At 66.1% G+C, this 57,671-nt stretch carries 46 protein-coding genes and 1 tRNA gene (2 of these 47 running past the window's edge); 14 read left to right on the top strand and 33 right to left on the bottom strand.

All coding sequences use genetic code 11. The features are described from left to right. Positions 1–750, top strand: the 3' portion of a protein-coding gene (locus tag BRADO_RS17625; protein WP_011926683.1) for a triacylglycerol lipase. 651 nt of this gene lie to the left of the window's left edge; only the last 750 of its 1,401 coding nucleotides appear in the window; the start codon falls outside the window, past its left edge; it ends in the stop codon at positions 748–750. Positions 751–959: 209 nt separating this feature from the next. Here the strand turns inward: BRADO_RS17625 and mfd are convergent, their stop codons facing one another. Continuing rightward, the gene (gene mfd / locus BRADO_RS17620; RefSeq protein WP_041756658.1) at positions 960–4,475 is read right to left on the bottom strand and encodes a transcription-repair coupling factor; all 3,516 of its coding nucleotides are present in this window, start codon (positions 4,473–4,475) and stop codon (positions 960–962) included. Next, entirely contained in the window at positions 4,475–4,762 is a 288-nt protein-coding gene (locus BRADO_RS17615) for a succinate dehydrogenase assembly factor 2 (protein ID WP_041756656.1), read from the bottom strand. The genes mfd and BRADO_RS17615 overlap by 1 nt, the downstream gene beginning before the upstream one ends. 197 nt (positions 4,763–4,959) lie before the next feature. Between BRADO_RS17615 and recG the strand changes: the two genes are divergently transcribed. Beyond that, positions 4,960–7,062: an ATP-dependent DNA helicase RecG gene (gene recG / locus BRADO_RS17610; protein WP_011926680.1), complete on the top strand. Its 2,103-nt coding sequence runs from the start codon at positions 4,960–4,962 to the stop codon at positions 7,060–7,062. Positions 7,063–7,257: 195 nt separating this feature from the next. Here the strand turns inward: recG and BRADO_RS17605 are convergent, their stop codons facing one another. Both BRADO_RS17605 and BRADO_RS17600 read right to left on the bottom strand, forming a co-directional pair. Beyond that, complete coding sequence (locus BRADO_RS17605) at positions 7,258–8,109, bottom strand: NAD(P)-dependent oxidoreductase (protein WP_083794902.1); 852 nt, start codon at positions 8,107–8,109, stop codon at positions 7,258–7,260. Positions 8,110–8,293: 184 nt separating this feature from the next. After that, a complete protein-coding gene (locus BRADO_RS17600) occupies positions 8,294–10,171 on the bottom strand; it encodes an autotransporter domain-containing protein (protein WP_011926678.1) in 1,878 nt (625 codons plus the stop codon). A 428-nt stretch (positions 10,172–10,599) separates the two neighbouring features. On the opposite strand from BRADO_RS17600, the gene BRADO_RS17595 reads away from it, so the two are divergent. Further along, positions 10,600–10,974, top strand: coding sequence for a VOC family protein (locus BRADO_RS17595; protein ID WP_011926677.1), 375 nt, complete (start codon positions 10,600–10,602; stop codon positions 10,972–10,974). A gap of 26 nt (positions 10,975–11,000) precedes the next feature. Here BRADO_RS17595 and BRADO_RS17590 read toward each other — a convergent pair whose 3' ends face one another. The 3 genes from BRADO_RS17590 to glmS all read right to left on the bottom strand — a co-directional run bounded on the left by BRADO_RS17590 (position 11,001) and on the right by glmS (position 14,702). Next, entirely contained in the window at positions 11,001–11,798 is a 798-nt protein-coding gene (locus tag BRADO_RS17590) for a DUF502 domain-containing protein (protein WP_011926676.1), read from the bottom strand. Between the two features lie 151 nt (positions 11,799–11,949). Then, on the bottom strand, positions 11,950–12,564 hold the full coding sequence (locus tag BRADO_RS17585) for a LysE family translocator (RefSeq protein WP_011926675.1): 615 nt from the start codon (positions 12,562–12,564) through the stop codon (positions 11,950–11,952). Positions 12,565–12,875: 311 nt separating this feature from the next. Continuing rightward, positions 12,876–14,702, bottom strand: a complete 1,827-nt coding sequence (gene glmS, locus BRADO_RS17580) for a glutamine--fructose-6-phosphate transaminase (isomerizing) (RefSeq protein ID WP_011926674.1) — start codon at positions 14,700–14,702, stop codon at positions 12,876–12,878. 231 nt (positions 14,703–14,933) lie between these two features. On the opposite strand from glmS, the gene BRADO_RS17575 reads away from it, so the two are divergent. Further along, positions 14,934–15,161: a hypothetical protein gene (locus BRADO_RS17575; protein WP_011926673.1), complete on the top strand. Its 228-nt coding sequence runs from the start codon at positions 14,934–14,936 to the stop codon at positions 15,159–15,161. 20 nt (positions 15,162–15,181) lie between these two features. On the opposite strand, the gene BRADO_RS17570 is transcribed toward BRADO_RS17575, so the two are convergent. Both BRADO_RS17570 and glmU read right to left on the bottom strand, forming a co-directional pair. Beyond that, complete coding sequence (locus BRADO_RS17570) at positions 15,182–15,370, bottom strand: hypothetical protein (RefSeq protein WP_011926672.1); 189 nt, start codon at positions 15,368–15,370, stop codon at positions 15,182–15,184. A 22-nt stretch (positions 15,371–15,392) separates the two neighbouring features. Beyond that, on the bottom strand, positions 15,393–16,739 hold the full coding sequence (glmU, locus tag BRADO_RS17565; protein WP_041756655.1) for a bifunctional UDP-N-acetylglucosamine diphosphorylase/glucosamine-1-phosphate N-acetyltransferase GlmU: 1,347 nt from the start codon (positions 16,737–16,739) through the stop codon (positions 15,393–15,395). A 137-nt stretch (positions 16,740–16,876) separates the two neighbouring features. Here glmU and BRADO_RS17560 point away from each other — a divergent pair, with 137 nt between their 5' ends. After that, entirely contained in the window at positions 16,877–18,256 is a 1,380-nt protein-coding gene (locus BRADO_RS17560) for a hypothetical protein (protein ID WP_011926670.1), read from the top strand. A 107-nt stretch (positions 18,257–18,363) separates the two neighbouring features. After that, positions 18,364–18,744, top strand: a complete 381-nt coding sequence (locus tag BRADO_RS17555; RefSeq protein ID WP_008963041.1) for a hypothetical protein — start codon at positions 18,364–18,366, stop codon at positions 18,742–18,744. On the opposite strand, the gene BRADO_RS17550 is transcribed toward BRADO_RS17555, so the two are convergent. After that, entirely contained in the window at positions 18,704–20,284 is a 1,581-nt protein-coding gene (locus BRADO_RS17550) for a beta-(1-6) glucans synthase (RefSeq protein WP_173363528.1), read from the bottom strand. The genes BRADO_RS17555 and BRADO_RS17550 overlap by 41 nt on opposite strands. A gap of 413 nt (positions 20,285–20,697) precedes the next feature. Between BRADO_RS17550 and BRADO_RS17545 the strand changes: the two genes are divergently transcribed. From BRADO_RS17545 to BRADO_RS17535, 3 genes are all read left to right on the top strand, one after another. Further along, positions 20,698–21,270 (top strand): hypothetical protein, encoded by a 573-nt coding sequence (locus BRADO_RS17545; protein ID WP_011926668.1) that lies wholly within the window; start codon positions 20,698–20,700, stop codon positions 21,268–21,270. A 331-nt stretch (positions 21,271–21,601) separates the two neighbouring features. Then, positions 21,602–24,304 (top strand): glycosyltransferase, encoded by a 2,703-nt coding sequence (locus BRADO_RS17540; RefSeq protein WP_011926667.1) that lies wholly within the window; start codon positions 21,602–21,604, stop codon positions 24,302–24,304. Between the two features lie 486 nt (positions 24,305–24,790). Then, positions 24,791–24,866: transfer RNA gene (locus BRADO_RS17535), tRNA-Lys, on the top strand. 118 nt (positions 24,867–24,984) lie between these two features. Here BRADO_RS17535 and BRADO_RS35055 read toward each other — a convergent pair. The 3 genes from BRADO_RS35055 to BRADO_RS17520 all read right to left on the bottom strand — a co-directional run bounded on the left by BRADO_RS35055 (position 24,985) and on the right by BRADO_RS17520 (position 28,349). Then, positions 24,985–25,578, bottom strand: a complete 594-nt coding sequence (locus BRADO_RS35055) for a hypothetical protein (protein ID WP_157872583.1) — start codon at positions 25,576–25,578, stop codon at positions 24,985–24,987. 686 nt (positions 25,579–26,264) lie between these two features. Further along, positions 26,265–26,465: a hypothetical protein gene (locus BRADO_RS35050; RefSeq protein WP_157872582.1), complete on the bottom strand. Its 201-nt coding sequence runs from the start codon at positions 26,463–26,465 to the stop codon at positions 26,265–26,267. A 714-nt stretch (positions 26,466–27,179) separates the two neighbouring features. After that, positions 27,180–28,349, bottom strand: coding sequence for a hypothetical protein (locus tag BRADO_RS17520; protein ID WP_050781013.1), 1,170 nt, complete (start codon positions 28,347–28,349; stop codon positions 27,180–27,182). A 299-nt stretch (positions 28,350–28,648) separates the two neighbouring features. Here BRADO_RS17520 and BRADO_RS17515 point away from each other — a divergent pair, with 299 nt between their 5' ends. Further along, complete coding sequence (locus tag BRADO_RS17515) at positions 28,649–29,269, top strand: LysE family translocator (protein WP_011926663.1); 621 nt, start codon at positions 28,649–28,651, stop codon at positions 29,267–29,269. A 478-nt stretch (positions 29,270–29,747) separates the two neighbouring features. On the opposite strand, the gene BRADO_RS17510 is transcribed toward BRADO_RS17515, so the two are convergent. After that, positions 29,748–31,385 carry an isocitrate lyase gene (locus BRADO_RS17510; RefSeq protein ID WP_011926661.1) on the bottom strand — a complete coding sequence of 546 codons (1,638 nt, stop codon included), beginning with the start codon at positions 31,383–31,385 and terminating at the stop codon, positions 29,748–29,750. A 146-nt stretch (positions 31,386–31,531) separates the two neighbouring features. On the opposite strand from BRADO_RS17510, the gene BRADO_RS17505 reads away from it, so the two are divergent. Beyond that, the gene (locus BRADO_RS17505) at positions 31,532–32,998 is read left to right on the top strand and encodes a short-chain fatty acyl-CoA regulator family protein (RefSeq protein WP_011926660.1); all 1,467 of its coding nucleotides are present in this window, start codon (positions 31,532–31,534) and stop codon (positions 32,996–32,998) included. A gap of 65 nt (positions 32,999–33,063) precedes the next feature. Here BRADO_RS17505 and der read toward each other — a convergent pair whose 3' ends face one another. From der to BRADO_RS17475, 6 genes are all read right to left on the bottom strand, one after another. Further along, positions 33,064–34,434 (bottom strand): ribosome biogenesis GTPase Der, encoded by a 1,371-nt coding sequence (gene der, locus BRADO_RS17500; RefSeq protein ID WP_011926659.1) that lies wholly within the window; start codon positions 34,432–34,434, stop codon positions 33,064–33,066. A gap of 84 nt (positions 34,435–34,518) precedes the next feature. Then, entirely contained in the window at positions 34,519–35,052 is a 534-nt protein-coding gene (locus BRADO_RS17495; protein ID WP_041757574.1) for a hypothetical protein, read from the bottom strand. Between the two features lie 72 nt (positions 35,053–35,124). Further along, a complete protein-coding gene (locus BRADO_RS17490; RefSeq protein WP_011926657.1) occupies positions 35,125–35,778 on the bottom strand; it encodes a tetratricopeptide repeat protein in 654 nt (217 codons plus the stop codon). Between the two features lie 177 nt (positions 35,779–35,955). Then, on the bottom strand, positions 35,956–37,551 hold the full coding sequence (locus BRADO_RS17485) for a class I adenylate-forming enzyme family protein (protein ID WP_011926656.1): 1,596 nt from the start codon (positions 37,549–37,551) through the stop codon (positions 35,956–35,958). A 111-nt stretch (positions 37,552–37,662) separates the two neighbouring features. After that, positions 37,663–38,250, bottom strand: a complete 588-nt coding sequence (locus tag BRADO_RS17480; RefSeq protein ID WP_041756649.1) for an NnrU family protein — start codon at positions 38,248–38,250, stop codon at positions 37,663–37,665. A 184-nt stretch (positions 38,251–38,434) separates the two neighbouring features. Further along, complete coding sequence (locus tag BRADO_RS17475) at positions 38,435–39,031, bottom strand: hypothetical protein (protein WP_011926654.1); 597 nt, start codon at positions 39,029–39,031, stop codon at positions 38,435–38,437. Between the two features lie 161 nt (positions 39,032–39,192). On the opposite strand from BRADO_RS17475, the gene BRADO_RS17470 reads away from it, so the two are divergent. The 3 genes from BRADO_RS17470 to BRADO_RS17460 all read left to right on the top strand — a co-directional run bounded on the left by BRADO_RS17470 (position 39,193) and on the right by BRADO_RS17460 (position 41,354). Beyond that, complete coding sequence (locus BRADO_RS17470; protein ID WP_041757573.1) at positions 39,193–39,921, top strand: aspartate/glutamate racemase family protein; 729 nt, start codon at positions 39,193–39,195, stop codon at positions 39,919–39,921. A 168-nt stretch (positions 39,922–40,089) separates the two neighbouring features. Continuing rightward, positions 40,090–40,956: a S1C family serine protease gene (locus BRADO_RS17465; protein WP_011926652.1), complete on the top strand. Its 867-nt coding sequence runs from the start codon at positions 40,090–40,092 to the stop codon at positions 40,954–40,956. Beyond that, positions 40,953–41,354 (top strand): response regulator transcription factor, encoded by a 402-nt coding sequence (locus tag BRADO_RS17460; RefSeq protein WP_011926651.1) that lies wholly within the window; start codon positions 40,953–40,955, stop codon positions 41,352–41,354. Before BRADO_RS17465 ends, BRADO_RS17460 begins: the two co-directional genes overlap by 4 nt. Before the next feature lie 168 nt (positions 41,355–41,522). Here the strand turns inward: BRADO_RS17460 and BRADO_RS17455 are convergent, their stop codons facing one another. The 13 genes from BRADO_RS17455 to BRADO_RS17395 all read right to left on the bottom strand — a co-directional run. Then, on the bottom strand, positions 41,523–43,142 hold the full coding sequence (locus BRADO_RS17455; RefSeq protein ID WP_011926650.1) for a peptide chain release factor 3: 1,620 nt from the start codon (positions 43,140–43,142) through the stop codon (positions 41,523–41,525). Positions 43,143–43,490: 348 nt separating this feature from the next. Then, entirely contained in the window at positions 43,491–44,498 is a 1,008-nt protein-coding gene (locus tag BRADO_RS17450; protein ID WP_011926649.1) for an inorganic phosphate transporter, read from the bottom strand. Positions 44,499–44,512: 14 nt separating this feature from the next. After that, a complete protein-coding gene (locus tag BRADO_RS17445) occupies positions 44,513–45,157 on the bottom strand; it encodes a DUF47 domain-containing protein (RefSeq protein ID WP_041756647.1) in 645 nt (214 codons plus the stop codon). A gap of 143 nt (positions 45,158–45,300) precedes the next feature. Next, positions 45,301–46,269: a branched-chain amino acid ABC transporter permease gene (locus tag BRADO_RS17440; protein ID WP_011926647.1), complete on the bottom strand. Its 969-nt coding sequence runs from the start codon at positions 46,267–46,269 to the stop codon at positions 45,301–45,303. A 1-nt stretch (position 46,270) separates the two neighbouring features. After that, positions 46,271–47,134 carry a branched-chain amino acid ABC transporter permease gene (locus BRADO_RS17435; protein ID WP_011926646.1) on the bottom strand — a complete coding sequence of 288 codons (864 nt, stop codon included), beginning with the start codon at positions 47,132–47,134 and terminating at the stop codon, positions 46,271–46,273. Between the two features lie 76 nt (positions 47,135–47,210). Then, positions 47,211–48,434, bottom strand: a complete 1,224-nt coding sequence (locus BRADO_RS17430) for an ABC transporter substrate-binding protein (protein ID WP_041756646.1) — start codon at positions 48,432–48,434, stop codon at positions 47,211–47,213. A gap of 39 nt (positions 48,435–48,473) precedes the next feature. Further along, complete coding sequence (locus BRADO_RS17425) at positions 48,474–49,220, bottom strand: ABC transporter ATP-binding protein (RefSeq protein ID WP_011926644.1); 747 nt, start codon at positions 49,218–49,220, stop codon at positions 48,474–48,476. Next, complete coding sequence (locus BRADO_RS17420) at positions 49,213–49,968, bottom strand: ABC transporter ATP-binding protein (RefSeq protein ID WP_035642762.1); 756 nt, start codon at positions 49,966–49,968, stop codon at positions 49,213–49,215. Before BRADO_RS17420 ends, BRADO_RS17425 begins: the two co-directional genes overlap by 8 nt. Before the next feature lie 237 nt (positions 49,969–50,205). Next, positions 50,206–52,161: a S9 family peptidase gene (locus BRADO_RS17415; RefSeq protein ID WP_041756643.1), complete on the bottom strand. Its 1,956-nt coding sequence runs from the start codon at positions 52,159–52,161 to the stop codon at positions 50,206–50,208. Positions 52,162–52,239: 78 nt separating this feature from the next. Then, a complete protein-coding gene (locus BRADO_RS17410) occupies positions 52,240–53,478 on the bottom strand; it encodes a DUF1501 domain-containing protein (protein WP_041756642.1) in 1,239 nt (412 codons plus the stop codon). A 2-nt stretch (positions 53,479–53,480) separates the two neighbouring features. Continuing rightward, positions 53,481–54,926, bottom strand: a complete 1,446-nt coding sequence (locus BRADO_RS17405) for a DUF1800 family protein (RefSeq protein WP_011926641.1) — start codon at positions 54,924–54,926, stop codon at positions 53,481–53,483. 137 nt (positions 54,927–55,063) lie between these two features. Further along, entirely contained in the window at positions 55,064–57,598 is a 2,535-nt protein-coding gene (locus BRADO_RS17400; protein ID WP_041756640.1) for a M56 family metallopeptidase, read from the bottom strand. Beyond that, on the bottom strand, positions 57,598–57,671 hold the 3' portion of the coding sequence (locus BRADO_RS17395) for a BlaI/MecI/CopY family transcriptional regulator (RefSeq protein WP_011926639.1). The gene runs 343 nt beyond the window's last position; only the last 74 of its 417 coding nucleotides appear in the window; the start codon falls outside the window, past its right edge — the gene reads right to left on this strand; its stop codon occupies positions 57,598–57,600. Before BRADO_RS17395 ends, BRADO_RS17400 begins: the two co-directional genes overlap by 1 nt.

Here is a 57,671-nt window from a genome sequence, read left to right as displayed (position 1 = left end):
ACCAGCATCACGCCTCCGGAGCAGGACGTGTACGACCCTGCCGTGGCCGGCAAATACGAGCTGACGGCCTCGAGTGCGCTGGCGGCAGCGACCTCATGGCAGCAACTCGACATCACGCAGCGGCCGGCCCATGTCACATACTATCTCATCGCCGGCACGGGCCTCAGCACCTCCAATGCTTATCTCTATCGTGGCACCGAGTTTGTCGAGAACATCACAGTCGACGGCGACGGTACGGTGCCTGTCTACAGCGCCCTTGCCGGCAGCTATTCCGGAAAATATTCGATTCCGGGCAGCCATGTCGGAATTCTCGGCACAGTGCAGCTGTCGGATGCGCTGGACGAGATCTTCGGCCTGTCGCGCATGCGGGCGTTCCTGATGGCCGAGCCGGGCATCACGATCAATCTTCACAAGCACAGCTTTGCACCCGGCGAGTCCATGCAGATGCTGATCATCCCGGACACGCCAACCACCACCATCAAGGGGCAGCTGACCGTCAGCGCGGCGCCCCGTCCGGGCGCGCGAAGCGGTGCCGCCAAGGCGGCTCTCGTTGCCTATGGCGCGGCGCTGCCGCTGGACTATCAGGGACCTGAGATCACGCACATCCCGGCGCGTTGGACCGCCCCGCGCCAGCCCGGAGCTTATGTCATGCGGTTCGAGGGCGACACGCACAAGACGAGCCCATCATCGAGCGCCGTGTTCTTCGTCAATGCCCAGCCCGGACTTGCGCCGCTGCGCGGGACACGTTGAGAGGCGCGGCCGCGCATTTGCCTCAGTCGTCTGCTGAGCTTCCAAGTCGACTGAGGGCTTCTCACGAAGCGGAGCATGCGTCATGCAAAACCGGCAATCTCGCGAGGAGACCGATTGGGTCAGCGTCGTTGCGATCGTCGCGGTGTTCCTGATCGCAAGCCTTGCTCTGCATTTCGGCTGGCAACTTCTATAACCTAAAGTCGGGCGGCCTACGCCGCCTTCTTCTTCTCCGCGAGCTCCGCCAGCTCCTTCAGAATATCCGTCGTGCCCGCCAGCCGCTCCTCCGGCGTCTCCCAGACCTGCAGGAACACCACCTTCATATCGGGGCGCACCTTGGCGGCCTGGCCATGGCGCTTGATGAAGGCAACCAGGCGGTCGGGATAGGCAAAACTGTTGTCGCGGAAGGCGATGACGGCGCCCTTCGGGCCGGCGTCGACCTTCTCGACATTGGCTCTACGGCAGTAGTTCTTGATCGCCGCGACCTTGAACAGATAGCGCGTCTCGTCCGGCAGCTTGCCGAAGCGGTCGCGTAGCTCGGCGGCAAAGTTCTCGATCTCCTCGTCGGTCTCGAGATCGGCGAGGCGGCGATACAGCGACAGCCGCACCGACAGGTCGGAGACGTAGTCCTCCGGAATCAGCACGGGCATGCCGATGGTGATCTGCGGCGACCAGCGGTCGACGGTCGGCTCGGTGATGCCGGCCTTGAGGTTCTCGATCGCCTCCTCCAGCATCGACTGATAGAGCTCGAAGCCGACCTCCTTGATGTGGCCGGACTGCTCGTCGCCGAGCAGATTGCCGGCGCCGCGGATGTCGAGGTCGTGGCTGGCGAGCTGGAAGCCCGCGCCCAGCGTCTCCAGCGATTGCAGCACGCCCAGGCGCTTCTCGGCCTGCGCGCTGACCTTGTGGGTCGACGGCAGGGTGAATAGCGCATAGGCGCGCAACTTGGAGCGGCCGACGCGGCCGCGCAGCTGATAGAGCTGCGCGAGACCGAACATGTCGGCGCGATGCACGATCAGCGTGTTGGCGCGGGGAATGTCGAGGCCGGATTCGACGATCGTGGTCGACAACAGGATGTCGAACTTGCCGTCGTAGAACGCCGAGATGATGTCCTCGATCACGGTGGGCGCCATCTGGCCGTGGGCGACCGCGACCTTCATCTCCGGCACGGTCTTGTCGAGGAATTCCTTGACCTCGGCGAGATCGTCGATGCGCGGCACGACGTAGAACGCCTGGCCGCCGCGATAGCGCTCGCGCAACAAGGCCTCGCGGATCATCACGGGATCGTGCGGCGCGACGAAGGTGCGCACGGCGAGACGATCGACCGGCGGCGAGGCGATGATCGACAGCTCTCGCACGCCGGTCAGCGCCAGCTGCAAGGTGCGCGGGATCGGCGTCGCGGACAAGGTCAGCACGTGGACCTCCGCGCGCAGCTGCTTCAGCCGCTCCTTGTGGCTGACGCCGAAGTGCTGCTCCTCGTCGACGATGACGAGGCCGAGGTCGCGGAATTTCACGGTCTTGCCGAGCAGAGCATGCGTGCCGACGACGATGTCGACCGAGCCGTCGGCGAGGCCCTTCTTGACCTGGTTGAGCTCCTTGGTCGAGACGAGGCGCGAGGCCTGCGCGACGTTGACGGGAAAGCCCCTGAAGCGCTCGGTGAAGGTTTTCGCGTGCTGGCGCGCGAGCAGCGTGGTCGGCACGACCACGGCGACCTGCTTGCCGTCGAGCGCGACCGCGAAGGCCGCCCGCAGCGCCACCTCGGTCTTGCCGAAACCGACGTCGCCGCAGACGAGGCGGTCCATCGGCCGTCCCGCTTCGAGATCGCCGAGCGTCGCCTGGATCGCGGCAAGCTGATCCTCGGTCTCGTCATAGGGGAAGCGCGCGCAGAACTCGTCGTAGAGGCCGGCCTGCACCGGCATCTTCGGCGCCTCGTGCAGCATGCGCTCGGCGGCGATCTTGATCAGCTCGCCGGCCATCTCGCGGATGCGGTTCTTCAGCTTGGCCTTGCGCGTCTGCCAGCCCGAGCCGCCGAGCTTATCGAGCTCGACATTGGTCTGGTCGGAGCCGTAGCGCGACAGCAGCTCGATGTTCTCGACCGGCAGATACAGCTTGGTCTCGCCGGCATAGCGCAGCTCGAGACAGTCATGCGGCGCGCCGGCGACCTCCAGCGTCTGCAGGCCGACGAAGCGGCCGATGCCATGGTCCACGTGCACGACGATGTCGCCGATGGCGAGGCTCGTCACCTCCGAGATGAAATTGTCGAGCTTCCGGCTGGCGCGGCGCGGCCGGACCAGGCGGTCGCCGAGGATGTCCTGCTCGGAAATGACCGCGATCTGGTCGGTCTCGAAGCCGGTTTCCAGGCCGAGCACCGCGAGCATGGTCTCGTTGCGCGGCGTCGCCTGCACCATGCGCCAGGCGTTGACGCTGGTGACATGTATCAGCTTGTGATCCTTCAACATGGAGGCCATGCGGTCGCGCGAGCCTTCGCTCCACAGCGCGATCACGACCTTCTTGCGCACCGATTGCAGCGCCTGCACGTGCGCCACCACGGCCTCGAACACGTTGACCGCGGCGTCGTTGCGCTCCGGCGCGAAGTTGCGGCCGGCCCGCGCGCCGATATCGACGACGCTAGAGCCCTCGGGCACTGCGAATGGCGTCACGCGCGCGAGAGGCACGGCGGCCAGCCGGTCCGCCCATTCCGTCGATGTCAGATACAGCCGGTCGACCGTCAGCGGCTTGTAGATCGCGCCGCCGCCGGGATGCTCCATCGCCTCGCGGCGCGCGTCGTAGTAGTCGATGATCTGCTTGAAGCGCTCGCGCGCGGCGTCCTCGCCCTGCGGCTCGATCACGATGGGCGTGTTCGGCAGATAGTCGAACAGCGTCTCCATCTTGTCGTGGAACAGCGGTAGCCAGTGCTCCATGCCGGGATAGCGGCGGCCTTCGCTGACGGCCTCATACAGCGCGTCGTCGCGCTCGGGCGCGCCGAACTCGGCGACATAGCCCATGCGGAAACGGCGGATGGTGTCGGTGACGAGCTGGAATTCGGAGACCGGCACGAGATCGAGCGAGCGCATGTCAAGCAAGGTGCGCTGCGTCTCGGCGTCGAAGGTGCGGATCGATTCCAGGCTGTCGCCGAAATAGTCGAACCGCACGGGCTGGTCGAGGCCGGCGGGAAACAGGTCGAGGATGCCGCCGCGCACGGCATATTCGCCGCTCTCGCGCACGGTAGAAGCTCTGACGTAGCCGTTATGCTCGAGCCACGCGACGACGGAATCCATCGGCACGACGTGCCCCGGCGCCACCGACAGCGCCTGGCCGGCCATGGTGTCGCGCGACGGCACGCGTTGGACGATGGCGTTGACGGTGGTCAGCACGATCAGCGGCTTGTCGCTGCCGGCGAGGCGCGACAGCCGCGCGAGTGTCGTCACGCGCTGTGCCAGGATGCCACCATGCGGCGAGACGCGGTCATAAGGCTGGCAGTCCCAGGCCGGGAACTGCATGACAGGAAGATCCGGCGCGAAGAAGTCGAGCGCCCGCGCCAGCTGCTGCATCCGGTTGCCGTCGCGGCAGACCACGGCGAGGCTGACGGCCGGCGGCTTCGGCCGGGCGGCGATGGCGCGCGCCAGATCGGAGACGACGAGACCCTCGGCCCCCTCGGCGACATTGGCGAGCGTGAGCGCGCGCCCCGGGGCGAGATGCTCGGCGGGCGACTTGACCGGACTCTTCATCAATCGGCGTCCACCGCGCGGAAGCTCTTGATGCGTTCGAACAGCGCCGGCGTCTGCTCCGGCGGCAGCGGCCGGGCGCCGGTGATCGCGGCGTAGAAGTCGGGGTCGGAGACCTCCAGGAGCTGTTCGAGCTGGTCCAGCTCGCTCTCGGTCAGCGTGCCGATCTCGGCATCGGCAAAGCGGCCGAGAATCAGGTCCATCTCACGGGTGCCGCGATGCCAGCAGCGGAACAAGAGCCGCTTGCGGCGGTCGTCTAGGCCTTGGCTCGAACGGGTCGTTCCGGTCATCGCGATCTTCCTGCAGGACAACGCCAAAAGCCCGGACGGTGCCGGGCGCGGTTCATATAGCGGCGCGCAGAGCCCATGTCAGCCCTCCCAGGGTGCAGAACCGGCATGTCGGGCCGCCTCAAACCGGGGAAAAAAGAGGTGGATGTCTCGACGATCGCGGCTATTCCGGCCCGCAAAGCGAATTAAGTGTTCGGTCCATGCGCCCTGCCATCCTCAACCCGCTGTTTGCGCCGGTCACGACCCTCTCGGGTGTCGGGCCGAAGCAGGACAAGCTGCTGCGCTACCTGCTGAGCTGCAGCGAGACGCCGCGGCTCGTCGACCTGCTGCTGCATCTGCCGGCCAGCGTCATCGACCGCCGGAACCGGCCCAAGGTCCGCGACGTCGAGGTCGGCACCGTGGTGACCCTGGAGGTGACGGTCGATCGCCATCGTCCGTCGCGTAACGCGCGCGCCCCTTATCTGGTTTACGCCAGCGACGACACCGGCGACGTCGTGCTGACGTTTTTTCGGCCCAAGGGCGACTACATCGAGAAGATGCTGCCGGTCGGCGCCAAGCGCTACGTCTCCGGCACCGTGCAGATGTACGACGGTATCCCGCAGATCGTGCACCCCGACCGCATCCTCGATGAAGCCGGCTTCGCCAAACTGTCAGGAATCGACCCGGTCTATCCGCTCACCGAAGGCCTCGCGCTCGGCTCGCTGCGGCGGGCGATCGCGGCGGCGCTGACCAAGCTGCCGGAGCTGCCGGAATGGATCAGCCCGGAGGTGCTGAGCCGCTGCAATTTCCCGTCGCTGAGGGAGGCGCTGACGCGGGTGCACGTCCCGCAAGAGCTGACGGATATACTGCCCGAAAATCCGTTCTGGTCGCGCCTCGCCTTTGACGAGCTGCTTGCCGGCCAATTGGCCCTGGCGCTGGTGCGCGCGCAATTGCGCCGTCCCGCGGGCAACCGCCACGCCGGCGACGGCCGCCTGCGCCGCAGGATCATCGATGCCCTTCCCTATGCGCTGACCAACTCGCAGGCCCAGGCGATCGAGGCGATCGCCGCCGATCTGGAAAAGCCCGTGCGCATGCTCCGGCTGCTGCAGGGCGACGTCGGTTCGGGCAAGACGGTGGTCGCGCTGCTCGCCGCGGCGGCCGTGGCCGAGGCCGGCAAGCAGGCCGCGCTGATGGCGCCGACCGAAATCCTGGCGCGACAGCATGCCAAGACCATCGCGCCGCTCGCCGAGCGCGCGGGCATGAGCGTCGCCATTCTCACCGGCCGCGAGAAAGTTAAGGAGCGCCGCGACATCCTTGCCCGCCTGGAGGCCGGCGAGATCGACGTCCTGATTGGCACCCATGCGCTGATCCAAGACGACGTCATGTTCAAATCGCTGGCGCTCGCCATCGTCGACGAGCAGCATCGCTTCGGGGTGCGCGAGAGGCTGGCGCTGACCTCCAAGGGCGAGGCCGTCGACGTGCTCGTGCTGTCCGCGACGCCGATCCCGCGCACGCTGGTCCTCACCTATTTCGGCGACATGGACATTTCCGAGCTACGCGAGAAGCCGGCCGGCCGGCAGCCGATCGACACCCGCGCGGTGGCTGACACCCGGCGCACCGAGGTCATCGACGCCGTCGGCCGCGCGCTCGACGCCGGCAAGCTGGTGTACTGGATCTGCCCGCTGGTCGAGGAGTCCGAGGCCGAAGGCATCGATCATCTCACCAACGCCACCGACCGCTACGAAAGCCTGCGCGAGCGCTTCGGCGAGCGTGTCGGCCTCGTCCACGGCAAGATGAAGGGCAGCGAGAAGGACGACGTCATGAACCGCTTCGCGGCGCATGAACTGCGGCTGCTCGTTGCCACGACGGTCGTCGAGGTCGGAGTCGACGTGCCCGCCGCGAGCATCATGGTGATCGAGAATGCCGAGCGCTTCGGCCTCGCCCAGTTGCATCAGCTGCGCGGCCGCATCGGCCGCGGCTCGGAAGCCTCGACCTGCATCCTGCTCTATCACGAGCCGCTCGGCCAGATGTCGAAGGCGCGGCTCGCCGTCATCCGCGAGACCACCGACGGCTTCCGCATCGCCGAGGAGGATCTCAAGCTGCGCGGCGAAGGCGACGTGCTGGGCATCCGCCAGAGCGGCCTGCCCGGCTACCGCATCGCCCGGCCCGAGGTGCATGCGCAGCTGATCACGCAGGCCCGCGACGAGGCGTTACGGATCCTGAAGGACGATCCCAAGCTGAAGGGACCGCGCAGCGATGCGCTGCGCTGTCTGCTGTATCTCTACGAACGCGACGAGGCGATCCCGCTGCTCACGGCGGGGTGATTGAGGCGGTGCATCAACAAACTCCGCTGTCGTCCCGGCCTCCGAGCCCGGACCCATACCCCCAGGGAGCAGTTTGAGGCAGGCTGGCGATTGGCTCTTTCGCACCTCGCAACCACTGCGGCGTATGGGCCCCGGGTCGGCGCCGCGACGCGCTTCGCGCGTCGTGGCTTGCCCGGAACGACGAGCTGAAATCGTCTATTTCGCCTTGCAGCTCTCCGCGAATGCCACCAGCTGCGCCGCATCGAAGCCCTCGCCCTGCACGTCCGCCGCGATGTGCTCGAACAGTTGCGCAAAGCCTTCGTAGATCAGCGCCGCCGGATGATCCTCGCCCAGGAAGCCTGCGATCTCGCGCATCTCGGCGACCCAACGATAGGCCTTGGGCAGCATGTCCGGCAGCGCGTTAGCGAGCCGCGCCTGAACGTGCGGCAGGCTCGACGCGAGCTCGTCGCGCAAGGCATCCGCCGCGCCGGCGCGGGTGGCGGCCAGCACCATCGCGGCGCCGAGCCCGGTCAGGCCCTTGTTGATCCCGGCATAGGACATCTTCAGCGCCGAGGCGGCGCCGATCGGTCCCTCGATTTGGCGCAAATCGAGCCCGAGCTGGCCGAGCACGGCGATTTCCCCCGACGCCTCGCCGCTGACGTACAAGGCCGGTCCCTTCGTGCCGGGCTTCGGCGGCAGGCCGATGATGGCGGCATCCACGAGGCGCGCGCCGGAGGACAGCACGATGTCCTCGATGGTCCGGATCGTCTCGACGTTGACGGCGTTGCAGTCGACGATCACCGGCTTCTTCGTCGAACGATTGATCACGGTGGCGAGCTGCTCGGCCAACGCCACTGCCTCGCCCGGCGGCACGATCGACAGGATGATGTCGCAGCTGGCGATCTCGGACTCGCTGGCGCCCGTCATGCCGGACGCGGCCGCCCGCGCGCGCGTCGCGGCGCTGCGGCCGTCGAGCAGCGTCAGCACCTTGCAGCCGTGCTCATTGAGACGGGCGGCGATGGCGCTGCCCATGGCGCCGGGCGCGATGACGGCAATGCTGGGGGGCATGGGCGGACTCCAATTCCAAGATTCAACTCCAAGAAGCGTCCCGCAGACTATGCGCAGCCGATGACAAAACTGAAGGCACGAAAACGAAGGGCAGCCCTTCCGGGCTGCCCTCGCCTTGGCCGCATCCTCAGCGCCGCTCTCCCCCAAGAGCCCTCCAAACCAGCGCCGGCTGCTGCGGCCGACCTCAGAACGAAATCTTCAAGCCCCCGCTACCGAAGAAGTCGTCGCCGCCGGTGCGGCCGATGGTGCGCGAGACGTTCGCCGTCAGCGCGACGTTGCTCCAGAACGGCGCCACGATGCCGGCGCTGACCCGGCCATACACGTTGTGCGAGCTTGCGCTCGGGACGTTCCAGTTGTTGACGATCAAGGGCGCCGAGGTGGCGCTGTACTGAATCAGCCGACCGTTGCCGATGAGATCGTCGTCGAGCGTCAGGTTCAGATACGGATGCACGGTCGCGCCCTGCACCTGAAACGGCGTGCGCAGCTGCACGCCGACGCTGCCGACCAGGGTTTCGGCCGTCTGCGGACCGACCGTGAGCGTCAGCGCGGGATCGCCGGCCTCGGTGAAGCCGTCGACGCGGGCGCGGGCGTAGGTCAGGCCGGCGATCGGTCCGAGCTTCGCCGTGCCGGCATCGAACAGATAGCCGGTCTTGCCGGCGACCACGAAGGTGGTGCCGCCAGGATTCGAGGTGATCGTATCGACGACGCCGAGCCGTGTATTGCGATAGTCCTGCTTGCCGATGGTCGCGAGCGCCTCGGCGAACAGATTGCTGTTGGCCCACACACCGTAGAAGCCGAGCTGATAGGAGTTGGCATCCGTCGTGCCTGCATTGTTGAACAGCTTGGCCTTCGGATTGGAGTAGTCGAAGGCGGCACCGATCATCGCGTTCGGCGACAGCCGGTAATCGACGCCGATGGTGCCGCCGATGCTGTCGAGATTGAAACCGGTCGACGCGACGTTGCCCTGGCGATTGCTCAGGCCGCCATTGCCCTGCATGTAGAAAGACCATGGACTGACAGGTGCGAGCGGCGGCGCCTTGGTCGACGGCGCCTTGGTCAAGGCGGCGAACGAGTTCATGGTCGACGGCGCAAAGCCGCTGGTCTCGCGGAACATGTCGAGCTTGCCGATCAGCGTCGCAGCGAAGCCCATCGCTGAGATCGAGGCCACCTCCCCCTGCGGGGCGAAGGTCAGCGGCGCATTGAGGCGGTTGACGATATACTGGCCCAGCACGTCGAAGCCGTGCGAGGTCAGGTGCACGCCGTCGACATAGAACAGATACTGCTGCTGCAGCGCCGGGTTGCCGATGCAGGCGACCGGACAGGCGCCGACATTGCTGAAGCCATAGCGCTGCGGGTTGGCCTGGATCAGCGTGCCGATCAGGGCCGTATCGACATATTCGACGCGCACGCCGGAGCGTGCGACATTCGCGAGCGAGGCCTGCATCAGCGCATTGTAGGTCGTGCTATACAGCTTGCCGGTCGGGGCATTGGCGTTGCCCACCGCCTCGGGCAAGGTGCTGACATCGCCGGCCGTGAACACGATGCTGCGGGCGCCGGCGCCGACCAGTGCATTGATGCCCGCCATCGCCTGCTGCGCGGTGACGGCGGCTGCGGTCGGTGCGGCGGCGAACGAGCCGCCTGCACGGTAGTAGGCGCGCGCGTCGTTGCCGCCAATCGAGACTTCGACGAGGTCGGTCGAGGAGATCTTGCCGGAGAAACCGGTCAGTCCGCTCCACTCCTGGAAAAACCCGGGAATGCCGGGGCCAGCGACGTTGGTCGCGCCGCTGGTGGCTCCGCCGATGGCGTAGTTCAGTTGGGGAATGCCGAGTAGCGCCGAAGTGGTGTCAACAAAGTTGGTGCCGCCGCTGAAGCGCCCTGTCGGGTACAGCGGCAATTTGCCGATGCCGCCAGTGAAGGTCCAGAGATTGCCAGTGTCGGCGTAGCTGTCACCAAAGGCCTGGATGCGCGAGTAGGTGGTTTGGGCGGACGTCGGCTCGACCAGCGGCAACACGGCTCCCGACAACGCAACGACGCACAACAGCGTCCTACTCACACGCCTCATTTCACGCTTCCCCTACGCCTTACATTTGTTTGCCCGATGTTTCCATGGTGACCGACGGGAAAACTACCGCCTTCCGGTTGCAGCAACGACGCCGCTGCTGCATGTGCCTTTCCCGCATCATCATGCAGCGCGAAAGCGCCGTCCTGCGGACATCCGGCCGCTCGGCGCACTGTATGGAGGAAAGGGCGTGGTCACGCCCTCTCCTCACGCACGACTCCGGGTGGCGCCGTGCCCGCCGTCTTGCTGTTGAACGGACCGAGCGATGGTGGGCACGGCGCCGCAGCGATCTCGCAAGTTGCAGCAGCACGCATTCGCCTTTGCCCGCCCTGCGCAGTGCGGCCGCAAACGCTGCTGACAGAATCTGGCACCAGGCTCGGCTAATCCCATGCGCATGCGCCGCCGTTGGCGCCCTCACCGGAGAGCCAGATATGCCCGAGTTCAGCTTCCTGATCCTCTATGTGGACAACCCGCCCGCCAGCGCGGCATTCTACGCCGACCTGCTCGGCCGTCCCATCATCGAGCAGTCGCCGACCTTTGCGATGCTGCCGCTGCGCGATGGCGTCATGTTGGGACTATGGTCGCGGCACACGGTGGAGCCTGCGGCGGCTGGCGCACCGGGATTCAGCGAGGTCGCCTTCACGGTCGGCGAAGCCGCCGACGTGTCGCGCATTCACGACGAGTGGAAGGCGCGCGGCCTATCCATCCTCCAAGCGCCGACGAGAATGGATTTCGGCACCACCTTCGTCGCGCTTGATCCGGATGGGCACCGCTTGCGCGTGTTCGTGCCGCAGGACGCCGCCTAGGTCCGATCGGTCTCGATCAGCCTGATTCAATCGGCCTTGGCCGGCTCCGGCTCCAGGCTCGGAGACGGCTGCGCCGGAGCGTTCGCGATGCGCGCGGCGTTGGCCATGGTGGCGAGCGCGGCGGCCTTCTTCTGCGCGTCGGAGCCCGGCTGCACCACGCCGCAGGACATGATCAGGGTCGCCGCATCCTCGGCGCTCATGTCGACCTCGATGATCTTGCTCTTCGGCAGGTAGAAGAAGAAGCCCGTCGTCGGGTTCGGGGCGCAGGGCAGGAACACCGAGATCTGCTCGTCATCGCCCGGCAGCCGGTTCGCGATCTCCAGGCTGGGAGGCTGCGAGATCAGCACGATCGACCACATGCCGGGCGAAGGAAACTCGACGAGGCCGACGCGGCGCAGGCTCGAGCCCTTGCCCGAGAACAATGTCTCGAACACCTGCTTGAGGCCGCGATAGATAGCGCGCACCGCCGGGATGCGGCCGAGCAGCCGCTCGCCGAGATCGACCAGCGTGCGGCCGATCAGGTTCGCGGCGAGAAAGCCGACCAGGGTCAGGCCGATCACCGCCACGATCAAGCCTGAGCCGGGCACGCCGAAAGGTAGGTACGTCTCCGGGCGGTATGCCAGCGGAACGAACGGACGCACCAGGTTGTCGACCCAGGTCACGAACCACCAGGTCAGATACAGGGTGATCGCGACCGGTCCGGCGACCACCAGGCCGGTCAGGAAATAGTTGCGAAACCGGAACATCAACCCATGGTGGGGCGTCTCGGCTTCGACATCGGCCAAGGGATCGGTCTCAGGCGGCAGGTCGTCGCGGGAACTCATGCGGACTTCCGGGTCGGATCACATCTCAGCTAGGGTCTTAGCAGATTTTTGGAAGGGCAAGGCCCTCTTTCCGACACATCCGCGCTTTGCCGGCCCGCTGTGGCGGGCTGGTCCCGCGGCCCTGCCAGCGCAGGGCGTGCAAAAGCAGCCGTCAGGCGCTGCGCAACGGCAAGGCGAGGCCCACAGCCACGAAGATGCCGCCGCAGACCTGGTTGAAGCGCCGCCCGGTCCGCGCCAGCCAGGGACGCACCCGGGCGGCGGTGCTGGCGATGGCGAGCTCGGTCACGAACTCCGTGACCGTATAGGTGGTGGCGACGATCGCGAACTGCACGGCGAGGCTACGCGCGGGATCGATGAATTGCGGCAATAGCGCGCTGAAGAACAGCAGGCATTTCGGGTTGGTCGCGGCCGTCAGGAAACCCTGGCGAAACAGCACACGCCCGCGCGCCGTGACCGGCTTGTCGCTGACATCGACGGCGACCGGTGGCGAGCGCCACAGCTTGACGCCGAGCCAGGCGAGATAAAGCCCGCCGATCCACTTCAGCACGGAGAGCCAGGTGATCGAGGACTGCACCAGCGCGCCGATCCCGAACATGCACAGCGCCATGATCAGGACGAAGCCGATCAGGCCGCCGGCGATCGTGAACAGCGTCTTCCGCCCGCCATGCAGCGCGCCGTGTGTCAGGGCCAGCAGGCCATTGGGCCCGGGCGTGATCGAGATCCCGATGCTCGTCAGCAGGAACAGAAACCAAGTGTCGAGAGCCAATCGGGTTTCCCTTTGATCAAGCGGACCGACGGATGCGCTGCCCAGTCATCGCAGACGCTGATGTCGGATCTTGGATCGGATGGCAAGTGGGGGGAGCTCGCCGCGACTTTGGATGAGCACGAGTAAAAACCGGCGTCGTCCCGGACAAGCCCGGCAACGCGAAAGCGTTGGCGGGCGCCGATCCGGGACCCAGACTCCCGCAAGGTGCTTTGCGGCACGCTGGAGCTACCAGAGCTGCAAACCACCGAGGACGGTGGTTATGGATCCCGGCTTTCGCCGGGATGACGCAGAGTGTGTGGAGGCGGCCTGCCCTACTCCACCGTCACCGACTTCGCCAGATTGCGCGGCTGGTCGACGTCGGTGCCCATCACGACCGCCGTGTGATAGGCCAGCAGCTGCACCGGGATCGCGTAGACGATCGGCGTGAAGGTCGCGGCCATGTCGGGCATGGTGATCGTGACCAGCGAGTCCACGGTCGCCTCCTCGGCGCCCTTGGCGTCGGTCATCAGGATGATGTTGCCGCCGCGCGCGGCGACCTCTTGCATGTTCGACACGGTCTTCTCGAACACCTTGTCATAGGGCGCGATCACGACGACCGGCATGGTCTCGTCGATCAGCGCGATCGGACCGTGCTTGAGCTCACCGGCGGCATAGCCCTCGGCGTGGATGTAGGAGATCTCCTTCAGCTTCAGCGCGCCTTCGAGCGCCAGCGGATAGGAGGTGCCGCGGCCGAGATACAGCACATCCTTGGACTTGGCGATCTCGCGCGCCAGCTTCTCGATCTGCGGCTCCGTCGTCAGCGCTGACGCGATCAGGCGCGGCACCTCGACGAGACCATGCACCAGCTTGGTCTCGTCGGCTTCGGAGAGTTCGCCGCGGCCACGGCCGGCGGCGATCGCCAGCGCCGCGAGCACCATCAGCTGGCAGGTGAACGCCTTGGTCGAGGCGACGCCGATCTCGGGACCGGCGAGCGTCGGCATCACGATCTCGCTCTCGCGCGCGATCGTCGAGGTCGGCACGTTGACGACCGAGAGCGTGTGCACGCCCTGTGACTTGGCATAGCGCAGCGCCGCCAGGGTGTCGGCGGTCTCGCCCGACTGAGAGATGAAGATGGCGAGATCGCCCTTGCGCAGCGGCGCCTCGCGGTAGCGGAATTCCGAGGCGACATCGAGCTCGACCGGCACCCGCGCGAAGCGCTCGAACCAGTATTTGGCGACGAAGCCGGCATAGCTCGCGGTGCCGCAGGCGGTGATCGAGATGCGCTGGATGTCGGTGAAGTCGAACGGCAGCCGCGCCGGCAGCGCGACGCGCTCGGTGCCCATGTCGACATAGCGCGCCAGCGTGTGGCCGACCACCTCCGGCTGCTCGTGGATTTCCTTGGCCATGAAGTGGCGATAGTTCGCCTTGTCGACCAGGAACGACGATGCGCCTGACTTCAGCACCTCGCGCTTCACCACCGCGCCCGAGGCGTCGTGGATGATGCCGGAGTCGCGGGTGATCTCGACCCAGTCGCCATCGTCGAGATAGCTGATCGTATCCGTGAACGGCGCCAGCGCGATCGCGTCGGAGCCGAGGAACATCTCGCCATCGCCATAGCCCATCGCCAACGGAGAGCCCTTGCGGGCACCGATCAGGAGATCGCCATGACCCTTGAACAGAAAGGCGAGTGCGAACGCGCCCTTCAAATGCGGCAGTGAAGCGGCGACCGCCTGCTGCGGCGTATGACCTTTGAGCAGGTAGGAGTTGACGAGATGGACGACCGTCTCGGTGTCGGTCTCGGAGGCGAACTTGGCGCCCTGCTTCTCGAGCTCGGCGCGGAGCTCGCGGAAGTTCTCGATGATGCCGTTGTGGACGACCGCGACGTTATCAGTTGCGTGCGGATGGGCGTTGCTCTCAGTCGGCTTGCCATGCGTCGCCCAGCGGGTATGGCCGATGCCGGCATGGCCCTTGAGCGGCTCGCGCTCCAGGCGCTTCTCGAGATTCTTCAGCTTGCCCTCGGCACGTCGGCGATCGATCTGATCGCCCTCGAGCGTCGCAACGCCAGCAGAGTCGTAGCCGCGATACTCAAGACGTTTCAGGGAATCGACGAGATGCTCGGCAACCGGCCCGCGTCCCAGGATCCCGATGATTCCGCACATCAGCGCTAGTCCCCAAATCGTCGAGAGAGATTCAAATGCGTGGCATTGTCTTAACGAAAACCGCGCGCTTTCAGGATTCAATAATTATTGCGGATTGCGACAGGGTTAAGTTGAAGCCCTGACCGCGCAGGCCGGCGCGCAACTCCGGTTCGACGCGGAGGTGCAGTTCAGCGTGCGCTTAACGTCCGGTCAACGCTTTCACCGCGAAACTGCCGCGTCGGAGAGGACGCCATGACCTATAACCGCCGCCCAACTGATCCCAAGGGCACCAGTTCGCTCAGCTTGTCGCACCCCACGTCCGGCAGCCATCTCGCGCATTGGCCGCCGCCGACCCTGGCCCACGAGCTCAAACCGATGCCGATCAAGCATCGCACCAACGAGCCCGTCAAGCACGCCACCCGGCGCGGCTGGCGCCTGACCCGCGAGATGTTCGCCGAGTTCCAGGACGACGAGGGCTAGCCGCACGCGGCGATCCGCAATCAGCGCAGCCAGGCCCAGGCGAGCGCGCCGATCAGGACCCAAAGACCGCTTCCGGTGAGGAACATGATCTCGCGCGCCGGCGCGAGACCGAGCACGGCGTAGAGCATGCGGCCGGAGAACGTTCCCAGCCGCGCGATCGCGATCAGCGCCTCGATGATCAGGTCAAAGACGAGCTGACCGATCTCCACGCTCGCCGTCCCTTCCGCGCTCTCACTTCGTCTGGCGCAGCTTCGCGTTCCGGAAGCGCGCCGCCGCGCCTTCCTTCGTGGTCTGCGGGCTGCGCTCCAGCGCCAGCGCATCGTCAGGTACGTCGCGCGTGATCACCGATCCCGAGCCGATATAGGCGCGGGCGCCGATGTTGATCGGCGCCACCAGCGAGGTGTTGGTGCCGATGAAGGCGCCCTCGCCGATCCGCGTCTTGTGCTTGTTGAAGCCGTCATAGTTGCAGGTGATGGTGCCCGCGCCGATGTTGGAATGAGCGCCGACATGGGCGTCGCCGATATACGACAAGTGATTCACCTTGACGCCGGGCTCGAGCACCGCGGCCTTGGCCTCGACGAAATTGCCGATCTTGGCGCCGTCGCCGAGCGAGGTGCCCGGCCGCAGGCGTGCGAACGGTCCGAGCAGCGTGTTGCTGCCGAGCTTCGACTGCACGACGTGCGAGAACGAATGCACCACCGCCCCGTCGCCGATCGACACGCCGGGGCCGATCACGACGAACGGCTCGATGGTGACATCCCTGCCGAACGTGGTGTCCGCCGCGAGATAGACGGTCTCCGGCGCAATCAACGTCACGCCGGCGTCCATCGCCGCCTGCCGCAGCCGCGCCTGCATCGCGGCCTCGGCCTGCGCCAGCTGGGCCTTGGTGTTGATGCCGCGCACCTCGTCCTCGGAGGTCTCGATCACGACCGCGTCGAGTCCCTGACTGCGCGCGATCGCCACCGCATCGACGAGATAGTATTCGCCCTTGCTGTTGGTGTTGCCGATCTTGTCGAGGATGGCCAGCGCGCGCCGGCCGTCCATCGCCATCACCCCGGCATTGCACAGCGTGATCGCGCGCTCCGCCTCCGACGCATCGGCGTGCTCCCGGATGGCGACCAGCTTCGATCCGTCCAGCAGCAGCCGGCCGTAGCCGGTGGGATCAACCGCGCGGAAACCGAGCACCGCAAGGGCGGCGCCCTGAGCCAGCGCCGCGCGCAGCCGCGCGAAGGTTTCGGCCGTGATCAGCGGGGTGTCGCCGAACGCGACGAGGAGATCGTCGGCACCGCGCGCGATCGCCTCGCGCGCGGCGAGGACGGCATGCGCCGTGCCCAGCCGCTCGCGCTGTACGAAGATCGCAACGTCGGGACACAGGCGCTTCGCCTCCTTCTCGACGGCGTCATGGCCGGGCCCGATCACGACCGCGATCGCCGCGCCGTCGCCCTGCGGCGCTGCCGCCAGCACATGCGCCAGCATTGATTCGCCGGCGATGGGATGCAGCACCTTCGGGAGGCTCGAGCGCATCCGCGTGCCCTCGCCCGCCGCAAGCACGATGGTCAGACTGGATCGAGCGGTCATCAAGCACCCTGAAAATCACGGAGCGACACAATTGACGCTGTCATAAATCGTTTTCGGCGCGCGGCAAGCTGCGCCGGCTGAAACCCATACTGGTTTTCCTGATAATGTTCGCTTCGTGATTCGATTAAGGCAGGTTCATGGCTAGGGACTCCCACAAATCAGCCGGCGCACATGGAGGCGCACATGGAGCTGAGAAGACCGGCGGAACGCTGTCCGGACTGTTTGCGGATGAAAACGAGCTCGATCGCCGTGGGCTGTGGCGCCTCGGCTGGTGGGGCGCGGGTGCGGTCGGGGCCGTTGGGCTGGCCATTTTCGTCAATCAGGCCGCCCAGGGGTGGCGCAAGGACCGTATTTCCGCGGCCGATCTCTCGCGCCAGGCCCAGCTGCTGCAATCGCTCGCCAGGGAGACGCAAAGCGAGGCGCGGCAGCTCGGCTCCGCGATCGAGACGCTGAACACCGATCGCGACCAGCTCTATCGTCGCGTGACCATCCTCGAGCAGAATGTCGAGCTGGTGACGGGCGCGCTGGCCAAGCAGAGCGCCCAGGCCAGCGCGGCTTCGAGTTCCGGAAGCAAGCCGACCCCGGCTCCGGCGCCGCAGATCGCGGCCGTCGAATCGCAGCCGCCGGCGGTGCCCGCACCGAGCTCCGCCCAGCCCAGCCCGCTGCCCGCCTTCCCCAATCTGTCGCCGTTCATGCCCGTCCCGGGCTCGGCTGCTGCGGCCAGTCCTGGTCAACCCGGAGCGATCGCGGCGGCACCCGTCGCCGGCGTCAGCGCGGACAAGCCGAAGCCTGAACCTTCGAAGGGCCTTTCGGTGGCGATCACCGGCACCGCCGCACCGGTGGCGGGACCGTCGCCGAGCCCGCTCCCCGCCGGCGGCGCTGCCGCTGCCGCGGGCTCCAGATCGGTCGCGCCAACGGACACGGCCGCCAAGCCGGAGCCGGACCGGCTGGTCAAGGCGGATGTCGCGGATCCAGCCGCCGCCAAGGGCAGTGAGGCCGCGGACGCGGTGATGGCCATCCAGAAGACCGAGTTCGCGGTCGACCTCGGCGGCGCCAATACGATCGGCGGTCTTCGCAACCTGTGGCGCGGTCTGGCGAAAACCAATCCCGATCTGGCCGCGCTCAAGCCGATCATGATGGTCAAGGAAGCCCGCGGCGGCGCCGGCATGCAGTTGCGGCTCGGCGCGGGCCCGCTCACCGATGCAGCCGCGGCCGCGCGCATCTGCGCCGCGCTGGCCGAGACCCAGCGCCCATGTGAAACCACAGTCTATGACGGCCAGCGCCTGGCTGTCGGCGAGGAGCCCGAGGGCGCTGAGGCGAAGCCGGTGACGCCGGCGACTGCGGCGCAGAAGCCGGGCCCGGGGCAGCGTCGACGGTTCCTGCCGCCGCAAGCACAGCGCCATGGCAAGCGCGAGGAGCCCCCCCCGTCCGCCGCCGCGGCCCCCGCAGCGCCGCCCGCGGAGGCGCCAAAGCCCGAGCAGCCGTCGGCGCTGTCATCGTTCTTCCGCCGCTCCTGAGGCCGAATCATCCCGCTCCGAAAGCCGGTTGGCGCGGACTGTGAAAGCAGTCCGTGAAGCGGCTTTGCGGCTTGTCCGGCGAACCGTTCCGCAGCATAGTCCCGCGCATGAAAAAGACCCCGTTCCGCCTCTCGCCGTATCAGGTGCAATGGCTCCTGATCGTCGGCTTCGTCACCGTCGGCTACGCCCTGTATCTGCGCTATCTCGCGATCGAGCTGTCGAGCGTTGCGCTCGCCTGTGACGCCGGCCTGCAGACGCTCGCCTGCAAGAGCCGGGCGGTGGCAACCACGCTGTTCAAGAATTCGGTGTTCGGCGCGACCGCGCTCGTCATCGCGGTGCTGCACGTGATGCGGCCGTCGATCGTGCTTCTGACCGGCGGGCTGATCGCCGCAGGCCTCGGCATCGTGCTCTACAATATCGTGCTGTCGGGCCTGGCGATCGGCCTGCTCATCCTCGGCTTTGCGCGGCCCGCGCCCGCCACAGCGTGAACGCGAGCGTCAGGTACATCACGCAGGTCCACAGCGCCTGCCAATTGTCGCGGCCTTCATTGTAGATCACATAGAGCGACGAGATCGCGAGCAGGCCGGCGAAGCTCGCCTCCGCGATCGGCCGGCCGCCTTGCGCCGGGCGGTTGCCGAGCAGGATTGCGAACGGCACCACCGCCATGGTCAAGCTCGCGAACGGAAAGTCGCGATAGCGCGGGTCGAACACGAAGCCGAGCGCCGTCTGCGCCGCGATCAGCACCGTGACGATCAGCACCAGGCCCAGCGCGTAGGTGATCTTGAGCTGCTTGCGGCCGTCATCCGGGCCTAGCAGGTCAAGGAAGGTCGGCAACGGTCGGCCGGCCATGGCGGCATTGGCGGCCAGGATCGGCGCCAGAACGCCGGCGGCGAGCAGCGCGCCCCATTGCAGCCAGCCGCCGAAGCCGAGGCTCTCGTAATACATCTTGTCCGCGGCCATGCCGAACAGCACGCCCGCCGTCGTCGCTGATATGCCGACCCCGATCCAGGCCGAGACGTGCGGCGGCCAGGGCCGGCGGCGCACCGTCAGCCAGCCGGCCAGGAATACGATGAAGGACAGGATCATGCCGGCCGCCATCTGCAGCTTCCACTGCGGGTAGTTGCTGACCGGCTCACCGGGCGGATATTTCAGCGCCCGCGTGTCGTCGCTGATCAGGCCCCAATAGCCGCCGACCGTGCCCTCGAGCTTGCGCTTCCAGGGCTGGTCATAGGCCTCGATCAGGTTGACGCGGAAATTCTCGCGCTTGGCGAGGCTGAGGATCTCCGACACCACGCGCGCCTGGTTGGCGCGCGACGGCAGTGCGCCCTCGCGCATCCGTCCTTCGCTCGGCCAGCCGGTCTCGCCGATCAGGATCTCCTTGCCGGGAAACGCGACGCCGACCTGCTGGCGGATGGTGTCGACATGCGAGGCGGCGAATTTGGCGCGCACCGGCATGTCCTCCCAATAAGGCAGGATGTGCACGGTCACGAAGTCGACGATGTCGTAGAGCTCGCGGTTGCGCAGCCAGTATTCCCAGACGTCGGCATAGGTGACGGGCACCTGGACCTGCCCCTTGACGCTGCGGATGGTGGCGGCGAGGTCGGCCGTCGTCATCTCGCCGCGCAGCAGCACCTCATTGCCGACCACGACGCCGGTGATCACCTGCGGATAGCGCTTGATCAGGTCGACGGCGATGCCGATCTGCTGCTGGTTCTTGATCTTGTTCGAGCCGAGCCAGATGCCCTGAATGACCTTGATGCCGACGCGGGCGGCGATCGCCGGCACCTGGTCGAGGCCGTTCTCGATCGAATAGGTGCGCACGCATTCGGAGATCTTGGCGAGTTGCACCAGATCCTGCTCGATCTGCTCGGCGTCGATATGGGTGGTCGGGTCGAGCGGGCTCTGCTGGCCGCGGAACGGCGCGTAGGACACGCACTGCACCTTCGAATCGAGCTCGATCGGCGCGCGGGCAAGCGTGATGGGCTTGGCCAGCCACCACCAGGCCGCGGCGATGACACCCAAGGATATGAGCAGAAGCGCCAGCGGCGTACGAAGGGATTTCAGTTCCGTTCTCCAGGCAGGGAGGTGTCGATTACCCGGTCGGCGGCGATCTGCCAAGTAGGCGATCGGGTGGCGACCGGCGGGATGTCGCAGCTCCCCGAGGCGTCGGCGCCGCCCGGTCCCAATCCGGCTTTTACGATGACGCGAGAAAGTTCGGGCGTTGCTGGACAAAATCCGAGATTCCAGTCATTGGGAATCCCCGGTTGCCTCGCTCTCTGCGCCCGCTGTCTTGAGCCGTTCACCCGCCCGTTAGGAACGGCAGTTTAGGAACACCGCACGAGGGGTCGGAATCAACCTCCCGCCGCAATCGGGGCCGATTTGATCGGCATCAACACTGCGTCCCCCAGGGGACGGCATGAAGGCAACATTTCGGGGAATTTATGGGTCGACGCGTGCTCCAGTCCAAGTTTACGGTTTCGCGCCTTGTCGCGTCTGTCGGTCTTGCGGTCCTGGTTGCCGCCCCCGGCGCCTTCGCCCAGAGCGGCAACGACCATCCCCAGGACCAAAAGCCGCAGGCGTCCAGCCCGGCCGACCTCAAGGAAAATCAGCGCAAGGCCGACGAGTTCACCGAGGCGGCGCAGGCGCTGAGCGGCGGGCCCGCCGGCAATCCGGAATGCGTCTGGCTCGGCCGCCGCGTCGTGCAGTTGATGTACCGCGACGACCTCGATACCGCGTTCCGCCATCTCGACCTTTATGACCGGTTCGGCTGCCCCGGCGGCCACATCCAGGCGTCGTTCCGCTGCCTTACCCGATTCGTCGGCCAGATCGACGACAAGGTGCCGAACTCGCTGAACAACCACGTCCACGCCTGCTGGATCAATCCGGACGCCAAGCCGCAGGCCGCCGCCGCGCCGGCGGCCGCGACGCCTCCGGCTCCCGCGGGCTCCGCGCCGCAGGCCGCCCAGCCGGCCGCGCCGCAGGCCTCGCCCTCGCCGCAGCCGGCGAAGCAGTAACAAGATTGCCCTGCCCGCCCGCTGTGCCGGCAGGGCAGATCCAGGCGGAGGGCAGCGCCGCCGCAGTTGTTTAATTGCGCTGCAGCGTTATCGTGTCGCAGGTGGTTCGGCCTCGATCTGTCAGGCGGTTCAGCCCTCGTTCAGCGATGAACCCGCCTTAATGTGACCACCGGGCCAGCGCCAAAGACGGCGCTGCCGGTGCCAGATCGAAGCCGCGCTTCGCCTGATGTGCCTGGGCAGCACGTGGGCCGAGCGCGCTGCCGGCGCGGCCGCGCACTCTCGCGCTGGATCCGCCGCTCCTCCCTCTCCGCCCGCCACGGTGTCCCGCCAGATGCGCTTGATCGCAGCCGTCATCCTGTTCGTCACAGCAGCCCATGCCGCGCTGTGGGGCGTCCTGCAGACCAAGCAGAGCGCGCCCGATTTCACCGGCATGCTGCCGAGCGTGTCCTACGCGCCGTTCGAAGGCACCGAGCATCCCGACGTCGACAACATCCCCAACGCCGAGCGCATCCGTTCCGACCTGAAGAAGCTCGCCACCATCACCCGCGCCATCCGCCTGTACTCGTCGACCGGCGGCGTCGAGCTGGTGCCGCCGATCGCGGCCGAGGTCGGGCTGAAGGTCATGCTCGGCGTCTGGATCGACAAGAACGAAGACCGCAACGAGCGCGAGATCGCCGCCGCCGTGCAGCTCGCCCGCCGCAACAGCAACGTCATCGGCGTCGTCGTCGGCAACGAGACGCTGTACCGTGGCGAGCTCAAGCCGGACGAGCTGATCGGCTACATCAAGAAGGTCAAGAAGTCGGTCAGCGTGCCCGTCACGACCGGCGAGATCTGGAACCTGTGGCGCGACTATCCGCAACTCGCCTCCAGCGTCGATTTCATTGCCGCTCACGTGTTGCCCTACTGGGAGTTCTTCAACCATACCCAGGCCGTCGACCAGGCGGTCGAGCGCTACCAGCTCTTGCGCGAAAAGTTTCCCGGCAAGCGCATCGTCATCGCCGAGTTCGGCTGGCCGAGCGAGGGCTACAACCGCGGCATCGCCGATCCCGGGCCGTTCCAGCAGGCCTGGGTGCTGCGCAATTTCGTCACCCGCGCCGAAGCCATCGGCATGGAGTACAACATCGTCGAGGGCATCGATCAGCCCTGGAAGTTCTTCGAGGGCGGCGTCGGCCCGTATTGGGGCGTGCTGAACGCCTCGCGCGAGGCCAAGTTCTCCTGGACCGGCCCGATCGTGAACCCCGACTATTGGAAACTCGCGACCATCGCGCTCCTGGTCGGCGTGCTGCTGTCGCTGCCGATCGTGCGGCTGCGCCAGCCGACGGTGCTGCAGGCGATGGTGCTGGCGATCACGGCGCATGGCGTCGGCGCCTGGGTCTCCAACGTCTTCGCCTATTGGAACGTGCACTATTTCGTCTGGGGCTCGGCCTTCGCGCTCACCCTCGGCCTCACGCTCCTGGTCCCGCTGATTCTCATCGCGATGGCCCGCATCGAGGAGATCGCCGCGATCGCCTTCGGCCGCGCGCCGCGCCGGCTGCTCACCCGCGACAAGGTCGCGCGCGACCGCGCCGCGATGCCTGCGGGCTATTGCCCGAAGGTCTCGATCCACGTGCCGGCCTATTTCGAGCCGGTCGAGATGATGAAGCAGACGCTGGATGCGCTGGCCCGACTCGACTACCCGAACTACGAGGTCGTCTGCATCATCAACAACACGCCCGACCCGGCATTCTGGCAGCCGATCCAGGATCACTGCCGCATGCTCGGCGAGCGCTTCAAGTTCATCAACGCCGAGAAGGTCAAGGGCTTCAAGGCCGGCGCCCTGCGCATCGCCATGGAGCGCACCGCGGCCGATGCCGAGATCATCGGCATCATCGACGCCGACTATGTCGTGACGCCCGACTGGCTGTCCGACCTCGTGCCGGCCTTCGCCGACCCCGCCGTGGGCCTTGTGCAGGCGCCGCAGGAGCATCGCGACGAGGACTTGTCGCTGATGCACTACATCATGAACGGCGAGTATGCCGGGTTCTTCGACATCGGCATGGTCCAGCGCAACGAGGAGAACGCGATCATCGTGCACGGCACGATGTGCCTGATCCGCCGCGCCGCGATGGACATGGCCGGCGGCTGGTCGAGCGACACGATCTGCGAGGATACCGACCTCGGCCTCGCCATCCAGGAGCTGGGCTGGCAGACCCACTACACCGCCACCCGCTACGGCTCGGGCCTGCTGCCGGACACCTACGAGGCGTTCAAGAAGCAGCGCCACCGCTGGGCCTATGGCGGCTTCCAGATCGTCAAGAAACACTGGCAGCGCTTCCTGCCCGGCCGCAGCCGCCTGACATCAGATCAGAAGCGCGAGTTCTCGCTCGGCTGGCTCAACTGGCTCGGCGCCGAGAGCCTCGGCGTGGTCGTCGCGATCCTCAACCTGATCTGGGTGCCGATCGTGGCGTTTGCCGGCATCGCAATCCCCGACAAGATCCTGACCATCCCGATCATCGCCGCCTTCGTGGTCTCGCTGGCGCACTTCCTGATCCTCTACCGCCTTCGCGTCGCGGTGAAGCCGTGGCAGATGCTGGGTGCGATGATCGCGGCCATGAGTGTGCAATGGACGGTGAGCCGCGCCGTGGCGCAGGGCCTGATCACCGAGCATCTCGCCTTCGCCCGCACGTCCAAGGGCGGCCTGTCGCGGATGTCGATCGAGTTCCAGGCGTTCTGGGAGGCCGTCATCGGCGCCCTGCTCCTGATCGGCGCCGCCATCCTGATCACCACCAATTACCTTGGGATCACCGAGCTCTACATCTTCGCCGCCGTCCTGATCCTGGAGAGCCTGCCGTTCCTCTCGGCCGTCGCGATCGCCATCCTGGAGCTGTCCCGCATCAACTCCTTCGACTTCTGGCGCCACGCCACCATCCGAACCGCCGAGCTGATCGGCCTGCGCCCGGTCTGGGTGCCGGAGCTCGCCGGGCCAGGGATGCTGCAGCCGATGCAGCCGGCGCCGCTGAGCGCGGCGGCGACGAAGGCGGCGGAGAAGGTGTAGGACCCAGGGCGCAGGCCGACAGGCCGACTCCTGGGCCAGTCCCATGCCATTCCTGGGGCATCCCGCCCGCGGCCATCCTTCGAGACGCCCGCCTCCGGCGGGCTCCTCAGGATGAGGGCGAAGTATGCGGCAAAGGGAGTATATGGCGGCTCCGAGACCCTCATCCGACGACGCTAGCGCCCAGGCCGCGCAGCCCACTCTAAACCCTCTTGGTGAGGAGCGCCTCCGCCTGGCGGCGCGTCTCGAACCACGAGGCCCCCGCTGCCGCGTCACCCGCCGCTGTGGTTTCCCCCGCCCGCCCTATTGACCGGGACGGACCCACCCCCTACACAGCGCCCACGTCAGCATGCGGCCCGAGGCCGGGGCTCCACCGTCCCGTTCCCAATACCGCAGTGAACCACAGCCCCGCCGCAAGCGTTCTGGTGGTGACCTGCCGACGATCCGGACAGTGACGGTTCAAGCCGTCACACCGCTTCCGAAGGAAGCGAGCGCGTAGCTCAGCCGGTAGAGCACGTGACTTTTAATCATGGGGTCCCGGGTTCGAGTCCCGGCGCGCTCACCAACCTTATCAAGCATTTACGACGATGCGGGGTCTGTTGGTTTCGGGTCGATATTCGCCCGGGGTCACGCTGGGGGCAACACGCTGCACCAGCAGTCTTGTTCGGTTGCCCCGTTGACGGCTATCTTAACGTCGGCGATGGAGACTGATCGACGGGAGGCCCCGCCATTATTCCAGCGCCCGCCCTGAGCACGATTGCCCCTCCGAGGTCGGCAATGTCCCCTACAGAGTGAATACGATCGGCTGTCACGCCGACAGGCACGCGGGCCGCGTAGAAGTCTAGCATATTGACCTGGTTAGGCACCATGTGTAGCGGAACGCGGCCCGGAATCGCCAGCGTCACAACAGGCCCCGCGATGGTGAAAAGTGGACTCTTTCCGATGTTCATATCTGTCATCGGATCGACGCCTATGAGGTTCGGTCGGACGATGAGCAACAAGCGGTGTGTCTTGGCGTATTCTTGAAGGCCCTGAGTTGTTACCGTCATATGGAAGGCGTTAGGGTCTCCGCCCCAACTAACCAAAGAAGGCCCTGCCGTAATTTGCCTGCGGTCGTAGATGTCATACCCAACCACTGACAAGACTACTGCTGCTAGAGCGCAGACGACCACTAGGGGTGAAACACGAGAAACTTTGCCTTCTTCAGTTTTCTTGGGCCAGTCCGCATATAGCTTCAAAGCGCTTACGACGAGTGCTCCAAGGCTTGAGATTCCCACGATCCAATCCCGAGCATCCATTGGAAAGCGCCATTCTGGTTGAGGACTCTATCTAGCGTTCTAGGCGAGTCTCAGCAACTCCTGGCCAAGTCGCTTGCAAACGCTTCCTCCGGGTGATTCCCCATCGCCCCGCATCCAAAACTCGGCGAGGCGTCTAAAAGACCTAGCTCCGCCTGCAACGGAGGCGGTCGCGGGGCTACGGGCTTTTACGGGCTCGCTTGCGTCGCAGACTAATTAGAAGCTTGCGACTTTCGGCCAGAACGTGCGCAAGGCCGTGCAGTAGATAACCAATATATAGATATTCCATAGGTCGCACCTCTCCATTGAAATCATCGAGAGCGACCTTTGGTCATAGGGGGCAGTTCGGCCGATTGCGTCAACAGATGGCACAATCACGACGCTGTGAGAAATAAGAAAAAGAGCGCTGACCCATTGAAAGGACTATCAGTTGTCAGTCGTGAAGACCGCATGAGATGGCTGATTATCCACAGGAACTCCCTTGGGAGGGGAGTAGAATAGCGGATGTTGTGGCGCCCTATGACGCGAACCCTTTGAGCGCGCTCTGTTTAATCCGCGCGATTTGCGAATATCCCCTCATTCCTCATGGGCTGTGTCAGCGCCGAATTGCGCAGAACTACGCCTAAGCCTCCAGCAGCTCGCTGCGCAACGATGCGCTCCACGCAATGTCATTCACCGAGCAGGTTCATCGGACCGCACGTGAAGCTGATCGCCCTCAGGTTTTTTTCGTCCTCTGGAGCCATCGGCGGGGCGTTGGCGATAATCGCGCGACGCTTGTGTGTCGAGGCCCTTTCGTCTGCTGCGATCTTGGGTCCTTTGATCGGGTCAGCGCGCCTTTTGGCTTTGCTGGCGCGGCGCTGCTCGCGCATGATCTCGCCTCGGACGGGGTCTGCGCGACGGGCGCGGCACTGCTCGCGCATGATCTCACCCCGGACGGGGTCTGCGTAGCGGGAGCGCGCCCGCGCTCGCAGGCGCGCCTTGGACCGGGTCCGCACGGAGTTTGGCATCCCTGGCGAGGACTCTTTCGGGGCCGCACTTCATGCAACTCCTGTTGCACACAAGCCGCTCAACAACATGCCCGTGCTTGCACGGCACGCCCGTGAAATACCGCTTCAGCCCCCGCTCTCGCGCCTCCTCTCTCGAAATCACTTCCAGGTAAGATTTTTGCTACCGTCCGATCCTGCGAAAGACCAATTACCTGCAGCCTCAACCGCCGCGTTTGCGGAGATGAAAGAAGTAGTTCCGCAATTACGCTTTCCAGCTCCGGAACCGTCGCCTGTCCTAAGGTTACCAGCCGATTCAACTAGCGATCCCGCATAATGACCTATTCACAAAGGCGGATATTCAATGCATCCTCGATTTTCGCGCAGGTTCTTACTAGCTGGTCTTCTGTCCACGCCGCGGTGGCCATCAAGCCGGACACCGGGGAGATTCCTCAAGGTCGATCGGTCAGGCAATGAACCGAGACCATGCTGAAGCTTCTCGCTGGAATCTTCTGATGTCGTCGGGGTTCTATCCGGGCTGGCGGCCGCCCGCTGCGTGCAGGGGTGAGCGCTGCGCGACGGACGAAGACCTCATCATGCTTACCGCCCTGCGGTACTGGTCTGCGAGGAGCGAGCGGAACCGGATTGCGCCAGCAGCGATTGGAACGCTTGGCTCTTTTCCAGGGCTCCAATCAGATCTTTGGTAAAATGAATCGCGCCCTGATGATCGAGATGACCACCGAAGTCCCAGGTTGAATAGTCGACCATCCCTGTGAGCACCAATTCAGCCCCGACGGCCGACGCGATTTCGCCCGCCTGCTGTGCGTCGTAATAGGTGTTGGGCACCAGGGTGAGGACAACGTGGTCGGCACTGCCGGCGACAAATTCCCTTGCGTGTTTGATGATCTCCGCAGCGGCGTGACGCGGCCCATTGGTTTTGATCGCCACGACAGGGTTTGTGTCCGAGTGGAAGTTGGGCATATCGCTCATGTCGTACATGCCCGTTTCAGCATCACGGTAGAAACTGTGCAGCGCGAACCGGTTCGCATTCACCAGAATATCGGAGCCGAGAACATCCCGCATTAGCCCCTCGAGCCGCCAGCGCAAGTTCTTCCGGATCACCTGCCTGAAGGCCTCGATACGGCTGTAGCCAAGCGAGGGGATCGGAATGGTGTTGCCCCCGAATGAGCGACGCAATCCTTCGCTGAAAAAACTGCCACCGCCTCCACCATCGTCCGCGTTGATGATCAAGAGCTTCGGCTTGATACGGTATTTATTCAGAATCAGCCTTGCGAAATCACCGCTCGTAATGCCGACAAAAGACAGGTTGTAAAAATTCAGATTGTATCGATCCTTAATCTGCTTTCTGACGACTTCGGAGTCCAGGCCGAACGCGACGAGCGACGAACCGAGCATGACGATGTCGGCCTTCCGCAGATTTTCGATCGAGGAACCGATGTTATGGAAAAAGATGTCCTGGTCCTGGATCTCGGAAACCGCGTCCCCGCTGAGATCGCGATACCAAGTTGGCCCAGCGGCACTCGGGATCGAGGCAAAATGATCGCCGCCACCCCCCGAGATGAACCCCAGCACGGCCATGAGACACGCACTGAAACAGAACACCCCGAGATAGTGCTTCGGCGACGATTTCGTCACTAGCAGCGAACCCACCTTGCGCTCGTCGATGGTTTTGGGCCAAAGGCAAGGCAAAACAACAACGTTCAGGAAACGCGATATAGAGCCGCCAACTGCAATCAATCGTAACTGCATGGCCTTTTCAAGGTGCGGACTACAGCATGTTGTTGTTCCGTTTTGATCCACCTCGAAAGGAAGGAACGAGTATGTCCACGGAACAGGATCGGGGACGGCGCACCAATTGGACCATCAAGAAATTCACTCGCGGAGGCGACGTCGATGATCGGCATCGCTGCCAATGAGAGGCACTCGCCGGCGCGTGAAGTCCGACCGGCTATCGGTCGCCGCGTGGTGTGAAATGCTGGTGTTCGTTGTTCAAATGAGCCGGCCGGCCCCTTCAAGGCACGGCGCCGGGTACCTCTGGGAGCCCACCGATGTCCACTGCCTTCCTGCTGACCTCGCTGATCGTGGTCGCCTCGCCCGGCACCGGCGTGCTCTATACGCTCGCAGTGGCGCTGACGCGGGGCTCACGCATGAGCGTCGCCGCCGCGTTCGGCTGCACGCTCGGCATCATCCCGGCAATGCTCGCTGCGATCGTCGGCCTCGCGGCGGTGCTGCACACCAGCGCGCTTGCCTTTGCTGCGCTGAAATATTGCGGTGTCGTCTATCTGCTGTACATGGCCTGGCAGACGCTCGGCGAGCGCGGCGCACTGTCGGTCGAGGCTGGAGCCAAGAAGGGCCAGACGCGGTCAGCCGGACGCGTGGTGCTGACCGCCTTCCTGATCAACATCCTCAATCCCAAACTGTCGATCTTCTTCCTCGCCTTCCTGCCGCAGTTCATCGCGGCTGACGAGGCGCATCCGCTCGCCGCCATGCTGGAGCTGTCGGCCACATTCATGGCGATGACGTTCGCGGTGTTTGTGGTCTACGGGCTGTTCGCGGCGGCGGTTCGCGACCGGGTCGTCAGCCGTCCGCGGGTGATGGCGTGGCTGCGCCGGGCGTTCGCCGGCGGTTTTGCTTTGCTCGGGGCGCGGCTGGCGCTGAGTGAGCGGTGAGGACATTGCGCGGACATGACACGCAGCGCACCGGACCATGGAGACAAGCGTAGCCCGGATGAGCGGACGCTGCAGCCCGAAGGGCGTAAGCGGTCGCGACATCCCGGTTCTCACGCGCTCTCGCCGGTGAACCCGGATATCGCTGACGCCAACGCCGAAAAGGCGTCGGCTGGCGCTCATCCGGGCTACGCGGATCTGCCCCCGCCCTCAACCCTCACCCTGAGTAGCCCGCCGCAGGCGGGCGTCTCGAAGGGCGAGGCCCAAACCGTGGCCTCATGGTTCGAGACGCGCCGCAAGGGCGGCGCTCCCCACCATGAGGAATGAGACATGAGGCCGTCGCTACACTGTGCTGATGTCAAGCGCGCTGACCATAAGAGTACCGAGCTGCGCCTTGGATCGTCCGCGCCAAAGCAAAACCCGCCTGGAGCGTTGCCGCCCCAGACGGGTCTCATCAGTTCAGCGCTTCACCCGGCGGAGATCAGCCGAACTGATTCATCGTGTTGTGCGCGCCGCCGGCCTTCAGGGCCTTCTCGCCGGCGAAGTATTCCTTGTGGTCGTCGCCGATATCGGAGCCGGCCATGTTCTGGTGCTTGACGCAGGCGATGCCCTGGCGGATTTCGGCGCGCTGGACGTTCTTGACGTAGCCCAGCATGCCCTGCTCGCCGAAATACTCGCGGGCGAGGTTGTCGGTCGAGAGCGCGGCCGTGTGGTAGGTCGGCAGAGTGATCAGGTGGTGGAAGATGCCGGCGCGCTTGGCTGAATCCGCCTGGAAGGTGCGGATGCGCTCGTCGGCTTCCTTCGCCAGCGGGGTGTCGTCATACTCCGCCTTCATCAGCTCGGCGCGGTTGTACTTGCTGACGTCCTGACCCGCCTCCTTCATCGCGTCGTAGACCTGCCAACGGAAGTTGAGGGTCCAGTTGAACGACGGCGAGTTGTTGTAGGCGAGCTTGGCGTTCGGGATGACCTTGCGGATGCGGTCGACCATCTTGGCGATCTGCTCGATATGCGGCTTCTCGGTCTCGATCCACAAGAGGTCGGCGCCGTTCTGCAGCGAGGTGATGCAGTCGAGCACGCAACGGTCCTCACCGGTGCCGGGACGGAACTGATAGAGGTTCGAGGGCAGCCGCTTCGGCCTGACCATCTTGCCATTCTGGTTGATGATGACGTCGCCGCTGCGCGCGGTCTCCGGCGTCACTTCCTCGCAGTCGAGGAAGCTGTTGTACTGGTCGCCGAGATCGCCCGGCTGGCTCGAATAGGCGATCTGCTGCGTGAGACCAGCGCCGAGCGAGTCGGTGCGGGTGACGATGATGCCGTCCTCGACGCCAAGCTCCAGGAAGGCGTGGCGGCAGGCGCGGATCTTGGCCAGGAAGACGTCATGCGGCACGGTGACCTTGCCGTCCTGATGGCCGCACTGCTTCTCGTCCGAGACCTGGTTCTCGATCTGCAGCGCGCAGGCGCCCGCCTCGATCATCTTCTTGGCGAGCAGATAGGTCGCTTCCGCATTGCCGAAGCCGGCGTCGATGTCGGCGATGACCGGGACGACGTGGGTCTGGAAGCCGTCGATCTTGGCGATGATCTCGGTCTCCTTCGCCTTGTCGCCGGCCTTGCGGGCGGCGTCGAGCGTGCGGAACAGATCGTTGAGCTCGCGCGAGTCGGCCTGGCGCAGGAAGGTATAGAGCTCCTCGATCAGCGCGGGCACCGAGGTCTTCTCGTGCATCGACTGGTCCGGCAGCGGGCCGAACTCGGAGCGCAGCGCCGCGATCATCCAGCCGGAGAGATAGAGGTAGCGGCGGTCGGTGCGGCCAAAATGCTTCTTGATCGAGATCAGCTTCTGCTGCGCGATGAAGCCGTGCCAGCAGCCGAGCGACTGCGTGTACTTGGTGCTGTCCTCATCGTAGGCGGCCATGTCGGCGCGCATCACGGCCGCGGTGTAGCGGGCCACGTCGAGACCGGTCTTGAAGCGGTTCTGCAGGCGCATGCGCGCCACGGCCTCGGCGGTGACGCCGTTCCAGGTCGGGTTGGTCTCGAGCAGCGCACGCGCCGCCTCGACCTCGGCCTGGTAGGACGAGGAGCCTTGGAGAGCCTGGTCGTTCAGTCCACGCGGTTGGAAGTTCATGTCCGTGATCCCTTGGTTAACGACAACCTGGGACCTGTTTTAAGCACGTTGCGACAGCGGACTAGCCATTGCGCGGAAAACTTGTCACACTTTACAGATATCCCGTGTATAGCTGTAAGGAGCTTACAGACGGGAGTTGACCTGCCATGAGTACCGCCACGGCACGCTCGATCTTCATGGGCCCGCGCCTGCGACGGCTGCGCCGCGAGCTCGGCCTGACCCAGGCCGACATGGCCGCGGACCTCGAAATATCAGCACCTTACGTGGCGTTGTTGGAGCGCAACCAGAGGCCGGTCACGGCCGACATGCTGCTGCGGCTGGCCCGCACCTACAAGATCGACCTCGCCGACCTAGCCGGCGACGGCGGCGCCGACCACACCGCGCGGATGCAGTCGGTGCTGAAGGACCCGATGTTCTCGGACATCGACATCCCCGCGCTGGAAATTTCAGACCTCGCCGTCAGCTATCCCGGCATGGCCGAGGCCTTCCTGCGGCTCTACACCGCCTATCGCGAGGAGCAGCTGGCGCTGGCCGAGCGGGCGCCTTCGATCTCCGGCGGCGCGCCGCTGCCGGAGGGTTTTGACGCCAACGATCCTGTCGCCGATGTCCGGCGCTTCCTCGCCGCCCGCCGCAATTATTTCGCGGGGCTCGACGACGCCGCGGAGCGCTTGGCGCAGGCGGTCTTCCAGGGCTCGGCGACCGGCTCGCCGCAAGTCTCGGCGAGCCCCGCCGGCTTCATCGAGCGCTTCCGCGAGAAGCACAAGCTGCAAGTCCGCTACATGCCGCCGAACGTGATGCTCGGCTCGCTCAGGCGGCTCGATCTGCATCGCCGTCAATTGCTGATCGAGGATTCGCTCGACAGCGCGAGCCTGAAGTTCGAACTGGCGCGGCAGCTCGCTTATCTCGAACTCGACAATGAGATCAGCGCGGCGCTGGAGGACGGCAAGTTCGCCAGCAAGACCGCCGAGCTGCTGGCACGGCGCGCGCTCGCGGCCTATGCGGCGGCGGCGATCATCATGCCCTACTCGATCTTCGCCAAAGCGGTCGATGCCAGAGCCTACGATCTCGAAGCGCTGGCGCGGCAGTTCGGCACCAGCTTCGAGCAGACAGCCCATCGCGTCACGACCTTGCAGAAGCCGGGCGCGGAGAAGATCCCGTTCTTCCTGATCCGCGTCGATCCCGCCGGCAACGTCTCGAAGCTCCTGGACGGCGCCGGCTTTCCGTTCGCGCGGCACGGCGGCGCCTGCCCGCTGTGGTCGGTGCACGGAATCTTCAAGACGCCGCGCCAGATCGTCACGCAATGGCTGGAGCTGCCGGACGGCCGCCGCTTCTTCTCGATCGCGCGCACCGTGACCGCCGGCGGCGGCTCCTACGGCGCGGTCCGCGTCGAGCGCGCCATTGCCGTCGGCTGCGCGGCGGAGCACGCCGGGCAATTGATCTACACCCGCGACGGCCACGGACCGGATGCCGACGCGCCGACGCCGATCGGCACCGCCTGCCGCGTCTGTCACCGGCCGAAATGCGCCGCCCGCTCGGCGCCGCCGATCGGGCGGGAGATCCTGCCAGATGATTTCAGGACATCGTCGGTACCGTTCGGGTTTTCGTCGGATTGAGGCGAGGAATGGACGCTTGTCGCGATCAGATCAAAAGTCCAGACGCGCGGCCTGTAGCAAGCCGATCAGTTCGGCCGCTTGCGCTTGTGGGCGAATGGGTTGGCCTTCTCGCGCAAGGTGATGCGCACCGGCGTGCCCGGCAGCTCGAAGGTCTCGCGCATCGAGTTGACGAGGTAGCGCAGATAGGATTGCGGGATCGCGTCGGCGCGCGAGCAGAACAGCACGAAGCTCGGCGGCCGCGCCTTGGTCTGGGTGATGTAGTTCAGCTTGAGGCGGCGGCCCGACACGGCAGGCGGCGGATTGTTAGCGATCGCGCCCTCGAACCAGCGGTTCAGCGCCGCCGTCGGCACGCGCCGATTCCAGACCGCGTAGGCCTCGACGATCGCCTGCATCAGCCGGTCGATGCCCTCGCCCATCAGGCCGGACACTGCCACGATCGGCGCGCCGGTGATCTGCGGCAGCCAATGGTCGGCATCCCGGCGCAGCGCCGAGATCTGTCCGGGCTGGGCCTCCATCAGGTCCCATTTGTTGACCGCCAGCACCAGCGCCCGCCCCTCGCGCTCGACCAGGTCGGCGATGCGAAGATCCTGCTCCTCGAAGCGGTTCTGCGCGTCCAACATCAGCACCACGACCTCGGCAAACCGCACCGCCCGCAGCGCATCCGCCACCGAGAGTTTCTCCAGCTTCTCCTCGATCCGCGACCGCCGCCGCAGGCCGGCGGTATCGAAGATGCGGAAGCCGCGGCCCTTCCATTCGACCTCGACGGCGATCGAGTCGCGGGTGGTGCCGGCCTCGGGGCTGGTCAGCAGGCGCTCCTCGCCGAGCAGGTGGTTGATCAGGGTCGACTTGCCGGCATTGGGACGACCGACGATGGCGACGCGGATCGGCCGGCTGGCGCGCTCCTCGTCGGTCTCCTCGCGCTCGTCATCCTCGTCGTCCGAGGGCGGTACGATCTTGCTGAGTGCATCGTAGAGCTCGCCCATGCCCTCGCCATGCTCGGCCGAGATCTGAATCGGATCGCCGAGACCGAGCGCGTAGGACTCCATCGCGCCGAGTTCGCCATGCTTGCCTTCGCTCTTGTTGGCGAGCAGCAGCACCGGCTTGTCGGCGCGGCGGGCGAAATCGGCGAAGGCGCGGTCGGCCGGTGTCAAGCCAACGCGGGCATCGATGACGAAGAACAGGGCATCGGCGAGCGCGATCGCGGTCTCCGTCTGCTCCTGCATCCGCGCCGTCAGCGAGCCCTTCGGGCCCTCGTCAAGGCCGGCGGTGTCGATGATCGTGAAATGCAGGTCGTGCAGCTTCGCCTCGCCCTCGCGGCGGTCGCGGGTCACGCCAGGCATGTCGTCGACGAGCGCCAGCTTCTGCCCCACCAGACGGTTGAACAGGGTCGATTTGCCGACATTGGGCCGGCCGATGATGGCGATGGTAAAAGACATGATGATCCGAGCGCGCGTTGGCGCGCAGCTTTAGCGCATCCGACCGTAAAACCGAACGGGCGATCGGCCGATTCGCCGATGAGATTAACGGCTGAAGGAGCCGCTCGGCATCGGGGCCGGAAATTGGCCGCTGGATTGCTGCGCGGGCGCGGCGTCATCCGCCGGCGGAGCGGTGGTGCGGCGGCGGACGATCTTCTTCGGCTTCGGGGCTGCCGGCACGGCGGCCGCGCCCTCCTCGACTGCGGCCGCCTCGCCGTCCTGCGGCTGCGGGTCGGCGGCCGGCGCCGGATTGCTCACGGCCGCCTGCTGGCGGCCCTTGGCGCCCTTCTTGCCTTTGGTGGGCGGCTCCACGGGCGGGGTCGGCGCGGCGGCCTGTGCCGCCGGATCCTCCGTCGGCTGCTGCTGGGCGCCCTTGTAGAGCTCCTTCGGCACACCTTGCTCCAGGCCGGGGACGCCCTCGGGGAACACGGGCTTGCGGTCGCCGGGCAGCTTCTTCTTGGTGTCCAGGAAGTCGAGCAGGTCGGACGGGTCGAAGCTGCCGCCGCTGGCGCAGCCGCCGAGCGCGCCTGCGAGCGCGACGACGACGGACAGGGCGATGAGGCGTTGCGGGCGGCGCATGATGGTCATCTTCCGATCAAACTCAGTTTCGCCATCGCGAAGGCCGCGATCGGCTCACCTTCGGCTTCTGGATCAGCTCTTGGCGACCGCAGGCAACAGCGCCTGCAACGCCTCGGCGCGCGAGCGCAGGCCCGGCGGGGTCTCACCATCCAATGCGATCATGTCGAGCCATTGGCGGGCGGCGGCCGCATCATTGGCTTTCCACGCCGACAGCGCCAGAAGCTCGCGTGCGGCATGACGGAATGGAGCCCCGGCGGCGGTCTCACCCTCCAACCGCGGCTTGAGGTCAGCGTAAGGCGCGGTGTCGACAAGCAGGCCCGCGGCCCGCAGGCGCGCCATGGATTGCTGTTCGGCACCGATGCCGCGGTCGGCCGCGAGGTCATCATACAGCTTCACTGCGGCGGCCTTGTCGCGCACAGCAGCTTCAGCCGCCTGATGGAAGCGGGCCAGCATACGGTATCCGGAGGGGGCGGTCGCCGCGACGTCGGCAAACGCCTTCTCGGCCTCGGCGTGCTTGTTCTGCTCGGACAGTTCGAGCGCCTTGTTGAAGGCCGCGCCGGCCTCGGCAGCCTTCTGGGCCTCCAGATACTGGTAGCCGCGCCAGCCGCCGACACCGGCGATGATCAGAACCGCGACGGCGATGATAAAGATCGAATAGCGGTCCCACAGCTTCTTGAGCTGTTCCCGGCGGACCTCTTCATCAACTTCATCAATAAATTCAGACACTTAAAGATATCCCATAGGGTTCGCCGCGAGCGCGCGAATGGATTTGAAGTGCCGCGCGAGCCGCCCACTGCCCACGCGCCGGCGCGGATACCGCATCGGTATGGCGGTGGCAAGGCACGTGCAGCCGAATCAAGGCGTTACGCGCGTTCCCCGTTGCCGAGGGTCGGAGGCCGGCTATCACGCAGTCAAGGCTTCGCGCAACTGCCGTTTCATCACCTTGCCGTTGGCATTGCGCGGCAAAGGGTCCGGCGTCACGATCAGGGTTTCCGGCACCTTATAGTCGGACAGCCGCTCGGCACACCAGCGGCGCAGATCCTCCGCTTCGGCCGGCGCGCGGGTCACCACGACGGCATGGACCCGCTCGCCCAGCACCGGGCACGGGCGCGCGACGATCGCACTCTCGATCACGGCCGGATGGCCAGCAAGCACAGACTCGACCTCGGCCGAGTAGATCTTCAGCCCACCGCGGTTGATCATGTCCTTTTGGCGGTCGAATACCCTGACGAAGCCATCGGCATCGATGGACCCGAGGTCGCCCGAATGCCAGTAGCCCGCCGTGAAGCTCTCGGCTGTCGCCTCCGGACGGCTCCAATAGCCTTTGATGACCTGGCCGCCGCCGATCCAGATCTCGCCGATCTCGCCGCGCGGCAACTCCCGACCCTGAGCATCCATCACCAGGATACTGGCGCCGGGACAGGGCAAGCCGACGCTGTCGATGTGGCGAGCCGTCAGCGCGGGCGGCATCAGGGTCGAGGGCGAGGTGGTCTCGGTGGAGCCGTAAGCGTTGACCAGGCGCAGGCCCGGGATCTTCGCCGCCAGCTTCTCGATCGTCGCGACCGGCATCGGCGCGCCGCCGAAGCCGCCGATGCGCCACGACGACAGATCGTGGCTGTCGAAATCGCTCTGCAGCAGGCAGAGATTATACATCGCCGGCACCATCACCGTGTAGGTCACGCGCTCGCGCGCGGCGAGCTTGAGATAGTCGCCGGCCTTGAACTCCGGCATGATAATCAAGGTGCCGGCGCAGCGCACCATGCTGGTCACGTTGGCGACCACGCCGGTGACGTGGCCGAGCGGCACGGCCGCGATCGACCGGTCGGAGGGCGTCAGGCCGAGGCACGCCTCGTAGATCATCGAGGAGTGGACGATATTGCAGTGGGCAAGCATCGCCCCCTTCGGCCGGCCGGTCGTGCCCGACGTATAGAGGATCATTGCAATGTCCTCCTCGGCCACAGTGGCTTCCGTGGCATCGGGCTCGTGATCGGCGAGTTCGGCGAAATTCGACCGAACGGGATCATTGTCGACCGCGAGGCGGCCCGCGAGGTCGGGCATCTCAGCTGCGGCCGGCAGCCGGTCCGCCAGCGCGGCCTCATGCAACAGCAGGCGCGCGCCGCAATCGCTCAGAACGTAGGCGATCTCGGGCGTCTGCTGCCGCGTCGACAGCAGCACCGCGATAAGGCCAAGCTTGGCGGCGGCGAACAGCGTCAGGACGAATTCGATGCGGTTACCGAGCAGCATGGCCAGGCGATCGCCCTTGCGCAACCCCTTCGCCCGAAGTCCGCCGGCGATGCGCGCTGCCTGGTCGGCGACGTCGCGCCAGGAGAGCCGCTGCGCACCACAGATCAAGGCCTCGCCGTCACCGTTCCGTGCAACCGCCTCCTCGACCATGGCCCAGATGCTGGCCGGGCGCTCCGCGAAGAGCGGCACCACGCGGTCGCCGAAACGCTGCTCGCGGCGCATCGGCCTGATGGCGGCATGTTGCGACCACTCCATCGGATCGCCTCCCTTGATGTGTTCTCGTTGATTGCGCAGCGCTCGCGCAGCCGGCGCCGCTCCGGAGAGCGACGCCAGGAATGTGTGGCCGAATCGGCCGGCCGACCAGTTCTAATTGCCGATGACGGGAATGCCGAGCACGACAGGATGGAACGCGAAGGCCAGCGCGAGATAAACGATGATACCGACGACGACGGCAATGACGTCGTTGCCAACGCCGCCGACCGGGATCGGCGGGCCGCCGGCGTCGGCGCGGCGCTTCAGCGAGATGCGGTCGAACACCGCCCAGGCCAGGATCGAGCCGAACAGGATGATCCCGCCGAGATCGCCGTTGGCGAGCAGATGGCCGAATGCCCACAGCTTCACGCCGGACAGCATCGGATGCTTCAGCGTGGTGTAGATGCGGCCACGGATGTAGGCGGCGACGATCATGATGACGGCGGGGAGCATCAAGGCGAGATTGATGTGCTTGAGCGCCTTCGGCGGCGTCCAGAGCTGGATCCAGCCGCCGCCATTGCGGTACTCGGCAAAACCCCAGACGATCAGCGCAAGGCCCGCGAGCGCGACGATGGTGTAGGCGAGCTTGTAGGTGCCCTCGCCCAGCCGCGCGATGACCTGTGCCCGTGCTTCGCGCCGCGTCGTGAACACATGCGCGCCGAGAAACAGCGCGAGCCCCACCACCATCACCACAAGTCCCACGGCGTCCCCCTCTTGTGCACGCGACATCAGGGGAACTGGGTATCATCTTCAGGGGCAAGCTCGCAACGTGACCCGTGATCCCTTGCGGCTCATCGTCATTCCGGGTTCGACGCTGACGCGCCGCCCAGGAATGACGGCGGGGGTGGCGGGCACGACGGCGGAAACCCCTGCAACGCTGGATCCGCTACTGCTGCTGCGATGTCTTGCTCAGATCACGGTTGTCGACGTAGCGGATGGCGATCGGCCGGCCTGCCAGCGCGCCGCCCAGGCCCGAGGTGAATTTCAACGGCAGGCAGGCGTCGAGGGAGGTGCTGATCGCTTTCAGATAAGTCGCACGCGTGTCCGCCGAAACGCCGGATGTCGCGAAGGTCAGGCGCGGTGGCGCGACCATCTCGCCGGTCCGCTTGAAGCTGAAGCGCACGGTCATCTGCATGCCGGCGCGGGCGTCATCCTCCGGCGGCGGCGTCCAGCACGATCGGAGCGCGGCGAACAGATCGCCGATCGTGTCGAGATCGTGATCGGGCTTCTGATACTTGGCTTGCTGGTCCTTGGCCGGCCGGCTCTCGATGGTCAGCTGCAGGTTCTCGCCGTAGGGATAGTTCATCTCGGGGAAGCAGGGCCAGGGCCCGTAGACGCTGCAGAACGACGGCGTACACGGCTGCTCGTCGAAGACGCTGCACGGGGTGTGCGCGAACGGCACCGGGTTGATCTGGCGGCGGCGTGCATCGGCGGTGGCGGGGGCTGCCAGCATCAGCAGGATCAGGACGACGACGCGGAGCATGGTGACACTCGGGAGGAGATGACAGTCGAGTTGGTCGTTGAACGCAATGACCGCAAGCCCAATGCTGGTCACATCCGCGGGTTCCCGCCGCATCGCCCCCTCTCGACCCTGCCACGGGAACTCGGCTAGAACACGGCGAATCATAGCAGATGGATGGACCGATGAGCCGCAGCGAGACCGTGATCAACGTCATCAACCCAAACATGACCGCGTCGATGACCGATCTGATCGCGAAGGCGGCCCAGGCCAGCGCGAGCCCCATGACGCGCATCGTCGGCCGCACCGCGCGGTTCGGCGCCGCCTCGATCGAGGGACATTACGATGAAGCGATCGCCGCGGTCGGCATGCTCAAGGAGGTCGAGGCCGGAGATGCCGAGGGCTGCCACGCGCATGTCATCGCCTGCTTCGGGGATCCCGGCCTGCTGGCAGCGCGCGAAATGTCGGCCGTGCCGGTGCTCGGCATTGCCGAGGCGGCGATGCACGCGGCGAGCTTCGTCGCGACCCATTTCAGCGTCGTCACCACGCTGTCGCGCACCAAGGTGATTGCCGAGCATCTCGTGCGCAACTATGGCATGGAGCATCACTGCCGGAAGGTGCGCGCCGTCGATGTCGCCGTGCTCGATCTCGACAAGCCCGAGGCGAATGTGCGCGGCACCCTGCTCGGCGAATGCCGAGCGGCACTGCGCGAGGACGGCATCGGCGCCATTGTGCTCGGCTGCGCCGGCATGGCCGATCTGGCGCATGATCTTTCGACTGAGCTCGGCATTCCCGTAATCGACGGCGTCGCCGCCGCCGTCCGCTTCGCCGAGGCGCTGGTCGGGCTCGGGCTGAAAACCTCGAAGCATGGCGACCTCGCGTTTCCGCTTCCGAAGGCGCGGACGACGATTTGAACTGCCGTAGCCCGGATGAGCGCAGCGATATCCGGGGTCTCACGAACTGCAGATGTGAACCCGGACGTCGCTGCGCTCATCCGGGCTACAGAGATGGAGCCTGCCCACCCGGGGAGTTCCGAAACGATCATCGACGCTCCACATTGGGCTCAACCCATGGAGCCTTCGATGTCCGATCTCTCTGCTCTCTCCGCGCTGTCCTCAGCGCTCGCCGCGAGCGTCGCCGCGGCCGCGCCCTCGCTCGTCTCCGTCCACTCGCACCGCTCGCGCGCCTCCGGCTTCGTCTGGAAGCCCGGCTTGGTCATCACCGCCGATGAGGCGCTCGCCGACGAGGGAGAGGTGTCGCTCGTGTTCGCTGATGGCACGACGCGGCCTGCCGCCATCGCGGGGCGCGATCACACGACGGACATCGCCCTGCTCCGCTTCGATGGCAAAGACGGAAAGGCTGCTCCGATTGCCGCCAAGGTACCGCTGATCGGTGCACTGGCGGTGACCGTTGCCGCCGATCATGGCACGCCGGTCGCATCGCTGACGATGGTGTCGAAATCCGCCGGCGCCTGGCGCAGCCTGCGCGGTGGCGAGATCAACGCGCGGATCGAGCTCGACATCAGGCTGCGTCACAGCTCGGAGGGCGGCCTCGTGCTCGATGCCGAGGGACACGCGATCGGCATGGCCGTGCGTGGCCCGCGCCGGACACTCGTGATCCCCTCCGCGACCGTGGCGCGCGTCGCCGGCAAGCTCGAAACTCATGGACGCATCGCGCGCGGCTATCTCGGCGCCGGCCTGCAGCCGGTACGGCTCGATGACGGGATGGGCGCGATGGTGATGAGCATCGACAAGGCTGGTCCCGCCGCCGCGGCGGGTTTGCGCCAGGGTGACGTCATCACCGCGCTCAACAACGAGCCGTTCAGGGGCATGCGCGCCCTGATGCGCGAGCTCGGGCCGGACAGCGTCGGCGCGATCGTCGACATCGCCGCATTGCGCGCAGGCGAGCCGCTGCGGCTCGCGTTGACCATTGGCGAGAGGCCCGCGTGAGCGCGGACGACAGCGCAGCGATCACGCTCGCCATCGCGGTCGACGATGCCGAGCTGGCGGATCGGCTGGCGGCGCTGCTCGGCGGCGTCGCCGGTCTGCGGCTGGTCGCACCCGGCGAGAGCGCCGACGTTGCGGTCATTCGTCCGGGCGGCAGCGATGCCACCGAGAATGGCGAGACCCACGGTCGCGACAGCGACGCCTTTCAGCTCACCGCGCGCGAGCGCGACGTGCTGGCGCTGATGGCCGAGGGCTGCTCCAACAAGGAGATTGCGCGCAGCCTCGGCATCTCCGTGCACACCGCCAAATTCCACGTCGGCTCGCTGCTCGACAAGCTCGATGCCACCGGCCGCACGGATGCGGTGGCGCATGCGGCGCGGCGAGGTATCATCGAGCTGTGAGGCTCACGTCTCTGCCCACGTCATTCCGGGGCGCCCGCAGGGCGAGCCCGGAATCCATCGGGCGGCATCACGAGCGGCGAAATGGATTCCGGGCTCGCGACTTCGTCGCGCCCCGGAATGACGAGAGAGCGTGGGGACGGATCGCTGGACTAACGCGATAATCCTTCATCACGCCTTCTTCTTCACGTCCTTGACGTTGGAGAACACGATGCCCTCGGCGCGTTCCTTGGTGTAGCCGAGATAGAACTCGTTCTTGGCCAGAAACACCGGATCGCCGTCGACGTCGTCGGCGACACCGGAATTGTTGGAGGCGATGAACGCCTCCAGCTTTTTCTTGTCGTCGCAGGAGATCCAGCGCGCCAGCGAGAATTCGGAGATCTCGAACTCGACCGGCAACGAGTACTCGGCATCGAGCCGCGCCTTCAGCACGTCGAGCTGCAGCGGGCCGACGACGCCGACCAGCGCCGGCGCACCGTCGCGCGGGCGGAACACTTGTACGACGCCCTCCTCTGACATCTGCTGCAAGGCCTCCTTGAGCTTCTTCGCCTTCATCGCGTCCGTGAGCCGAACGCGGCGGACGATTTCCGGGGCAAAGCTGGGAACGCCGACGAAGGTCAGATCCTCGCCCTCGGTCAGCGTGTCGCCGATGCGAAGCGAACCGTGGTTGGGAATGCCGACGACATCGCCGGCGAAAGCCTCGTCCGCGACCGAGCGGTCCTGCGCGAAGAAGAATTGCGGGCTCGACAGCGGCATGGTCTTGCCGGTGCGCACCAGCTTCGCCTTCATGCCACGGTTGAGCTTGCCCGAGCACAGCCGCGCGAAGGCGATGCGGTCGCGGTGGTTCGGGTCCATGTTCGCCTGGATCTTGAACACGAAAGCGCTCATGCGCGGCTCGGCGGCGTCGACCTTGCGCAGGTTTGAATCCTGGGCGCGCGGCGACGGCGCGTAGCGGCCGAGGCCTTCGAGCAGATCGCCGACGCCGAAATTGCGCAGCGCGCTGCCGAAATAGACCGGCGTCAGATGACCCTCGCGAAAGGCGTCGAGCTCGAACGGCTTGCAGGCCTCCTTGACGAGCTCGAGCTCGTCGGTGATCTGGCCCATGTCGAGATTGGCGTTGAGCTTGCCGAGCTCGGAGATTGCAATCTGCTGTGCCGCGCCGGTTTTGGCGCCGCCACCTTCGAGCAGGCGCACGCCGCCATCGCGGACGTCATAGGTGCCGATGAAGTCGCGGCCGCGGCCGACCGGCCAGGTCATCGGCGTGGTGTCGAGCGCCAGCGTCTTCTCGATCTCGTCGAGCAGATCAAACGTGTCGCGGCTCTCGCGGTCCATCTTGTTGATGAAGGTGATGATCGGGATGTCGCGCAGGCGGCAGACCTCGAACAGCTTTCGCGTCCGCGCCTCGATGCCCTTGGCGGCGTCGATCACCATCACGGCGGAGTCGACCGCGGTCAGCGTGCGGTACGTGTCCTCGCTGAAGTCCTCGTGGCCCGGCGTGTCCAGGAGGTTGAACACCAGCCCTTCGAACTCGAAGGTCATCACCGAGGTGACGACCGAGATGCCGCGCTCGCGCTCGATCTTCATCCAGTCAGAGCGGGTGTTGCGGCGCTCGCCCTTGGCCTTGACCTGGCCGGCGAGGTTGATGGCTCCGCCGAACAGCAGCAGCTTCTCGGTCAAGGTGGTCTTGCCGGCGTCCGGATGCGAGATGATGGCGAAGGTGCGCCGGCGCGCGACCTCGTCGGCGAGAGGCGAACGGGACGGCTGGTCGGTGGTGACGGCGATATCGGACATGGGGCGGCGGACGTCGTTTCAGGGCCGGAGAGCGGGCGATGTCATGGGAAAAGCGCGGGCTCACGGCCGCCGCGCATCCCCCATATAGGCGTTTTGCACCGCAACTCCAACCGGTGAGTTCACCGGGCGGGCGACGGCGCGTCGAGGCTGCCACACCCGCCTGCGCCCGTCCTTCGAGACGCGCGCCAAGGGCGCGCTCCTCAGGACGAGGGCGGAGGGCGTGGCGATGTCCGGCGGCGAGATCCAGCGCCAACCCTCATGGTGAGGAGCGCCGCCCCTGCGGCGCGTCTCGAACCGTAAGGCCCCAAACCCGCCCAACTACAGGCACTGTCCTATCGGCCTACCGGGTCAGTGCCGGAGCACCGACACCAGCCAGAACGTCGCGGCCGAGACGATCGCCGAGGCCGGGATCGTGAAGATCCAGGCGTAAACGATCGATCCGGCCACGTTCCAGCGCACCGCCGAGGCGCGGCGGGCGGCGCCGACGCCGACGATAGCGCCGGTGATGGTGTGGGTGGTCGAGACGGGCACGCCGAGGAAGGTCGCCAGGAACAGGGTGATGGCGCCGCCGGTCTCGGCGCAGAAGCCCTGCATCGGGTTCAGCTTGGTGATGCGCAGGCCCATGGTGCGGACGATGCGCCAACCGCCCATCAGGGTGCCCAGCGCCATGGCCGCCTGGCACGACAGCACGACCCAGAACGGCACCGTGAAATGCTCGCCGAGATGGCCCTGCGAATACAGCAGCACAGCGATGATGCCCATCGTCTTCTGCGCGTCATTGCCGCCATGGCCAAGTGAGTACAGCGAGGCGGAGGCGAATTGGAGGATGCGGAAGGCGCGATCTACCGCAAAGGGCGTCGAGCGCACCGAGGCCCAGGACACGATCGCGACCAGGATCATCGCCAGCACCAGGCCGACCAGTGGCGACAGCACGATCGCCAGCACCGTCTTCGACAGGCCGCTCCATACCGCGGCCGAGATGCCGGCCTTGGCGACGCCAGCCCCGACCAGGCCGCCGATCAGCGCGTGCGAGCTCGACGAGGGAATGCCGGCCGCCCAGGTGACGAGGTTCCAGACGATGGCCCCGACGAGGGCTGCGAAGATCACCTGCGCATCGACGATCGCGGGGTCGATGATCCCGGTGCCGATGGTCTGCGCGACATGCAGGCCGAACACGCCGAAGGCGACGAAATTGAAGAACGCGGCCCAGAACACCGCATATTGCGGCCGCAGCACGCGGGTCGAGACGATGGTCGCGATCGAGTTGGCGGCGTCGTGCAGGCCGTTCAGGAAGTCGAAGGCGAGCGCGACGGCGATGAGGCCGACCAGGATGGGCAGGCCGAGTTGAGCGTCCACGGCGCGGCCCTACCCTAGACCTGTTCGATCATGATCGAATTGATCTCGTTGGCGACGTCGTCGAAGCGGTCGGCGACCTTCTCCAGATGGTCGTAGATCTCGGCGCCGACGATGAAGTCCATGGTGTTGGCGTTGCGGTGCTTGAGGAACAGCTCCTTCAGGCCGATATCGTGGAGGTCGTCGACGCGGCCCTCGAGCTTGGTCATCTCCTCGGTGATCGCAGTGATCATCGGCACGTTCTGGCCGATGGCCTGCAACAGTGGCAACGCGCGGCCGATCAAATTGGCGCAGTCGACCAGGAGCGTGCCCATCTCCCGCATCGTCGGCTCGAACGCCTTGACCTCGAACAGCACCACGGCCTTGGCGGTCTGCTGCATCTGGTCGATGGCGTCGTCCATCGAGGTGATCAGGTTCTTGATGTCGCCGCGGTCGAACGGCGTAATGAAGGTGCGGCGGACGGCGGTCAGCACCTCGCGGGTGATGTTGTCGGCGTCGTTCTCGAACTGGCTGACGCGCTGGCAATGCGTCAGCACGTCGTCGCCGCCCTTGAGCATGTCCACAAGCGCATGGGCGCCCTGGATCACCACCTTGTTGTGGCGGGCGAACAAATCGAAGAACCGCTCCTCCTTGGGGAGGACGGCGCGGAACCAGTTCAGCATGAGACGAGATCCATCCATTCCGAAACAGGCCAGGGCTGACCCGTCACAGAACTGTCATACTCCGGATCACGCCGCAGCAGAAGCGGTGGCCGGCTCATCCACCGCTTTCTGCCTCTCCGACAAATTTCATCTAGATCAATGACTTAGAGGGATCGCTTGAACAGATGAGCGACTTCCCCGACCACGCCGCGGCGGAAGGTGAGCACGCAAGCGACGAAGATGACGCCCTGAATCACCGTCACCCACTGCCCGAACCCAGCCAGATACTGCTGCATGGCGATAATCACGAAGGCGCCGACAACGGGCCCGAACACCGTTCCGAGGCCGCCGACCAGCGTCATCAGCACGATCTCGCCGGACATCGACCAGTGCACGTCGGTCAGCGAGGCGTTCTGGGCCACGAACACCTTCAGCGAGCCGGCGAAACCGGCGATGGTACCGGACAGGATGAAGGCCAGCAGCTTGTACTGGTCGGTCTTGTAGCCGAGCGAGATCGCGCGCTGCTCGTTCTCGCGGATCGATTTCAGCACCTCGCCGAACGGCGAGTTGATGGTGCGGAAGATCAGCAAGAAGCCAGCGAGGAACCCGACCAGCACGACGTAGTACAGCGTGAACGGCTTCGACAGGTCGATGAAGCCGAACAGCTTGCCCTGCGGGATGCCCTGGATGCCATCCTCGCCATGGGTGAACGGCGTCTGCAGATAGACGAAATAGAGGAGCTGCGACAGCGCCAGGGTGATCATCGAGAAATAGATGCCCTGGCGGCGGATCGAAATGTAGCCGGTGACGATCGACAGCACGAAGGCGCCGGCGATGCCGGTGAGGATGCCGAGCTCCGGCGGGAAACCCCAGACCTTCAGCGCATGCGCGCTGCAATAGCCGGCCGTTCCCAAGAACATCGCGTGGCCGAACGACAGCAGGCCGCCATAGCCGATCAGCAGGTTGAAGGCGCAGGCCAGCAGCGCGAAGCACAGCGCCTGCATGACGAAGAACGGGTACAGGCCGGTGAACGGCACGATGGCGAGCAGCGCCGCCATGATGACGAACGCGATCATCTCGTCGCGCATCGCGCGCGGGGTGATCGGCAATGTCTCGTCGGTGATCGATGTCATGTCAGGCCGCCCGTCCGGTCAGACCCGTCGGCTTCACCAGGAGCACCAGGACCATCAGAACGAAGACCACGGTGTTGGAAGCCTCGGGATAGAAATATTTGGTCAGTCCCTCGACGACGCCGAGCGCGAAGCCGGTGATGATCGAGCCCATGATCGAGCCCATGCCGCCGATCACGACGACCGCGAACACGACGATGATCAGGTCGGCGCCCATCAGCGGCCGCACCTGGTTGATCGGGGCCGACAGCACGCCGGCGAGCGCGGCAAGGCCGACGCCGAGCCCGTAGGTGAGCGTGATCATGCGCGGCACGTTGATGCCGAAGGCGCGAACCAGGGTGGGATTCTCGGTGGCGGCGCGCAGATAGGCGCCGAGCCGGGTGCGCTCGATCAGGAACCAGGTGGCGAGACACACCACCAGCGAGAACACCACGACCCAGCCGCGATAGACCGGCAGGAACATAAAGCCGAGATTCATGCCGCCGCGCAGCTGATCCGGGATCGCGTAAGGCAGGCCCGAGGAGCCGAAATAGTTCTGGAAGATGCCCTGCACGATCAGCGCGATGCCGAAGGTCAAGAGCAGGCCGTAGAGATGGTCAAGCCCGGTCAACCATTGCAGCAGCGTGCGCTCCAGGACCATGCCGAATGCGCCGACGATGATCGGCGCCAGCAGCAGCGCCCACCAATAATTGATGCCGCCGAGGTTCAGCAGGAAATAGGCGCAGAACGCGCCCATCATGTAGAGCGCGCCATGGGCGAAGTTGATGATGTTGAGCATGCCGAAGATGACGGCAAGCCCCAGACTGAGCAGCGCGTAGAACGAGCCGTTGATCAGTCCGACAAGGAGCTGTGCGTAGAGGGCCTGCATCGTCTTGTTCTGTTTCTCTCGGCGTTTCCTGACGTCAACAACAGCCCGGCGGCGGACCGCCGGGGGCCGCGGCGGCTTATTTCTTCAACAGAGCGCAGGCGCTCTTGTCGAGCGGCGTGAAGGCCTGGTCGCCCGGCACCGAGCCGACCAGTCTGTAGAGATCCCACGGCGCCTTCGATTCCGACGGCTTCTTGACCTCGAACAGATAGGCAGTGTGGATGGTGCGGCCATTCGGCTGGATCTCGCCCTTGCCGAACAGCGCATCCTCGGTCGGGATCGACTTCATCTTGTCGACGACCTTGACGCCGTCATGCGGGTTATCGCCGAGCGCCTCCAGCGCCTTGAAGTAATGCAGGAGGCCGGCATAGACACCGGCCTGCACCATCGTCGGCGGCGCGCCGTTCTTCATCCGCTTGGCGAAGCGGTCGGAGAACGCGCGAGTCTGGTCGTTCATGTCCCAATAGAAGGTCTCGGTGAAATTGAGACCCTGGGCGATGTCGAGCCCGATCGACTTGACGTCTGTGAGGAACAGCAGGAGCGCGGCGAGCTTCTGGCCGCCCTTGGTGATGCCGAACTCGGCGGCCTGCTTGATCGAGTTGGTGGTATCGCCGCCGGCGTTGGCCAAACCGATGACCTTGGCGTTCGACGACTGCGCCTGCAGCAGGAAGGACGAGAAGTCGGAGGTGTTGAGCGGGTGTTTGACGCCACCGATCACCTTGCCGCCGTTGGCGGTCACGACCGCCGTGGTGTCGCGCTCCAGCGCCGCACCGAACGCATAGTCCGCGGTCAGGAAGAACCAGCTCGTGCCACCCGCCTTCACCAGCGCCTGGCCGGTGGTGTGCGCCAGCATGTAGGTGTCGTAGGTCCAGTGCACGGTGTTCGGCGAGCACTGCGCATTGGTGAGGTCGGAGGTCGCCGCGCCCGAATTGATGTAAACGCCGTTCTTTTCCTTGACGACGTTGTTGACGGCGAGCGCCACGCCGGAGTTCGGCACGTCGACGATGATGTCGACCTTGTCGACGTCGAACCACTGCCGCGCGATCGAGGTGCCGATGTCGGGCTTGTTCTGGTGGTCGCCGGAGATCACGTCGATCTTCCAACCCTTGGCGGTGAGGCCGGAGTCCTCGATCGCCATCTGCGTCGCAAGCGTCGAGCCGGGGCCGCCGAGGTCCGAATACAGGCCCGACTGATCGGACAGCGCACCGATCTTGACGGTCTTGTCGCCGGCCGACGCGATGCTGCCGCCCGCAAGCGTGAGCGCGGTGCCCAGCAGCAATGACGCAATCAATTCAGTCTTCATTTCCAACTTCCCAATTCCAAGAAACAGTCGCGGCGCCGGTCAGACGCCAAGATAAGTATGCAGCTTGTCCATGTTGGCGGACAGATCGGCATTGGCGAAACCATCGATGACCTTGCCGTGCTCGACGACGTAATAGCGGTCGGCGACGGTCGAGGCGAAGCGGAAGTTCTGCTCGACGAGGAGGATCGTGAAGCCCTCCTTCTTCAGCCGCGCGATGGTGTGGCCGATCTGCTGGATGATGACCGGCGCCAGACCTTCGGTCGGCTCGTCCAGCATCAGGAAGCTCGCGCCGGTACGCAGGATGCGCGCGATCGCCAGCATCTGCTGCTCGCCGCCGGACAGCTTGGTGCCCTGGCTCTTCAGCCGCTCCTTCAGGTTCGGGAACAGCTCGAAGATCTGGTCGAGCGACAGCCCGCCCGGGCGCACCACCGGCGGCAGCAGCAGGTTCTCGCGCACGTCCAGGCTCGCGAAGATGCCGCGCTCCTCCGGGCACAGCGCGATGCCGAGCCGGGCGATTCTGTCCGAAGTCATGCGGATCAGCTGCTGGCCATTGAACGCGACCGACCCGGTGCGCTTGCCGATGATGCCCATAATGGACTTCAAAGTCGTGGTCTTGCCGGCGCCGTTGCGCCCGAGCAGGGTGACGACCTCGCCGGCATTCACGTTGAAGTTCATGCCGTGGAGAATGTGGGACTCGCCATACCAGCTCTCGAGGTTCTTGACGTCGAGAATCGTGTTGGTGGCAGCTGGCTGCCCAAGCTTTGCAGCGGTCATCACCTCAGGCATGTCCGGCTCCCAGATAGGCTTCCTTGACGCGCTCGTCCTTGGAGAGCTCGGAATAAGGTCCCTCGGTCAACACCTGCCCGCGCGTCAGCACGGTGATGGTGTCGGAGAGGTTGGCGACGACGCTGAGATTGTGCTCGACCATCAGGATCGTGTACTTGGCCGAGATACGCTTGATCAACGCGGCGATCTTGTCGATGTCCTCGTGGCCCATGCCGGCCATCGGCTCGTCCAGCAGCATCATCTCGGGATCAAGCGCCAGGGTGGTCGCGATCTCCAGCGCGCGCTTGCGACCATAGGGCATTTCGACCGCCGGAATATTGGCGAATTCGCTCAGGCCTACGTCGTTCAGCAGCTCCAGCGCCCGGCCGTTGAACCGGTTCAGCACGCTCTTGGAGCGCCAGAAGTCGAACGACGAGCCGTGCTGGCGCTGCAGGGCAACGCGGACGTTCTCCAGCGCGGTCAGATGCGGAAACACCGCCGAGATCTGGAACGAGCGGACCAGCCCGAGGCGCGCGACGTCGGCCGGCGCAGTCGCGGTAATGTCCTGTCCCTTATAGAGAATCTTACCCGCCGACGGCCGAAGGAACTTGGTCAGAAGGTTGAAGCACGTCGTCTTGCCGGCCCCGTTCGGACCGATCAGCGCGTGAATGGTACCCCGGCGGATCTTGAGCGAAACATCGCGTACGGCAAAGAACCCCGCGAATTCCTTCGTCAATCCGTGGGTCTCGAGAATGAACTCGTCGGCCAAACAGATTCCCCCCGAGCCGGCGCGCACGGCCCGGCCCTCGCTTCTTCTGATAACGCGGCTCTGCGACATCCGGACCAGGCCGGTGCCGCGCGCGACCGCTTCGCGGCGGAATATGCCGTCAATCGAGGGAGTTAGGCAAGGCGGAAAGCTGGGCATGCGGCCGCGAGCCGGCGAATGCACCTGGCGTTGCGCCGGTATCGTCCCACGCGCTCTCCGAGAGAGTGACGCGATCTCGGTTCACGCACAGCGCGGCGCGCTGACGTCGTCAGTTGAAGACAAGTGGCGCGCCAGCAGCGGAGCGCCTGCCCTCACCTCATGACTCGAGCCGTCGAAGTCCCGCCCGACCGGCTCGCACGCCCCGCCGAGATGATGAGCGAAGAACGCCTCGGCGATGGCGATATAGGACAGCCGGTTCTCAGGCTTCTGGAAGCCATGGCCTTCATCGGGATAGACGATGTAGATCACGGGAATGCGGCGCTGCCGCATGGCGCACACGATCGTGTCGCTCTCGGCCATCAGGCAGCGCACATCGTTGGCGCCGTGGAAGATCAGCATCGGCTTGCTGATGGCGTCGACCTTGTGAATCGGCGAGCGCTCGGCGAGCAGCGCCCTGCCCGCCGGAGTGCGCGGATCGCCATAGCTGCGGTACATGAACTCGGCGAATCCCGACCAGTAGGGCGGCATCGACTCCAGGAGCGTCTGCAGGTTGGTGATGCCGACCACCGGCACCGCGCAGCAGAACACATCGGGCGTGAAGGTGGCGGCGACGAACGAGGCGTAGCCGCCATAGGAGGTGCCGGTGATCGCGATCCTGTCGCGTTGCGCGATGCCTTCCGCAACGGCCCATTCGACCATGTCGATCAGGTCATCATGCATCTTGCGGGCATGCTCCTTCTCGCTCGCGGCCAGGAAGGCGCGGCCGAAGCCGCTCGAGCCACGGTAGTTGACCGAGAGCACGGCGTAGCCGCGATCGGCGAGCCATTGATGGTCGCCGCGATAGCCGTAGATGTCGCGCCCCCACGGCCCGCCATGCACGACCATCACCATGGGCAACGGCTCCGACGGCCGGTCCGCCGTGATCGCGGCCGGCAGGGTGAGATAGGAGACCAGATCGAGGCCGTCACGCGCCTTGGTCTTGATCGCCTGCATCGGCGCGAGCCGGTACCGCATCAGATCGGGACGCGCCGTGAAGAGCTCGGTCACCGTGCCGCGATCGCGATCGTAGAGATGGAATGTGCCGGGCTGCTGCGGCGTATAGCTCATCAGGATCCAGCGGCGATCATCGTCCGACTGGCTGGTCACGTGGAACGCGTGCCCCGGCAGGGCCTCGCCGATCAGCGCCAGATCGTGCTCGATCTGCGTCGACAGCGCGTGCCAGCTCTGCCGTCCCGGATCGATCGCCGCCGCCACCGGCCGGAAGCTCTCATCCCAGATCCAGCCGGTCACGTCAGCCGCCGTGCTTTCGAACAGCACCCGCTCCTCGCCGGTCAGCCAGTCCATCTGCACCAGCGCGGTGGTCTCGCGGTCGAGGCACGAGAACAGATGGACATGCCGCGCGCTCGCGTCGAACGTCGCGACGCGCGTGCTCCAGCTCGCTTCATACGGCACGTCGCACCAGGGCACGAGCATGCCGTCCTCGATCCGCCACAGCCGCGCACCACCGTCAGGCGCATTGCTGCGGGCGTGACGCGGGCGCAGCTGCCAATCCAGTCCGACGAAATCGAGCTGTTGCATGTTCTGCCAGAGCAGCGTGCGCGCACCGCTGTCCAGATGGAGCGCGTAGACGTCGGGACTGGCGGGATCGCGATCGTTCAAGGTCACCGCGATCCGGTCCGGCGTGACATGCGACCACAGCGTCGGAATGGCGCGCACGCCAGGATAGGGCGTGAGATCGCGGACCTCGCGGGTGCCGACATTGACGACGAAGAGATGAAAATTCTCGTCGCCGTTCTCGTCCTTGAGGAACATGACGTAGCGGCCGTCCGGGCTCCATTCCTGCCACGCGATCGGACGCCCTGCGGTGCGCGTCACCGGCTCGCCATCGGCGATCCGGTCCACCGGCGCGACCCAGACATTGAGCACGCCGTCGACCGGCGCCAGCCAGGACAGCAATCGGCCGTCCGGCGACAGCTTGGCATTGAAGAAGGTCGGATTGTCGAACAGGACGCGGCGGGGAATGAGGCCTTGGCTCATCAAAATCTCTCAAAGGATAGCATCTGTCGATGCGTTGAATGCTCGATACGGCGCCCGGTTCGAGCCGAACTGGCCGGATCAGATCAGCAGCCCCGGCATGGCCGCGACGTCGGCGCTGCCTGGGAAGATTCGCGTCGCAAGTGCGATGTCATCGACACGGAGGTGATCCTTCAACAGCCCCTTGAGCACGGCCCTGAGGTCGATGGTCGGACGCAGATCGCGCTGCTCATGGAGTTGCGCGAGCTTGAGCCCCGGCCAGTCGGCGATCACACGGCCGCCCTTCACCGCGCCGCCGGCAAGGAAAGCCACCGTGCCGGTGCCGTGATCGGTGCCGTTGGTGCCGTTGATATGGGCGGTGCGACCGAACTCGGTGATGACGGCGACGACGGTCTCGCTCCAGGCCGGACCCATCGCGGTCTCGATCGCCGCGATCGCGCCGTCGAGCGCGCCGAGCAGATTGGCAAGCTGACCGCCGCCGGCGCCCTCGTTGATGTGCGTGTCCCAGCCATTGAAGCCGAGCGCGCCGACGCGCGGACCGTCGGCCCGTGCCAGGAAGCGTCCCGCGGCTCCGGCCGTGTCCGCGAAGAAGGCCCGTACGCGGGCGAAGCCGGGCAGCGCCACGTCCGGCTCCTCCTCGATCATCGCCGGGCTTCCGCTGATCGAAGCCAGCTTCAGCCGGGACTCCATCGCCGCGGCGAGCTTGGCGTCGGTGTGGCTGTAGAGATCGAGCAGCCGCATCTGCGTGTCGTCGCTGGCGGGCAGCACCCGTTGCGGCGCCCAGGATAGCACCGGCGCGCGACCGCGCACCACCAGCGGCGTCACCGCGCCGATGCCGAGCACGCGGCTGCCATTGGTGTTGACGCGGCCGTCTGAATCGAGCTCGGCCAGCGCGCGGTTGAGCCAGCCGCTGTCGGTCGTGCCCGGGCGCAGCATGCCGCTCTCCAACACGTCCTGGCCGTCGAAATGCGAGCGATCGCGATACGGCGTTGCCGTGGCGTGCACGATCGCCGCCTGCCCCGCGCCATAGAGCCGGTGCAGTTGGGGCATCGCCGGATTGAGCGCAAAAAACCCGTCGAGTGGCAACGCCGCCGGCTTGCCATCGAGCAGTAGCGCGCGATCGCCGCGCAGCGCCACCCAGTCGGGATCGCCGACCGGCGCCACCGCGCCGAGCCCATCGAGCGCGCCGCGCAGCACGATCACGAGCAGCCGCGGATCACGCCCCTCGGCGCGCGCCAGCCGTGGCATCTGGCTCCAGGCGAACAATGCGCCGGAGCCGCGCAGCACGTCGCGCCGGCTCGGCAGATGAATGCGGCCCATGCTCACCTCCTCTGGAAATCGGCCGACATGAACAGCAGCACCAGGGCCTGCTGGCGGCTCTCGGCGCGGGCGACCGCCTGCGTCAGTTCGGACGACACGCAGGAATGCAGCACGGTCTCGGTGACGAATTGCGGATCGACCGCGCCGCTGATGCGCTCGGCAAAGATGTTGGCGATGTCGATGCGCCGGCCGAGGCCGTCGATCCAGCTCGGCTCGTCATCGGCGTATCCCTTCGGCGACGAGGGACGCCACAGCGGCTCGCCGAGCAGCCGCTGTCCCTGCGTGAAGCGCAGGCCGTCGAGGCGGGTGATCCCGGCGGCGCGCACCATGGCCACGCCCCACTCGCTCGGCCGCCTCAGCTTGGTCGGCGGCAGAGACCAGGCCGCGGGCGCCGCGACCATCGCCTTGGCCGTTTCCTTGAGATCACCAGCGGTATCTCGAAACACGCCGGCCAGCGCGTCAACCAGCTCCTGAGGCGGCTGATCGGCGATGAAATGACGGGCCAGCTTGCCGGCCACATGCGTCGCCGTGGCCGGATGAGCGGCGAGATCCCGCAAGACAGCGCGCCCCTGCTCCACGCCTTCATCCGCATAGCTCTTCCCCAGCACACTCTGCGCGCCCGGCTCGTGCAGGCGCGGGTTGAAGATGAACTCGCCACCCCGTTCCGGATCGGCGCCGGGCGCGAGCAGCGTCCAGCCGGTCAGGATGTTGGCGAAGGCGATGACGTCGTCCTGACCGTAGCCGCTGCGGACTCCGAGCGTGTGCAGCTCCAGGATCTCGCGCGCGAGATTTTCGTTGAGGCCGAGGCTGCGGTTCAGGCCGGCGATCGAGCTCGCGCCCATCGACACCGTGTTGTCGAGGTAGAAAAGCATCGCCGGATGGCTCTCGACGGCGAGCAGCAGGTCGCTGAAGCGGCCGAGCACATGCGGACGGATTGCTTCGCGCTCATAGGCGCCGGACATGCTCTGAATCTTGTCCGCGGAGATGCAGAAATGGTTGGACCAGAACCACACCAGCCGCTCGGCGAAGCCGATCTCGGCCATCAGCGCCGCCTCGGTCCGCGCCTTGGCCTCGTCGAGATAGAACTGACGGCCGGGATCGGGCACCGCCTCGGCGGCTGCCTTGGCATCTGCATCGGCCTGGGTTTCGCTCGCCGCCGGCGGTGCCATCGCGGCGGCGGCGACCTGCTGCTTTTTTGCCTCCTCCCGCGCCTTTCGGGCAGCCATCGTCTTGGCCTGCCGCCGCGCATTGGCCTCGTTGACGACGCGGAACGCCTTCGCCGCGTTCGGAAGCGCGGCGGCGCTGTCGAGGCTCACCACGTGGCGGTCGAGATCTTCCAGCAGCGCGCCTCTGGGATCCGATGCGATGGCGGCGATCGAACCCGGCCGCGGCCCCATCCCGAAGCGGTTCAGCGCCAGCAGCGCGTCAGCCTTGCTCGAGCTCACCACGGCCGCACCCCTTGATGACGAAACGTAACGCTACATACCGTAGCATTACGGGGCGAGCCGTTCAAGCCGAGATTGTGTTCATCATCCTCGACACCGTCGTACGGCCGAGCACGCCGGCGCGTCTCGGCCGCCTGCGATCAGAACGAGGGTCCGAGCGCGATGCGGCCGATGCGGCCGTTGCGCGCGAGACCGATGCGCCACTCGGCGGTCCCGTTGACGAAATGAACCATGTAGATGTCGTTATCGAGTCCCGACACGCCGCGAAAGCTCACGGCCCTGATCTCGCCGAGCCGGGCCAAAATCGCCTGGTTCATCGACAATTGCTGCCGTGTCCAGGTCGCGACCTCCGGCGTCATCCGCCCGTAATCGGGCTCGCCGCGCACCACGCCAGAGATGTAGTCGCGCAGCTTTTCCTCGGTGTCGGGCAGCGGTGCCGACCGCTGCGCACCGAAACGATCGGACGCCTCACCGGGCCGTGCGATCTCGACGGTGTGGAAGCGCGTGCGCCGCCCCGGCAGGATGATCTCGAGGCAGCGGCCCGACGCATCGGTCACCACCCAGGGGCTGCCGATCTCGGTGGTGAAGAATGACGACTGGTCGTCGCCGACCACCGCATGCGCGATGCGCCGGCCGTTCCCGTCCAGCCGGTTCAGCTGAATCTGCTGGCGGCTTGCATTGTAGATGGTGAGCCGGATCGGCGTCGCATCCGGCCGCGCACGGAGCGAGGACTCGCTGGTGCAAGCGAGCACCTCGCCTGGCGCCTGGTTGCCGTCGGGACGGAAGATCACGTCGTCGGCCTTGCCATCGGGCGTCATCAGCAGGCGGAACTCCGCGCTGCCATTAGCGAATTTGACGCCATAGATGTCGTAGCCGCCGGCGCCGACGCCGCGGAAGAAGATCGTCTCGACCTCGCCCAGCGTCTTGAAAGTCGTCTGCAGCCAGCTCGCGTGCTGACGGATGTTGGCAGCCATCGACGCCGTCATCAGCGCGTAGTTTGGCTCGCCACGCCTGAGATCGGCGATGCCGCGCAGCACCATCTCGCGGCTGCCGGGGCTCGGGACCTGCTCACGGAAGCGCTCCGGCACCTCGGCCATGCGGCGTGCGAAGGTCTCCTCGATCCGCCTGGCCTTGTCCTCGTCGATCCGGCGCGCCACCCGGGCGCCGAGCAGCGGGTCCTGCAGCAGAACCCGGCTCACACGGCCCTTGCCGTCGCGCAGGAACAGCACGAGCTCGCCGCCATTGCCGGCGAAGGAGTCGGTGCAGTCGGAGGTGACGGCGAAGCCGCCGCGCCCGGTCTCCGACATCTGCAACCCCGCGACCGCGGGGCTGACCGTCAGGACGCGGCTGCTGTTGAGTTCGTAGAGGCCCGCATAGTCCTCGCCGGCGACGTTTTCGACCTGGGCGGCGCACGGAGCGAACTCGGCGATCCGCGCCGCCTTCATGTCGCGTTCGAGCTGATGCAGCACCAGCTCGCGCGGCGCTGGTTCGTCCATCATGAAGCTGAGCAGGCCGAGACTGTCGGCGTAGTCGTAACGGCCGGGCTCGGCGGAAGCGAGCCGCAGCTGCGGCGCTCCCGTCAGTTGGCCGAACAGCGCACCGCCGTGTCGCGACACCGTGAAGACGCCCCGCGCCCCCGCCGCATAGAATGCGACATGATCGGCGCGCCCCGTTGCGCCGGCGGCATCGTCGGCGCCGGGCACCGCCTTGGCCATTGCGAGATCGCTGCGCGTCGCGATCGCCAATCCGGACAGCACCGCGAACGGCATCAGCAGCACGGCCAGCGCGATCCGGCGGCGGGGCGCGAGCGCCGGCAGCGCGGCGGCATCCGAGAGGATCCGCTCGATCCGCGCCATCACGGTCGACGGCCGCGCCATCTCCAGCGCCGCCAGGCGGCCTCGCGGCGCCTGGACGATGTCGAGCAGAATCTCGGCGTAGGACACCCTGTCGTCCAAGGCCGCAATCGCGCTGACGTCGCTGATCATCTCGGCGAGATCGGCCAGCCGCCGGTGATGCCACCAGGCGAAGGGGCTGAACCAAAATATGGCACGGTTGACGGCGGCGAGCGTCAGCACATGGAAGTCCCGGCTGGCGATGTGCGAGGCTTCATGCGCCAGGACGGCGCGCTGCTTGCGCGCGTCCCAGGACAGCCAATCCGGCGGCACCAACACGGTGGAGCCAATGGTGACAGGGCTCGTGATCGCATCGCTCAGACGCAGCTTCAGCGCGCCGCCAGCGAGCGGCCGGGCCCGGCGCACCAGCCGCCAGCTCAGAGCCAGGCCCATCGCCAGACGCAGCAACATGAGGCCCGCGACGCCGGCATAGGCCAGCGTCGCAGCGGCCGCGAGCTCCGCCGCGCGCGTGGCCGGAACCGGCTCCGGCTGGGCCATGGGGATGTCCTCGGCGATGGGCGCGAGCGGAATCGTGGCAGGCGCCCGGGCGCCCTCGTCCGGGAGCCAGCCGGAGGACGCGGCCGGCGCGATTGCCGGCTGGACGGTGATCGTGACCGTGCTCCAATGCATCGCGAGTGGCATGGCCAGCGACGAAAGCAGCACGACCAGCCAAGCCGTCATCTGCAGTTGCGGATGGCGGACGCGGCACAGCCACAGAGCAAGCCCGACGACGCCTCCCAGCAAGACCGTGCGCAGTGCCGCTTCAGCCACAACCGCGAGCATTATTTCCCTCCGCCCGTTGACCTTCCTGTCGGCTTGCCTGGCTTGTTCGATTTGGCCTTCGCGATCTGGTCGG

This window comes from Bradyrhizobium sp. ORS 278 (assembly GCF_000026145.1).
Classification (GTDB): domain Bacteria; phylum Pseudomonadota; class Alphaproteobacteria; order Rhizobiales; family Xanthobacteraceae; genus Bradyrhizobium.
This window is presented reverse-complemented; position numbering and strand designations above follow the sequence as displayed.

Bases quoted from the DNA above. Each gene is read 5' to 3' on its own strand.
- mfd (WP_041756658.1), bottom strand. From the start codon at position 4,475: ATGAAGAGTCCGGTCAAGTCGCCCGCCGAGCATCTCGCCCCGGGGCGC.
- BRADO_RS17615 (WP_041756656.1), bottom strand. From the start codon at position 4,762: ATGACCGGAACGACCCGTTCGAGCCAAGGCCTAGACGACCGCCGCAAG.
- recG (WP_011926680.1), top strand. From the start codon at position 4,960: ATGCGCCCTGCCATCCTCAACCCGCTGTTTGCGCCGGTCACGACCCTC.
- BRADO_RS17605 (WP_083794902.1), bottom strand. From the start codon at position 8,109: ATGCCCCCCAGCATTGCCGTCATCGCGCCCGGCGCCATGGGCAGCGCC.
- BRADO_RS17600 (WP_011926678.1), bottom strand. From the start codon at position 10,171: ATGAGGCGTGTGAGTAGGACGCTGTTGTGCGTCGTTGCGTTGTCGGGA.
- BRADO_RS17595 (WP_011926677.1), top strand. From the start codon at position 10,600: ATGCCCGAGTTCAGCTTCCTGATCCTCTATGTGGACAACCCGCCCGCC.
- BRADO_RS17590 (WP_011926676.1), bottom strand. From the start codon at position 11,798: ATGAGTTCCCGCGACGACCTGCCGCCTGAGACCGATCCCTTGGCCGAT.
- glmS (WP_011926674.1), bottom strand. From the start codon at position 14,702: ATGTGCGGAATCATCGGGATCCTGGGACGCGGGCCGGTTGCCGAGCAT.
- BRADO_RS17575 (WP_011926673.1), top strand. From the start codon at position 14,934: ATGACCTATAACCGCCGCCCAACTGATCCCAAGGGCACCAGTTCGCTC.
- glmU (WP_041756655.1), bottom strand. From the start codon at position 16,739: ATGACCGCTCGATCCAGTCTGACCATCGTGCTTGCGGCGGGCGAGGGC.
- BRADO_RS17560 (WP_011926670.1), top strand. From the start codon at position 16,877: ATGGCTAGGGACTCCCACAAATCAGCCGGCGCACATGGAGGCGCACAT.
- BRADO_RS17555 (WP_008963041.1), top strand. From the start codon at position 18,364: ATGAAAAAGACCCCGTTCCGCCTCTCGCCGTATCAGGTGCAATGGCTC.
- BRADO_RS17545 (WP_011926668.1), top strand. From the start codon at position 20,698: ATGGGTCGACGCGTGCTCCAGTCCAAGTTTACGGTTTCGCGCCTTGTC.
- BRADO_RS17540 (WP_011926667.1), top strand. From the start codon at position 21,602: ATGCGCTTGATCGCAGCCGTCATCCTGTTCGTCACAGCAGCCCATGCC.
- BRADO_RS35050 (WP_157872582.1), bottom strand. From the start codon at position 26,465: ATGCGCGAGCAGCGCCGCGCCAGCAAAGCCAAAAGGCGCGCTGACCCG.
- BRADO_RS17520 (WP_050781013.1), bottom strand. From the start codon at position 28,349: ATGCAGTTACGATTGATTGCAGTTGGCGGCTCTATATCGCGTTTCCTG.
- BRADO_RS17515 (WP_011926663.1), top strand. From the start codon at position 28,649: ATGTCCACTGCCTTCCTGCTGACCTCGCTGATCGTGGTCGCCTCGCCC.
- BRADO_RS17510 (WP_011926661.1), bottom strand. From the start codon at position 31,385: ATGAACTTCCAACCGCGTGGACTGAACGACCAGGCTCTCCAAGGCTCC.
- BRADO_RS17505 (WP_011926660.1), top strand. From the start codon at position 31,532: ATGAGTACCGCCACGGCACGCTCGATCTTCATGGGCCCGCGCCTGCGA.
- der (WP_011926659.1), bottom strand. From the start codon at position 34,434: ATGTCTTTTACCATCGCCATCATCGGCCGGCCCAATGTCGGCAAATCG.
- BRADO_RS17495 (WP_041757574.1), bottom strand. From the start codon at position 35,052: ATGCGCCGCCCGCAACGCCTCATCGCCCTGTCCGTCGTCGTCGCGCTC.
- BRADO_RS17485 (WP_011926656.1), bottom strand. From the start codon at position 37,551: ATGGAGTGGTCGCAACATGCCGCCATCAGGCCGATGCGCCGCGAGCAG.
- BRADO_RS17475 (WP_011926654.1), bottom strand. From the start codon at position 39,031: ATGCTCCGCGTCGTCGTCCTGATCCTGCTGATGCTGGCAGCCCCCGCC.
- BRADO_RS17470 (WP_041757573.1), top strand. From the start codon at position 39,193: ATGAGCCGCAGCGAGACCGTGATCAACGTCATCAACCCAAACATGACC.
- BRADO_RS17465 (WP_011926652.1), top strand. From the start codon at position 40,090: ATGTCCGATCTCTCTGCTCTCTCCGCGCTGTCCTCAGCGCTCGCCGCG.
- BRADO_RS17455 (WP_011926650.1), bottom strand. From the start codon at position 43,142: ATGTCCGATATCGCCGTCACCACCGACCAGCCGTCCCGTTCGCCTCTC.
- BRADO_RS17445 (WP_041756647.1), bottom strand. From the start codon at position 45,157: ATGCTGAACTGGTTCCGCGCCGTCCTCCCCAAGGAGGAGCGGTTCTTC.
- BRADO_RS17440 (WP_011926647.1), bottom strand. From the start codon at position 46,269: ATGACATCGATCACCGACGAGACATTGCCGATCACCCCGCGCGCGATG.
- BRADO_RS17435 (WP_011926646.1), bottom strand. From the start codon at position 47,134: ATGCAGGCCCTCTACGCACAGCTCCTTGTCGGACTGATCAACGGCTCG.
- BRADO_RS17430 (WP_041756646.1), bottom strand. From the start codon at position 48,434: ATGAAGACTGAATTGATTGCGTCATTGCTGCTGGGCACCGCGCTCACG.
- BRADO_RS17425 (WP_011926644.1), bottom strand. From the start codon at position 49,220: ATGCCTGAGGTGATGACCGCTGCAAAGCTTGGGCAGCCAGCTGCCACC.
- BRADO_RS17415 (WP_041756643.1), bottom strand. From the start codon at position 52,161: ATGAGCCAAGGCCTCATTCCCCGCCGCGTCCTGTTCGACAATCCGACC.
- BRADO_RS17410 (WP_041756642.1), bottom strand. From the start codon at position 53,478: ATGGGCCGCATTCATCTGCCGAGCCGGCGCGACGTGCTGCGCGGCTCC.
- BRADO_RS17400 (WP_041756640.1), bottom strand. From the start codon at position 57,598: ATGCTCGCGGTTGTGGCTGAAGCGGCACTGCGCACGGTCTTGCTGGGA.